Annotated in this window: 38 protein-coding genes (1 of these 38 running past the window's edge); 17 read left to right on the forward strand and 21 right to left on the reverse strand. The window is 43.2% G+C overall.

Annotated elements, in window-relative coordinates:
* Positions 1 to 429: 429 nt before the first annotated feature.
* The 7 genes from BM043_RS06420 to accD all read right to left on the reverse strand — a co-directional run bounded on the left by BM043_RS06420 (position 430) and on the right by accD (position 7,251).
* On the reverse strand, positions 430 to 1,656 hold the full coding sequence (locus tag BM043_RS06420; RefSeq protein WP_092789965.1) for a pseudouridine synthase: 1,227 nt from the start codon (positions 1,654 to 1,656) through the stop codon (positions 430 to 432).
* 117 nt (positions 1,657 to 1,773) lie between these two features.
* Complete coding sequence (murQ, locus tag BM043_RS06425; protein WP_092789967.1) at positions 1,774 to 2,583, reverse strand: N-acetylmuramic acid 6-phosphate etherase; 810 nt, start codon at positions 2,581 to 2,583, stop codon at positions 1,774 to 1,776.
* A gap of 78 nt (positions 2,584 to 2,661) precedes the next feature.
* A complete protein-coding gene (locus BM043_RS06430; RefSeq protein ID WP_092789969.1) occupies positions 2,662 to 3,504 on the reverse strand; it encodes an N-acetylglucosamine kinase in 843 nt (280 codons plus the stop codon).
* The gene (locus tag BM043_RS06435; RefSeq protein ID WP_092789971.1) at positions 3,501 to 3,734 is read right to left on the reverse strand and encodes a cytochrome b5 domain-containing protein; all 234 of its coding nucleotides are present in this window, start codon (positions 3,732 to 3,734) and stop codon (positions 3,501 to 3,503) included. Before BM043_RS06435 ends, BM043_RS06430 begins: the two co-directional genes overlap by 4 nt.
* The gene (locus BM043_RS06440) at positions 3,734 to 4,885 is read right to left on the reverse strand and encodes a formimidoylglutamase (protein WP_092789973.1); all 1,152 of its coding nucleotides are present in this window, start codon (positions 4,883 to 4,885) and stop codon (positions 3,734 to 3,736) included. The genes BM043_RS06435 and BM043_RS06440 overlap by 1 nt, the downstream gene beginning before the upstream one ends.
* An 86-nt stretch (positions 4,886 to 4,971) precedes the next feature.
* The gene (gene nqrF, locus BM043_RS06445; protein ID WP_092789975.1) at positions 4,972 to 6,276 is read right to left on the reverse strand and encodes an NADH:ubiquinone reductase (Na(+)-transporting) subunit F; all 1,305 of its coding nucleotides are present in this window, start codon (positions 6,274 to 6,276) and stop codon (positions 4,972 to 4,974) included.
* 132 nt (positions 6,277 to 6,408) lie between these two features.
* Entirely contained in the window at positions 6,409 to 7,251 is an 843-nt protein-coding gene (gene accD / locus BM043_RS06450; protein ID WP_092789977.1) for an acetyl-CoA carboxylase, carboxyltransferase subunit beta, read from the reverse strand.
* 221 nt (positions 7,252 to 7,472) lie between these two features.
* Here accD and BM043_RS06455 point away from each other — a divergent pair, with 221 nt between their 5' ends.
* Entirely contained in the window at positions 7,473 to 9,107 is a 1,635-nt protein-coding gene (locus BM043_RS06455; protein ID WP_092789979.1) for a carbon starvation CstA family protein, read from the forward strand.
* Between the two features lie 13 nt (positions 9,108 to 9,120).
* Here the strand turns inward: BM043_RS06455 and BM043_RS06460 are convergent, their stop codons facing one another.
* From BM043_RS06460 to BM043_RS06495, 7 genes are all read right to left on the reverse strand, one after another.
* Complete coding sequence (locus BM043_RS06460) at positions 9,121 to 10,650, reverse strand: vanadium-dependent haloperoxidase (RefSeq protein WP_092789981.1); 1,530 nt, start codon at positions 10,648 to 10,650, stop codon at positions 9,121 to 9,123.
* Positions 10,651 to 10,763: 113 nt separating this feature from the next.
* Positions 10,764 to 11,702: a transporter family protein gene (locus BM043_RS06465; RefSeq protein WP_143189485.1), complete on the reverse strand. Its 939-nt coding sequence runs from the start codon at positions 11,700 to 11,702 to the stop codon at positions 10,764 to 10,766.
* A gap of 32 nt (positions 11,703 to 11,734) precedes the next feature.
* Positions 11,735 to 12,844, reverse strand: coding sequence for a hypothetical protein (locus BM043_RS06470; RefSeq protein WP_092789985.1), 1,110 nt, complete (start codon positions 12,842 to 12,844; stop codon positions 11,735 to 11,737).
* A 256-nt stretch (positions 12,845 to 13,100) separates the two neighbouring features.
* Positions 13,101 to 13,646 carry a hypothetical protein gene (locus tag BM043_RS06475; RefSeq protein WP_092789987.1) on the reverse strand — a complete coding sequence of 182 codons (546 nt, stop codon included), beginning with the start codon at positions 13,644 to 13,646 and terminating at the stop codon, positions 13,101 to 13,103.
* 302 nt (positions 13,647 to 13,948) lie between these two features.
* A complete protein-coding gene (infB, locus tag BM043_RS06485; protein ID WP_092789990.1) occupies positions 13,949 to 16,780 on the reverse strand; it encodes a translation initiation factor IF-2 in 2,832 nt (943 codons plus the stop codon).
* 62 nt (positions 16,781 to 16,842) lie between these two features.
* Positions 16,843 to 18,087 (reverse strand): transcription termination factor NusA, encoded by a 1,245-nt coding sequence (nusA, locus tag BM043_RS06490; protein ID WP_092789992.1) that lies wholly within the window; start codon positions 18,085 to 18,087, stop codon positions 16,843 to 16,845.
* 5 nt (positions 18,088 to 18,092) lie between these two features.
* Positions 18,093 to 18,566: a ribosome maturation factor RimP gene (locus BM043_RS06495; RefSeq protein ID WP_092790480.1), complete on the reverse strand. Its 474-nt coding sequence runs from the start codon at positions 18,564 to 18,566 to the stop codon at positions 18,093 to 18,095.
* Positions 18,567 to 18,897: 331 nt separating this feature from the next.
* On the opposite strand from BM043_RS06495, the gene BM043_RS06500 reads away from it, so the two are divergent.
* The 5 genes from BM043_RS06500 to rodA are packed head-to-tail and all read left to right on the forward strand — an operon-like array spanning position 18,898 to position 24,361.
* Complete coding sequence (locus BM043_RS06500) at positions 18,898 to 19,926, forward strand: rod shape-determining protein (RefSeq protein ID WP_092790482.1); 1,029 nt, start codon at positions 18,898 to 18,900, stop codon at positions 19,924 to 19,926.
* 7 nt (positions 19,927 to 19,933) lie between these two features.
* A complete protein-coding gene (gene mreC / locus BM043_RS06505) occupies positions 19,934 to 20,773 on the forward strand; it encodes a rod shape-determining protein MreC (RefSeq protein WP_092789994.1) in 840 nt (279 codons plus the stop codon).
* Positions 20,763 to 21,284, forward strand: a complete 522-nt coding sequence (gene mreD, locus BM043_RS06510; RefSeq protein ID WP_092789998.1) for a rod shape-determining protein MreD — start codon at positions 20,763 to 20,765, stop codon at positions 21,282 to 21,284. The genes mreC and mreD overlap by 11 nt, the downstream gene beginning before the upstream one ends.
* Positions 21,284 to 23,086, forward strand: coding sequence for a penicillin-binding protein 2 (gene mrdA / locus BM043_RS06515; protein ID WP_092790000.1), 1,803 nt, complete (start codon positions 21,284 to 21,286; stop codon positions 23,084 to 23,086). Before mreD ends, mrdA begins: the two co-directional genes overlap by 1 nt.
* The gene (gene rodA, locus BM043_RS06520) at positions 23,087 to 24,361 is read left to right on the forward strand and encodes a rod shape-determining protein RodA (protein WP_092790002.1); all 1,275 of its coding nucleotides are present in this window, start codon (positions 23,087 to 23,089) and stop codon (positions 24,359 to 24,361) included.
* Positions 24,362 to 24,449: 88 nt separating this feature from the next.
* Here the strand turns inward: rodA and BM043_RS06525 are convergent, their stop codons facing one another.
* Positions 24,450 to 25,538, reverse strand: coding sequence for a hypothetical protein (locus BM043_RS06525; protein WP_092790003.1), 1,089 nt, complete (start codon positions 25,536 to 25,538; stop codon positions 24,450 to 24,452).
* A gap of 34 nt (positions 25,539 to 25,572) precedes the next feature.
* On the opposite strand from BM043_RS06525, the gene BM043_RS06530 reads away from it, so the two are divergent.
* The 7 genes from BM043_RS06530 (at position 25,573) to BM043_RS06560 (ending at position 41,077) form a co-directional block, all read left to right on the forward strand.
* On the forward strand, positions 25,573 to 25,899 hold the full coding sequence (locus tag BM043_RS06530; protein ID WP_092790005.1) for a 2Fe-2S iron-sulfur cluster-binding protein: 327 nt from the start codon (positions 25,573 to 25,575) through the stop codon (positions 25,897 to 25,899).
* A gap of 3 nt (positions 25,900 to 25,902) precedes the next feature.
* Entirely contained in the window at positions 25,903 to 26,487 is a 585-nt protein-coding gene (locus BM043_RS06535; protein ID WP_092790007.1) for a thymidine kinase, read from the forward strand.
* Between the two features lie 48 nt (positions 26,488 to 26,535).
* The gene (gene recO / locus BM043_RS06540) at positions 26,536 to 27,225 is read left to right on the forward strand and encodes a DNA repair protein RecO (protein WP_092790009.1); all 690 of its coding nucleotides are present in this window, start codon (positions 26,536 to 26,538) and stop codon (positions 27,223 to 27,225) included.
* Positions 27,226 to 27,432: 207 nt separating this feature from the next.
* Positions 27,433 to 29,187 (forward strand): transcription termination factor Rho, encoded by a 1,755-nt coding sequence (gene rho / locus BM043_RS06545; protein WP_092790011.1) that lies wholly within the window; start codon positions 27,433 to 27,435, stop codon positions 29,185 to 29,187.
* 189 nt (positions 29,188 to 29,376) lie between these two features.
* Positions 29,377 to 30,678 carry a hypothetical protein gene (locus BM043_RS06550; protein ID WP_143189486.1) on the forward strand — a complete coding sequence of 434 codons (1,302 nt, stop codon included), beginning with the start codon at positions 29,377 to 29,379 and terminating at the stop codon, positions 30,676 to 30,678.
* A gap of 318 nt (positions 30,679 to 30,996) precedes the next feature.
* A complete protein-coding gene (locus BM043_RS06555; RefSeq protein WP_092790015.1) occupies positions 30,997 to 32,340 on the forward strand; it encodes a glycine-rich domain-containing protein in 1,344 nt (447 codons plus the stop codon).
* Between the two features lie 805 nt (positions 32,341 to 33,145).
* A complete protein-coding gene (locus tag BM043_RS06560; RefSeq protein ID WP_092790017.1) occupies positions 33,146 to 41,077 on the forward strand; it encodes a beta strand repeat-containing protein in 7,932 nt (2,643 codons plus the stop codon).
* A 556-nt stretch (positions 41,078 to 41,633) separates the two neighbouring features.
* Here the strand turns inward: BM043_RS06560 and BM043_RS06565 are convergent.
* Complete coding sequence (locus BM043_RS06565; protein WP_092790019.1) at positions 41,634 to 45,983, reverse strand: hypothetical protein; 4,350 nt, start codon at positions 45,981 to 45,983, stop codon at positions 41,634 to 41,636.
* A gap of 1,031 nt (positions 45,984 to 47,014) precedes the next feature.
* Positions 47,015 to 48,049 carry an RluA family pseudouridine synthase gene (locus tag BM043_RS06570; protein ID WP_092790021.1) on the reverse strand — a complete coding sequence of 345 codons (1,035 nt, stop codon included), beginning with the start codon at positions 48,047 to 48,049 and terminating at the stop codon, positions 47,015 to 47,017.
* A 52-nt stretch (positions 48,050 to 48,101) separates the two neighbouring features.
* Here BM043_RS06570 and BM043_RS06575 point away from each other — a divergent pair, with 52 nt between their 5' ends.
* Positions 48,102 to 49,025 carry a 1-aminocyclopropane-1-carboxylate deaminase/D-cysteine desulfhydrase gene (locus BM043_RS06575; RefSeq protein WP_092790023.1) on the forward strand — a complete coding sequence of 308 codons (924 nt, stop codon included), beginning with the start codon at positions 48,102 to 48,104 and terminating at the stop codon, positions 49,023 to 49,025.
* Here BM043_RS06575 and BM043_RS06580 read toward each other — a convergent pair.
* Genes BM043_RS06580 through BM043_RS06590 form a run of 3 tightly spaced genes read right to left on the reverse strand, consistent with a single transcriptional unit; the run spans position 49,000 to position 52,948 of the window.
* Entirely contained in the window at positions 49,000 to 49,644 is a 645-nt protein-coding gene (locus BM043_RS06580) for an AlbA family DNA-binding domain-containing protein (RefSeq protein WP_092790025.1), read from the reverse strand. The genes BM043_RS06575 and BM043_RS06580 overlap by 26 nt on opposite strands.
* 7 nt (positions 49,645 to 49,651) lie before the next feature.
* Entirely contained in the window at positions 49,652 to 51,694 is a 2,043-nt protein-coding gene (uvrB, locus tag BM043_RS06585; RefSeq protein WP_092790027.1) for an excinuclease ABC subunit UvrB, read from the reverse strand.
* Between the two features lie 60 nt (positions 51,695 to 51,754).
* The gene (locus tag BM043_RS06590) at positions 51,755 to 52,948 is read right to left on the reverse strand and encodes a lipoprotein N-acyltransferase Lnb domain-containing protein (RefSeq protein WP_092790029.1); all 1,194 of its coding nucleotides are present in this window, start codon (positions 52,946 to 52,948) and stop codon (positions 51,755 to 51,757) included.
* A gap of 38 nt (positions 52,949 to 52,986) precedes the next feature.
* On the opposite strand from BM043_RS06590, the gene BM043_RS06595 reads away from it, so the two are divergent.
* The 3 genes from BM043_RS06595 (at position 52,987) to BM043_RS06605 (ending at position 57,172) form a co-directional block, all read left to right on the forward strand.
* Positions 52,987 to 55,293 carry a T9SS type A sorting domain-containing protein gene (locus tag BM043_RS06595; RefSeq protein WP_092790031.1) on the forward strand — a complete coding sequence of 769 codons (2,307 nt, stop codon included), beginning with the start codon at positions 52,987 to 52,989 and terminating at the stop codon, positions 55,291 to 55,293.
* Positions 55,294 to 55,377: 84 nt separating this feature from the next.
* A complete protein-coding gene (locus BM043_RS06600; protein WP_092790033.1) occupies positions 55,378 to 56,691 on the forward strand; it encodes a gluconate:H+ symporter in 1,314 nt (437 codons plus the stop codon).
* 13 nt (positions 56,692 to 56,704) lie between these two features.
* Positions 56,705 to 57,172: a RidA family protein gene (locus tag BM043_RS06605; protein ID WP_092790035.1), complete on the forward strand. Its 468-nt coding sequence runs from the start codon at positions 56,705 to 56,707 to the stop codon at positions 57,170 to 57,172.
* Between the two features lie 2 nt (positions 57,173 to 57,174).
* Here BM043_RS06605 and BM043_RS06610 read toward each other — a convergent pair whose 3' ends face one another.
* Positions 57,175 to 57,671, reverse strand: partial view of an MltF family protein gene (locus tag BM043_RS06610; RefSeq protein WP_092790037.1) — the final stretch only. It continues 898 nt past the right edge of the window; only the last 497 of its 1,395 coding nucleotides appear in the window; its start codon lies off the right edge, out of view; it ends in the stop codon at positions 57,175 to 57,177.

A 57,671-nucleotide genomic window follows, 5' to 3' on the forward strand; every position in this document is an offset into this window, starting at 1 on the left:
GCTGGAAAAATAGCTGAGATCTAGCTTGGGAGTCCCGTAGGGACGGAGCATTTTTATTTGGCGGGGATAAAGACAATAAAAAAATTCATGCATTCGTGGCTATTAAAGAGGCAAGAAATAAGAGCCGAGAGATAAGAAAGAAGACCGAAGACTGAAGGAAATGAAACTTGGTTTTCCACCGAAAACCATTCGTGAATTAGTGGCTATTAAAGAGGCAAGAATTAAGAGCCGAGAGATAAGAAAGAAGACTGAAGACGGAAGGAAATGACACTTGGTTTTTCGGCGGTTTCACTTAAAACTATTAGTGAATTCGTGGCTGAAAAAGGCACAAGTGATAAGAATTAAGGTCATTTCCTTCAGGAGAATATTTCTTTTGTCCACTGGGAAAATCCCATAAAAAAAAGCTCCCTCTCAGGAGCTTTTGAGTTTTTAGATAAAGAATTTGAGTTTGATCACTTCTTTTTCAGATAGGAAACGATAATGTCCCCTTTTCAAGTCTTTCTTATCCAATCCAGCATATAGAACTCGATCCAGGGCTGTCACATCATAGCCTAAGTGTGCAAAAATCCGACGGACGATGCGGTTTCTTCCGATATGAATCTCCAGACCAAGTATGGTTCTATCCTTGGACAAAACCTGCATATCATCCACATTTGCCGGACCATCTTCCAGCGTCAATCCTTCTATAATCGCCTCCTCATCTTTCTTGGTCAGTGGCTTGTCCAGTGTCACTTGATAGATCTTTTTGATCTCATTGGATGGGTGAGAAAGCTTTGCTGCCAGTTCTCCATCATTGGTGAAAAGAAGAAGACCTGTGGTATTTCGATCCAATCGCCCTACGGGAAAAATCCGCTCTTCACAAGCATTCCCAACCAGATTCATCACGGTCTTTCGATCCATAGGATCATCCGTGGTGGTGATAAAATCTTTCGGCTTGTTCAAAAGCAGATAAACAGGCTTTTCGGGATTGATCCGCTTACCATTATAAACTACACGGTCGGATTTTTTTACTTTATATCCCAATTCGGTAATGACCTCATTGTTTACACTGATCAAACCTTTACTGATCATTTGATCAGCTTCACGCCGACTACAAATACCTGAGTTGGCGATATACTTATTCAGCCGGATATCTGTGCCGGATTCGGAGTCTTTTGATTTCTTTGAAGGAAGTGCATCAAAATTGTAATCCGGTCTATCCAAGTCATCTTTTGGAGTGTTTTTTCGATTTTTACCAAATCCAACCTTGGTATTACCCGTGGTTTTTTTAATAAATTCCTTTTCACCAAAGATGGGTTTTTGATCTTTTCCACGCCCCAAATAAGTCTGCTTTTGAGGTTCTCGATCACTCCTGCGATCTCCCTTTTCAAACTTCTTTTCAAATTTTTTAGGACTGTCGTCTTTTGCAAAATCCGGTCTGGGCTTCAGCGTCCTTTTCGGAAATTTACTATCCTCCTCCTTCTGAAATCTGGGCTTTTGATCTCGGTTTTCATCTTGTTTCCAGTTCCGTGAACCTGAAGGTCTCTTGCCATCAAATTTTTTCGGGGAACGCTTTTGATCGTCTTTACCGGAAAACTTGGATTTTGAATTGCTCTTTGATTCTTCAGAATCAGATTTAGAGCTAAAAAATGGTCTTTTTGAATTGTCTTTTTTCATAGAATATGCAACATCACTGCTGTAGTAAGATTTGTAAACAAGAACTTGAAATACAAGTTCTTAATCGGGCTGCAAAGGTACAACCAATAATTGGAATTTACTTATTGATCAAAAAAATCACTGATTCTTATAATAATGCTCCGTGGCCTTGCGAACGGATCCCTCTGAAAGCAGCAAAGCCTTAGCCTCCCGCTCATTAAGTCCGGTTGCTTCCATAATCATGCGAGTTCCTCTATTGACTAATTTGGCATTAGACAGCTGCATATCGACCATCTTATTCCCCTTGACCCGACCGAGTTTGATCATCACTGTAGTTGATATCATATTCAACACCAGCTTCTGTGCGGTTCCTGCCTTCATTCGGGTACTTCCTGTGACAAATTCAGGCCCGACTACTACTTCGATCGGGTATTCAACTTCCTGACTTAGAGGAGAACTGGGATTACAAGTGATGCAGGCCGTTAAAAGACCTTTTGCTTTGGCTTCCCTCACTCCTCCGATTACATAAGGGGTAGTTCCCGAAGCCGCAATTCCTATCACCGTGTCTTTTTCATTAAATCCATATTCCAGGATGTCTTTCCAGGCTTGATTTTCGTCGTCTTCCGCATTTTCCACCGCTTTACGAATGGCATCGTCTCCTCCGGCTATCAGACCGATCACCCAATCATGAGGAACTCCATAGGTCGGCGGACACTCAGAGGCGTCCAAAATCCCCAGCCGTCCTGAAGTTCCCGCTCCGATATAAAATAAGCGTCCTCCAGCATCCATCCGCGGAACGATCTTCTCAACCAAAGCAGAGATGTTAGGAATCACCTCTTTTACAGCTTCAGGTACTCGGTGATCCTCTTGATTGATATTTTGTAGAAGCTCCTGTACAGACATGAGCTCTAAGTTATCGTAATGGGAGGTGCTTTCAGTTACTTTCATCGGTTGATTGGTTATTTTTCAATAGGCTGAAAATGCCCCGCTCCATGAAGTCAAGAGGCAGGTGTTTTAAGGGGTACTTCATAGTTTTTTCTGATGATAAAGCGTCAGGCCTGCAATCGGGCTTTCGATGATCAATTTAACATGTAATCCCCTATCCATGGCTGCCTTGCGAAGAATGTCCGAATTGTAATGGGCAATGGACCCTACAAAGTTCACTGGCTTTTTATCATAATCCCGATACTTGCATACATGCTTGGAAAAGAACTCCTGAAAGGAATCATAAAACAGCTGATAGCAATAAGGATTTGATCGATGCTCCGTGATAAATCGGCAAAAGCTCGCCATATACCGATTGGGAAAGGGCTGACGATAGACGTGATCCTGAATGATCTCCCGAGTCAAATGAAACCGCTCTAAAACTTCAGCTTTGATCTCCGACGGCATTTCGTCATTTATGAAATCACGAAGAAATTTTCTCCCTACATATCCTCCACCCCCTTCATCACCCAAGATATAACCCGGTGCCGGCCGGGAATCGATGATTTTCTCACCGTCATAATCACAACTATTGGAGCCCGTGCCCAAAATACAGGCAATTCCTGCCTCATAGCCACAGGTGGCATGCGCTGCGGCAGCAAGGTCATGATCTACTTCGATATGGGCCTCGGAGTATAGGGTTTGAAGCGCCTGAACTACTTCAGCTTTGCGCTCAGGGGCTGAGCATCCCGCTCCATAATAGAAAATCTGCTTTACCGATCCTTCCAAATTAAGCAGAAATTCATCCCTCATTTGCAAGGCCATTTCTTCGGAAGTCTGATAGTAGGGATTAAAACCTACTCCCCTATGCTGAGAGATTTTTCCATCCGGATGAATTACCCTCCAATCCGTCTTACTCGATCCGCTATCCGCTATCAATATCATAAATTCTCCAATTTTCCTATGGGCTGAAACCGCTCAAAAACCCGCTGTGTATGGGGGGCATCTGCCAGTTCTTCGGTCAGATCCTGACCAGCCCAGTGTTCATAATGCTTCCCGTTTTTCCATAATTTAGATTTACTCACATCATAAATGATGCCTTGGAAAGCGATCCATATTTCAGGTTTATCCTGCCCATTTCGTAAGGCAAGCTGCTGCTTCGTGTAAACCTTCATTAAAGCAATTTAATCTGAGCATTGATCCAACGTTCCGGGATTTCGCCTTTTTGGGCAGTTTGATAATCCGAGTAGCTACAGGGAACGGTACTGACCCGATCAAATTTTTCAGTTTCATTGTGTGGAATTTCCATCCACCATTTTCCGCTCTTCTTGCTTTTGTAGAAAACGAGCGTATTCGGCTTGGTGTCCAAGGAAACGGTGTATTTGATATAATCACTGCTTTTAAAGGATAGACTGTCCTTACGGGAATAAAAGCCCTCAATAAAATACCAAATCATCACAGCGGCGACTTTTGCGGTTTTATTATGCGCGTCATCATAGTAAGGCTCGTAACTGTAGATCCCCATCGAGCTGAGTTTTTCATTCATGCCGGCAAACCAACAAATCTGACAAGCTTCCTGTGCAGTCAATCCAAAGGGCTGGGCGTCGACTACTCCTGGAGCATCAGCCGATTGAATCGCACAAAGGTCAAAACTCAATAAATCCGCATTTCGGATCATGGGTTCTATCTCCTTCAATTCTTTCCGCACGATCCCCAATCGCATATGATCAAAATACAACTTCTCCATGACATTGATCAATGATGGATCTACCAAAAAGCTCTGATATGCCAAATGAGAATAGGAAAATAAAAAATTGGGCTGATGAAGGATTATTTCCTGGGTATGCTGATCAGCCATGGGACCGGATTCTTCCAAATCCAGTTTAGAATCCACAGTCAAAAGGCTGACTAATTTTTTCATCTTTTGATAAGACAGGTACTGGCCATAATCCAAGTCATGGGTACCGCCGATGTAGATGGGGAGAATCTGCTGTTTCATCAAAAATTCTCCGACTTTTTGAATCCGATCGTAGGTTTCTTCCAGGGTTTTTCCCGGAGTCAGGTCTCCCAAATCGGCGATGCGATAGGCCCCCATTCCGCGTTTCAGATCATAAAGCTTTTCTCTGATTTCGGTAGCTCCTCTTGCGATACTTTCCCCTTTTTTAATTCCTCGGTCTTCCTTGAGGCCGACAAGTGCGATCTGTATGCCTTTTAGGTCGGGAAATTCTTCCCCAAACCAGTGAATCTGCTTGAAAAAGGAATTTTCAGAATACTTTTTCTGCCAAAGAAACTCTGCAACAGGTTCAAAAAAAGAAGATATACTCATAAAAGAAGGGTGGATATGCGGTAAAAATAATCAAAAACCCGCCAAGAAATAAAAAAATCCCGCCGAAGCGGGATTTTTAAAGGAGATTAACCTCCAAAGTCATCAAATCTAATATTCTCTTGGGGAATTCCCAGATCGTCGAGCATCTTCAAAACTGCTGCGTTCATCAAAGGAGGGCCGCAAAGGTAGTACTCTACTTCATCTGGCTCCGGATGATCTTTCAGATAGTTGTCATACAAGACTTGGTGAATAAATCCTACGTAGCCATCACCTTCTTTATCATCAAGTGACTTTTTGATCTTCCAATTATCCTCTGGAAGTGGCTCGGAAAGACCGATATGGAAATTAAAGTTTGGAAAGTCTTTTTCGATATCTCTGAAGTGAGGTGTGTAGAACAATTCCTTCTTAGATCGACCTCCGTACCAGTATGAAACTTTTCTACCTGTCTTTTCAGTATGGAAAAGGTGGAAGATGTGAGATCTCAACGGGGCCATACCTGCCCCACCACCGATGTAGATCATTTCTCTTTCGGTAGGATTGATATGGAATTCACCGTAAGGTCCGGAGATGGTTACTTTGTCTCCTGGCTTTCTTGAGAATACATAAGAAGAACAAACTCCCGGATTGACATCCATCCACTTGTTATTCGCACGATCCCATGGTGGTGTAGCGATACGAATGGTCAGCATCACAATGTTACCTTCAGCAGGGTGATTTGCCATGGAATACGCTCGGAAAAGTTCCTCGTCGTTTTTCATGACTAGATCCCAAAGCCCAAATTTATCCCAATCACTCTGATAGACATCGGCAGGGTGTCCCAACTCTGGATGTGGAGTGATATCCATATCCTTGAAGTTAACGGTAATGACAGGAACATCAATTTGAATGTATCCACCTGATTCAAAGTCAAGATTTTCTCCCTCAGGAAGTTTTACTTTGAATTCTTTGATGAAAGTAGAAACGTTGTAATTCGAGATTACTTCGCAATCCCACTTCTTGATACCAAAGATCTCCTCCGGTACACGGATTTTCATATCCTGCTTTACCTTCACCTGACAGGCAAGACGAACATTTCCTTGCTGCTCAGCTCGGCTAAGATGTCCGACTTCGGTAGGAAGCACTTCTCCTCCACCTTCTTCGACCACGCACTTGCACATCGCGCAAGTTCCGCCGCCTCCACAGGCTGAAGGAAGAAAAATTTTCTGATTGCCTAAAGTTGACAATAAGCTTACGCCAGCAGAAGTGACGATTGGCTTGCTTTCGTCACCATTGATGACAATCTTAACATCCCCGGAGTTGACCAATTTGGATTGGGCAAAAAGGAGAATAAATACCAGTAGCAGGATAATTAGGGTAAAAGCTACAATGGAAGTAATAATTACAGAACCCATGAAATTTTGGTTTTACTTTTCGTATGGAATCCCACAATTGGGAGCACAAATATATTTATTAATCAGTAAAAGAGGCCAAAATTGAACTCAAATTTGCCCAATTTAACCCTCAGATTTTTATAGGATAACTGATTAATTGTTCAAGAGGTTTAACAAAGTGGTCAACCTGTTTTTCAACTGTCTACGATCGATGATGAAATCCAGAAATCCGTGTTCCAAAACAAACTCTGAACTTTGAAAACCTTTTGGTAAATCCTTGCCGATCGTCTCTCTAATGACCCGAGGACCCGCAAAACCGATCAAAGCTCCAGGCTCGGCAATATTAAAATCGCCCAGCATGGCATAGGATGCAGTCACTCCGCCCGTCGTCGGATCTGTGAGTAGGGAAATGTAAGGGATTGCTGCTTGATCCAGCAAGGCCAGCTTGGCAGAAGTTTTTGCCATTTGCATCAGAGAAAATCCAGCCTCCATCATCCGGGCTCCTCCAGACTTGGAAATCATCAAAAAAGGAATTTTGTGCTTTAATGAATAGTCGATCGCCCGTGCGATTTTTTCTCCGACTACCGAGCCCATGGAGCCTCCAATAAAATTAAAATCCATACACGCCACTACGATCGCCAACCCATTCATTTTTCCATGTGCAGTTCTTACTGCATCATTGAGCTCGGTCTTTTCGATGGTAGCCGTGATCCGGGAGGTGTAGGGTTTAGTATCAGAAAATTTGAGCGGATCTCCGGACTTCATATCCTTATCCAGCTCAGTGAATTTGTTGTTGTCAAAAAGGATCTCGAAATATTCCTTGGAGCCGATTTTGACGTGAAAGTCATCATCAGGACACACAAAGGCGTTATTTTTAAGTTCTCGGGTATGGATGATATTTCCATTGGGGGTTTTAAACCACAAGCCATCCGGCGCATCTTTCTTCTCTGCGGTTGAGGTTTTGATCCCTTTGTCAGTTCGTTTAAACCAAGCCATATTGAGTTTTTAGAATTTTTTTTGACGAGTCAAAGAGTACAAATTTAGACCTTAATTCCATTAAATAAAATCACCGGTCAATATGTGCCTAAGATTGAGATTTGGACGGTTTCCTAATTCTCTTTAGAAAAAATCGATTTTACTGCTGTGATAATTCTTCTATTTTTGAGAGAGAAAGCAACTAGGCTGCTTTAAAACCCTTCATAACCAAGTCCAAAAGAATGAATCTTCCCATCCTACTCACATTTTCAGCTGTAGTTTTATTCTTGGCCTATAAGTATTATGGTTCATTGGTTTACAAGAAATTTGGACTTTCGGACAAAAATCCGGCTCCTTCTCACACCCTGAGAGACGGAGTGGATTATGAACCGAGTAAACCGATCGTGGTTTTAGGTCATCATTTCGCCTCTATTGCTGGCGCTGGACCGATCGTCGGGCCGATTATCGCGGTTACTTTTGGATGGATTCCAGCCGTAATTTGGATTCTTGTTGGCGGAATATTTTTTGGGGCAGTACATGATTTGGGAAGTATGGCCGCATCACTCCGGACAGAGGGAAAGTCAATCGGTGTGATCATCAGAAATCAAATCGGACTTCGGGGAAAGCAGTTATTTATCATATTTAGTTTTTCTACATTGATTCTGGTAATCGGGGTTTTTGCAGATATTATCGCCAAAACTTTTGTCAGCAATCCGGGAGTGGCCTCAGCCTCAATTTTATTTATTTTCTTGGCAATAGGATTCGGGATTGTCAATAAGCTCGTCGGCAGCAGAAAAACAGCATTTATCCTCATCAGCATTATTGGTGTCATTTTGATGTACTATTTTGTGTACTTGGGAATGCAAATTCCTTTTGCGCTGGATTATCGCATTTGGATTTTACTCTTACTTGCCTATGCATTTTTAGCCTCGGTGACCCCAGTCAGCATGCTTCTTCAACCTAGGGATTATCTCAATAGCTTTTTGCTCTATGGAATGATGATCGCTGCGATATTGGGAGTTTTTGTCGCCAATCCTGAAATCAAAATGGGAAATGAAATCAGTCTTTCCTCCGAAAATTTAGGCTATATTTTCCCAGTACTTTTCGTGACTATCGCCTGCGGAGCAATCAGTGGTTTTCATTCTTTGGTCGCATCCGGTACAACTTCCAAGCAGCTGGACAAAGAATCCGATGCCAAAATCGTCGGTTTTGGGGGAATGCTGATCGAGTCTTTCTTGGCGATTATTTCGGTTGGTGCAGTAGTAGTGCTGACAAGAGGCGAATACCTCGAGCGATTAGGGGTAGAAGGCCCGGTGGCTCTTTTTTCGACAGGGCTAGGAGGAATGATTGCGACCTTGGGGGTTTCTGAGCAGTTTGCGGTTAGTTTTGTTGCCCTGACCGTTTCGGCATTCGCATTGACCACCTTGGATACTTGCACGAGATTGGCACGTTTTACCGTTCAGGAGTATTTTGAGGATGTTCCCCAGCCTTCGGCCAAATTCATTTCAAAAAACCGATATGTATCTACCGGTTTGGTCATCATCTTTTCGATATTGCTATTAGCCTCTGGAGAATTCACCACACTTTGGCCGATCTTCGGTTCTGCCAATCAGCTGCTAGCTGCCCTTGCCCTTTTGACGATTGCCGTTTGGATGATTCGGAAAAAAGAAAATGCGCTTTTTGTGACGATCCCCATGTTCTTCATGTTTACGGTCACCTTGGCTTCTTTAGGACTTTTTGCTTGGAAAAATTTTCAGGATCAAGTGTATGTATTGTCCATTATTGCAGCTTTGTTATTTGGATTGGCGATAGCCCTTATGATCTTAGCCACCAAAAGCATCAAAAAAGAAATCAAAGAGCCCGCAAAGGCTCTTTGATTTCAATTCATATTTAATCGGCACCGTCGATTTTTGCTTTATCAATGGAGTACTGAGCTACATTGATCCCCTGATTAGTTCCGACATAGGCATCAAAAGTCCAGTGAATACCACCATAAACTCTAGATATGGCAGCTTCTTCTGCCCATTCCCTAACTTGATTGGCCTCTTGAGGAAAAATATAAGCCAAAACCTCTGCACCGGCTGCCGAAAATGCAGAATGCCCGGAGGTATAGGATGGGAAATTGGGAGTACCGGCGATAGTTTCAAATCCTTCAATCAATTGAATAGGACGCGGATAATGATAGTAATATTTTGCATCCCAGCAACTAATCCCAGCATCCATGATCGCCATGTTCATATATGCCAAAGTCCTTGCTGATCTTAGGGTATTCAATTTATACTTCACTATAAACCGATTGGCAAAATCATTCCAATGTCCGGGAGGAGTATAGGTGCCTAATCCATCCTGCCAAAAATTGGCAATCCGTCTGCGTTCAACAGTTCGATTTGCTGCATATTCTTCAAGCAGCCGAACATCCTCCAGGTATTCGGGAGAATTAGGTGCTGGAGGAACTGGCGGGCGAGTTGCCTCCACGTTGGGGACATTCCACATGGTCACTTGACCAAATAATGGAGTCAGACCTACCGGACGCCGGGGCACTTCCAAATTTTCCCATTTCCATCCAAATCTTTCAAAAGCGGCATTTTCCAATGAATCCGACACGGATTTAGGAGTCTGGGCATTTTTCATACCGTCGCTACTGGCTCGCTGGAGGGCTACCGCTGCGATCTCTTTACCAATAATAACCCCTGCATCCACATCACTTTTCACATGTTCGCCAGAAAGCATAAGAGCTTGAAGATGATCCTGCTCGAGATTTTCCAAGTATTCCGCTTCCAATGGAAACATCGCTTTCAAAACCGCTACTGATGCTGCCGCTACGACAGCTCCATCTGACGGGTAAGAAGGAAGCGGGTTGGGTGCAAACTCATGTGGGATGGATTCATCGACCAAATACGGCGCCTCTCTATCAAAAGTAAATTTGTAATGCCAGGCGGTGATCATTCCGTCGAATTGCGCAACTGACAGGTAAGCTAGTGCTCTACTGGCATAAGGGGGATGCGCAAAAGGAAAGGCAGGCGGACCTGCTGGATTTGCGGGATTGGGCAGGGTGTAGGTCCCATCCTCATTGGGTCCCGGAATCAGATTATACTTGGCGATCAGTTCCAAGGCGATTTCATTCCATCTCACTACCGGGTTGTTTGTCCATCGATGGACGGCTTGTTTATCTGCCTCGCTTGCCTGAGACAAAATCTCCTTCAGTTCTGCTAATTCGGCCTGATAGGAATCCGAATCCACGGGCGAGGGTGCTGAGATTTCGATGGCAGCACCGTTCTCCACCAAAACCGGCTTCCAGTTTCCGCCATCCTCATCTATGGACGAGAAGGTATAGTTTTCAAAGGCCAGTTCGGTGGGTAGATCTTTCATACAGGAATAAAAAATTCCCGCTAGAACGAGTAATAGTATTGATTTTTTCATGTGTTTATAATTGTTTTTCAAAGGTCACATAGCCCGCCCCGATCTCTCGGGGGAATCTCGCAATGATAATCATCCCACTGTGTGTCGCCTTCGACATGCTCGATTTCATGCGTTTAGTTTTTTATTCCGAATTGATAAGTGACTCCCAAGCCCCAGGTTGACATTTCAGGCATATTTCTTCCCTCGATGACCTGATTCCAGTAGCCTAAAACTCCAAATCCATTAATTTTCGGGAAATAGTAATGAGCAAATCCCCCCAATCGCATAAAGTCTACCTTATTGGTAGGCTGGGGTGCATTGTAGGCCCTGATATCATCTCCGGAAACTGAATTTTGGGTTGAAAGTGTGGCTTCTACTCTCAGGGAATTTTGCCAAAACCATTTTCCGGCAGTGAGGTCAAAATTGATCGAATTGGGCACATCCATCCAAGGGGTGAAGTAACTCCCATTGTTGTAGTAATATTCTCTCTCTGCCTTAGTATATCCTTTCCATAAATAACCTGCGAGAGCTCGACCATAGAAACCACTTAGTAGTTGATAATGACCCAGAATTCTCCAGGCAAATTGTGGAGTTTTCAATCCCAAACTGTAGGGTTGGTAATCGGACAAATAATTAGAGGCCGGGACAGAAAACATTGCTGATGCCAAAAGACTTAGCTGATGTTTTTCGGTTTTTTTATCCAAAATCTGATATTTAAATCCTGTCGAAAGATCCTGTAGACCTGAGGTTCCGGCAAACTTTCCCCCATTAGGAATAGTAGAATTGGTCTGGACAAAAGGCAAGCCCAAATACATGTCCAATTTATCCGTAATACCATAAGCAGCCATGACCAAGGCAGACCTACGCTGCACCGTAGCAATCGTGCCGTTTTTCCTTAATACTTCGCCCTCCCAATACTGATCAAATCTTCCAAATTCATAATTTACCAGGATACATAAGTCCTGTTTTGGCATCATCAATTCATCAAGAGGTGTCTGTCCATTGGATTCTATGGAGATCAAGTGGAAGCAGCAGAGAAAAACTAATGGAATCAATTTTCTATTTTCTAGCATAATTTTTCTGTTCAATAGGTTCATCTTCCTCATTATAATGAGTTAAAAATCTCAGGAGCTTTTTTTGGAATCCTCCAAGCCAAGGAGAAATTGACCAAATAATCAGCAAAAGCCGCATCTCCATGGACCACATCTCCAGGACTGCTGTCTGCGATGTCGGTCAGACTTTGGGTCCGGTTACGAACCAAAGCAACAGGGACATTTACTGTAGCGGTGACATTTCCCAGCATATAGCTGACTCCCGGCTCCACTGAAATCACATAGCCTGGACGTCTAAACCCATCGCTTTCGCCCAAAATATCACGAACGGGTACTCCCTCAGCCCGGCCCCCCAGGATAATACCCAACCCATGTACGGATTTGATCCCATAAAATACTCCTCCTCTCAAGGCAAATTGATCCGGGACACTCATGATGGCTTCACTCTGTCGGCTCCGGTTCGTTGGAGTTCCATTCACGTTTCTCGGATTGAATAAGTAAAACCCACTGTAATAGCCATAAAGTCCCTGATTCAACTCCCAGATTCCCTGTGTATCCACTATCAATCCCAGACCTCCATCTCCTAATTGAATGGATTGGTCCACCGTACGTAGCTCAGAGTTTCCATTGGGTCCGACGTTGTAAAAGGTACTCTTGGCGGCATAATCACCGGTAGGCAATTTGAGTCCTAGTCCCAAAGCCATGTTTCCTTTTCGGGGTTTTTCATCCGAAAAAAGCCAATATCCCCCTCCGATTCGCATATCTGCTAATCCTTGGGAGTAGGTTTTGTGTCTGGATTCCCGACCATGCTCATACAGTGAGGAGCGCTCATTGTAGGCATAAGGCAGGGATATCAATCCATAAAATCGATCAGTAAAAGCATAACTCACATTCAGGTCCACTCCATGGGACCAGTTGATTACCTCGGTGTTATTTTCGATCCGACTGGGTTCTTCGTGAGTACCTCGAAAGTGCCGAAAACTCCTGAAATAGCGGTAATTCAGGCTTAAGTTCCAGTCGCCTGCGGCTTGAAAATTACCCTGTCCGACCGCATTGCCTATGCCGGAAAATTGCCGGATAGCGACGCAGCCTTGACCAAAGCTAAAATAAGGGTGCAGGAACAGTCCTGTCCCTAGAATTAGGACTAGTAATATTTTTTTCATCTTGTATTAGCGTATAAGTTTTGAGAAAATCTCCTACGCTTCAAACCCATCCCATTGATGAAATCAGACAGATATAATTTCCCCTAAAGCATGGAGAAAATATTTTGCCTGGGCTGACCGAAATGGGAGAGCATTTAAAGCTGAGGAGAATAAATAAGTCAGTGGTCAGCATTGGACCCACTGATTTTGGGCAGGAACAGCCGTTCCATTCTGTTTCAAGCCAAAGGTGAAACAGAAAAATTGACCCAAGAAAACCTTAGCTAAGCTGTGGAGGCGGTGAGTCTAATTGAAAAAAAGGACTCTTATAAGCTGAAAAAATAAACCCTTGATGTGTTAATTCCGGTGCTAGTCTGAAAGTCTGGAAATCCAAAAATTCTAGTTCCAGGTAATCTTTTACAAATATTTTTAGCTGATTGGAGCTTTGATTGTCTCCGGGAAATTCACGTTCGGCCAAGGCTGAAACCCATTTCATTACCGTTGACTCCAAGGTTTGGCGGGCTGTATCTGGTACATAAACGATCTGAAGGGTATCACTCTGATACCGTTGCTTGATCGCCCGATAATAATTTCCGTTCTTTTCAAATCGGGTATTGGTTAATTGAAAATCTTCCTGATCAGCCATGTAAGGCGCACTCAAGGGAATTTCCATCAACTGCTCTTCCAATCCTGACAGCTCCTGTCCGTAGATCTTATCCTGCCAATTGGTCTCCAATTGATATTTTTGGGAAAAGTAGAATAGATAATACCCAAAATGATAGCTCATAAAGCAAAGAAGGAGCGCTATGGGTAAGACTTTTTTCAAAAGAAAATAAATTAACTGCCTAAATCCGAATTCACTAAAATTTATTATCGGAAAGTAACTCAATGATAAAATAAATTCCTAAAAAAATCAAAAAAGACGAGCCATAAATTTTGATAACCTTAAGTCGATTCATTCGGTCCAAAAACCATAAAACCAAGACAGGTCTAATCAATCCAGCCAAAAGTAATAAAAAGCTGAAACAAGCTAACAACAACAAAACAAGAGAGACCGCTTCCAGCATATTTCAAAACTAAAAAAGGAACGACTTTCGCCGTTCCTTTTTCTCAAAATTTATTCAAACTTTATTTTTTACGTTTGATTTCCTTCATCTCATAACCTTCGATGGTATCGTCTACTTCGATGTTATTGAAGTTCTTGATCGAAATACCACATTCGTAACCGGCCTTCACCTCTGCTACATCATCCTTGAATCGCTTCAACTGATCGATTTCACCGTCATGAATGACAATTCCGTCCCGAATGACACGGATTTTATTCTTTCTGGTAATGAATCCATCGGTCACATAAGAACCTGCCACTGTTCCCACCTTGGAGATTTTGAATACTTCACGTACTTGGATATTTCCAGTGATGACTTCTTCAAATTCAGGTTCAAGCATCCCTTCGATGGCATCCTTGATTTGATTGATCGCATCATAGATAATCGAATAATGGCGGATCTCAATCTCTTCCTGCTCGGCCACCTTTTTGGCATTAGAAGAAGGTCGAACCTGGAATCCAATGATAATCGCATCTGACGCCGAGGCCAAAAGCACATCAGATTCTGAAATCTGACCGACACCTTTGTGAATGATATTTACTTTAACCTCATCTTTAGAAAGCTTGAGTAAAGAATCCGAAAGGGCTTCGACCGAACCGTCCACGTCACCTTTGATGATGATATTGAGTTCTTTGAAGCTTCCGATCGCCAAACGTCTTCCGATTTCATCAAGCGTAATGTGCTTCTTGGTTCGAAGACTTTGCTCACGCTGAATCTGTTCTCGGGAGTTGGCAATCTCTCTCGCCTCTCGCTCGGAATCATAGACCTTAAAGGTATCTCCGGCCTGAGGTGCACCACTCAATCCCAGTACTTGTACCGGAGTCGATGGGCCTGCTTCTTTTACCTTTTTGCCTTTGTGATCAAACATGGCTTTCACTCGACCATGATGCTGTCCGGCTAGGATGATATCTCCGATTTGAAGGGTACCAGCCTGAACCATGATGGTCGTGACATATCCTCTTCCTTTATCCAGAGATGCTTCAATTACGGTACCTACCGCATTTTTATCCGGATTGGCTTTTAATTCGAGAATTTCTGACTCAAGGAGTACTTTTTCAAGTAAATCTTCTACGCCCTGACCCGTTTTGGCCGAAATGTCCTGAGATTGGTATTTACCACCCCACTCTTCGACCAGCAAGTTCATATTTGCCAATTCCTCTTTGATTTTGTGAGGATTTGCATTGGGCTTGTCCACTTTATTGATTGCGAAAATCATCGGGACCCCTGCAACTTGGGCGTGATTGATTGCCTCTTTGGTTTGAGGCATGATATTATCGTCTGCGGCGATTACAATAATTGCCACATCCGTGATTTTGGCTCCCCTAGCACGCATGGCCGTAAAGGCTTCGTGACCCGGTGTATCCAAAAATGCAATTTTATGCCCGGTTTTTGTCATCACGTCATAAGCTCCGATGTGCTGGGTAATTCCCCCGGCTTCATCCTCGGTGACTTTTGACATCCGGATATAATCCAAAAGGGATGTTTTACCGTGATCGACGTGACCCATGATGGTGACGATTGGGGCTCTTTCTACCAAATCCTCTGCCTCATCAGTTTCTACCTCGGCAATTTCATCCTCAATCGACTTGGTGAATTCGACATCATAACCAAATTCATCAGCTATAATGGTGATCGCTTCCGCATCCAAGCGCTGATTGATCGACACAAACATGCCCAAAGACATGCAAGTCGAAATAATCTGATTGACAGAAACGTCAAGTAGCGCCGCGAGATCATTGGCAGAGATAAACTCTGTTACTTTTAAGATCTTGCTGTTGTCCTCGGTATGAGTGTCAGTTTCTCGCTCTCTGTCGGCTTTTTTATCCCGACGGCTTTTCCCTTTGCCTCCTCCGGGTTTATTTCCCTGAAGTCTAGCCAGCGTCTGTTTGATCTGATCCTGAATTTCTTTTTGGGTAGGCTCTGCCTTTTGGGTCCTGTTGGGATGGTTAGCCTTTTGAGGAGTCCTTGGAGGACCACTTCTCTGTCCTTGATTTCTGTTTTGAGGACCTCCTCCTGCTTTGTCAATTCGTTTTCTCGGACGCTTTTTGTCTCGGTTTCGCTCATCGGAGGAAGCCACTGGTCCGCCTTTTTTCTTGCTTTTATCTACCGGCAATTCAATTTTACCCAAAACAGTCAATCCCTTAAGAGAATCTGCTTTGGCTGAAATCAACTGGGATTCCGGAGCTGTTCCTTTTGGGAGTTCAGGTTTCTTTTGTTCGACAGGTTTTACAGGCCCTTGTGTGGGCTTTTGATGCTGGGATTGCGCAGGTCTTTGCGCGGGCTGTTCAGGCTTTCTAGGTGCCTGAGGTGTTCTTTGTTCGGCGGGTTTTTGCGGTGCTTTTGGCTCATGGGCCTTCACAGGCGCAGCGGGTTTAGGAGCTGGAGGAGTAGGTTTCTTATTGAGATCGATTTTTCCCAATACTTTTATTCCTTCCAACTTGGGAGCTTCGGGCGCAACTTTCTCAGCCTCTTCCGCAGGAGCGGGAGGTGGGGTTGGCTTTTTCTCCTCTTTTTTCTCTTCTACCGGAGGGGGAGCAGGTTTTGGATCCTCCTTAGGTTGAGGTGCGGGAGCAGGCGCAGGTTCGGGCTCCGGAGCCTTTTCTGGCTTCGGCTCCGACTCTAGGGTCACCGTCTCGTGACGCTTCCCAATGGATAGATGGGATGCCTCCTCTTTTTCGAGCGCAGAGGATTTGAATTCCTTATTCAACATTTCTACCTGCTCCATGTTGATTTTGGAATTGGGATTATCCTGCACTTCAAAGCCCTTTTTAGCCAAACTCTCCACGATGGTTGCCGTTCCCACGTTGAGTTTTCTGGCTAAAGCGCCTAATCGCATCATTTTTTCTTCTGACATAAGCAAAAACCTCTTTCGAAATCTTATTGTAAAATTGGGTATTTTAAAGGGCTTTCAAACCCTTACTGTTCAAATTCTTGTCTGAGGATTCGGAAAATCTCATCGATGGTCCCCTCCTCAAGTTCGGTTCTTCTCAGCAAATCCTCTCGGGTAAGTGCCAATACACTTTTTGCTGTATCCAAACCGGTTTTCTTTAATTCTTCGATAATCCAAGCTTCAATTTCATCAGCAAATTCTGCCAAATCCACATCTTCCTCTTCATATTCGTTCAATTCTCTAAAGACATCAATCTCATAGCCTACCAATCGGCTTGCCAATTTGATATTGAAGCCTCCTTTTCCAATGGCAAGAGAAACCTGATCGGGTTTCAGATAAACTGAAATCCGCTTAGTCTCCTCATTCACTGCGATCGAAGAAACTTTGGCAGGACTCAGGGCACGAGACACGTAGAGGTCGAGATTTTCAGTGAAATTGATCACATCAATATTTTCATTCTGCAATTCTCTGACCACCGCGTGGATTCTTGATCCTTTCATTCCCACACAAGCACCCACGGGATCGATTCGGTCATCGTAAGACTCCACCGCTACTTTGGCTCGCTCGCCTGGTTCGCGTACGATCTTGACAATGGTGATCAAACCATCATATACCTCGGGTACTTCATTTTCAAACAATCGCTCCAAGAATACCGGACTGGTCCGGGAAAGGATGATTTTCGGAGTTCCGTTCATCATATCCACTTTATGGACGATCGCTTTTACCGAATCCCCCTTTCTAAATCTATCCTTGGGTATTTGCTCACCTTTGGGCAAAATCAATTCATTCCCTTCTCCGTCAATAAGCAAGATTTCTCTGCCTAGGATCTGATATACTTCTGCCGAAACGATCTCACCAACCTGCTCCTCATACTTATTGAATAGGAGGTCTTTTTCGAGATCTTTGATCCGCTGAATCAAGGTTTGACGAGCCATCTGAACTGCCCGTCTTCCAAAATCCTCCAACTCGATTTTTTCGTAAACTTCTTCTCCAATCTCAAAATCCGGCTCGATCTTACGGGCATCGGTGAGACTGATTTTGTCAAAATCCCAAATATCTTCAGAGTTGTCATCTACGATTTCCCGAATACGGAAAATTTCCAAATCGCCTTTGTCAGCGTTGATCGTCACATCGAAGTTTTCGTCTGTTTCAAACTTCTTGCGAATCATCGCTCGGAAAACATCTTCCAGAATACGGATCATGGTAGGTCGATCCACATTTTTAGATCTCGCAAATTCAGCGAAGGATTCTATTAAGACTTTGGCATCCATTTGATTTATTTAAAAGATACTTGAACAATTGATTTTTTTATATCCTCAAGGGCATGCGAAGTTTCTTCTTCAGTGGCTTTTTTCCCCTTCTCTTTTTTCTTGACCTGCAGCGTTATACTTCCGTCTGCCACAGTCAGGAGCTTACCTTTTACTTCTTTGCCATCTTGGAGCAAAACCTTGAGTTCCCTACCTATATTCTTTATATATTGCCTTTCGCTAGCAAGCGGATAATCCACTCCCGGCGAGGAGACCTCAATACGATAGGCGTTTTCGATCAGGTTTTTATCCTCGATTTCATTAGAAACTGCCCTACTCACTTTTGCACAAGTGTCAATCGTCACTCCCTGATCTGCATCAATGAGTATGCTGAGAAGTGTTTGGTCTCCTTGGGGAGAGATTTTCACTTCTACCACAAAATGGCCCTGATCAGGAAGATGACCTGACACCATTTCTTCTAGAACCTCGCGCAATTCAGACATAGTATGCATAATGAAAGAGGGGACTTGGTGTCCCCTCTAGAAACTTCGAATACGGCACAAATGTAAAATATTTTTAATCGAAAAACAATTTGTACTGAAATTCAATCGTCTATCAAATACATGCTCCTGTGGACCCAAACTGCTTGAATGCTAAAAAAATATTTTGCTGACTCTGATCAATTTTCTTTCGGTTTGATCGGAAAAAATATCTACTTTCTCTCCGATTTCTGCCACGAAGATAATAATTTTGCCGACCCCCGTTTAATAAGGTGTACCTTGCGTGCTCTTTATCAAACAGCAAACCTCAATTACAAAAGCCAATCATCAAAACATGGGATTATTTGATTTTTTCTCCAGTGATATAGCCATCGACTTAGGGACTGCCAACACCTTGATTATCCACAAGGATAAAATCGTGGTGGACGAGCCTTCGATCATTGCTATCGACAAAACCAACAACCGCGTACTGGCGGTCGGTAGGGAAGCAATGAATATGCATGAGAAAACTCACGAAAACATTAAAACGATCCGTCCTCTAAAAGACGGTGTTATTGCCGACTTTTATGCCGCTGAGCAGATGATTCGTGGGTTGATCAAAATGATCCCGGGACAGAAAAAAGGGATGTTTCCCCAATCCCATCGAATGGTAATTTGTATTCCTTCAGGTATTACCGAAGTGGAAAAAAGAGCAGTTCGAGATTCGGCTGAGCATGCCGGGGCCAAGGAAGTCTATATGATTTTTGAACCAATCGCCGCAGCAATTGGCATTGGGATTGATATTGAAAAACCGATGGGATCCATGATCGTGGATATCGGGGGAGGTACGACGGAGATCGCCTTGATAGCCCTATCGGGAATTGTCGCTGACCAATCGATCCGGGTAGCCGGTGATACTTTTACCAAAGATATCCTAGACTATATGAGAAGGCAACATAACCTACTCATCGGTGAGCGGTCTGCCGAGAAGGTCAAAATCGCAATTGGGTCTGCTTTGACCGAATTGGATGATGCACCCGAAGATTATGAAATCAGAGGTCGTGATCTCATGACCGGGATTCCTAAAGTCATCAAGGTCTCTTATTCCGAAATCGCATTTGCACTGGACAAATCAGTTTCTAAAATTGAAGAGGCAGTGCTCAAAGCACTGGAAATCGCACCGCCGGAACTATCTGCGGATATTTATGACAATGGCATCCATCTCACCGGAGGTGGGGCTCTGCTAAAAGGACTCGATAAACGCCTTCACCAAAAGACCAAACTTCCGATTCATATCGCCGAAGATCCACTCAGAGCCGTCGTTAGGGGAACCGGAACAGCTTTGAAAAACATACATAATTTTAGAACGGTATTGATGACCTAAACCCTGAATGCTACGCATCCTCCAATTTCTATATAGCCTTCGGGCTTTTCTTTTGTTTCTTTTGCTGGAATTGGTGGCAATCTGGTTAATCGTCTCCAATAATTCCCCACAAGGTGCGGCATTCTTCAACTCTTCCAATGCGGTTTTCGGTTCGGTATTAAAAACCCAATCAGACATTTCGGATTTTCTGGATTTGGCAGAGGCCAATGAAGAACTTTTGCGTCAGAATGCTGAATTGCTCGCACGATTGGAAGTGGTTGAAATTAACCGAGATAGTACCGACAATCAGCCACTAGACAGTAATTTTGTGGCTGAGCATGAGTTTAAAAGTGCCAGAGTCATTGCGCAGACCTTGCGCTATGCCCAAAATCACCTCACGCTAGACAAAGGAAAATCTCACGGCGTAAAACCTGGCATGGGAGTTTTTAACCATTCCGGGATAGTCGGACGGGTAAAAACAGTCTCAGAAAATTACTCAGTTGCCATTTCTGTCCTCAATACCGGGCTTTTGATATCCTCCAAAATCAAACCTTCCGGTGTCTATGGATCCATCAATTGGGATGGGCAAAACACAACAGAGGTAAAAATGCTCTATATCCCAAGACATGTCGAAGCCCAAGCGGGAGACACGGTCGTCACCTCAGGTTATAATGCGATTTTCCCGGAGGGAATTGCAGTAGGTGTCATCAAAAAAGTAGAACAAGGATCCAATCAAAATTACCTGGATATTGTCGTCGAGTTAAGCACAGATTTCAGTAAAATCAATTACGTATATCTTGTGGAAAACAATCAGATTGAAGAACGGGATACCCTTAACCAAGAAGCAGAAATAGTCAATGAATATTAGATCCCTGATTACTTTTATTTTCACAGGAATCATCTTAATGGTAGTGCAGGTTTTATTTCTGAAAAACCTGGCCGTATTCGGTGTAGCCATGGGTTTTTTATACCTCATGTTTATTCTTGACCTTTCTATCAACAGCAATAAAATCAATCTATTGTTGATCGCCTTCTTCTTGGGTTTGCTGATCGATATTTTCTACGATACGATCGGAATGCACGCTGCCGCCGCCACCTTGGTGGCATTTGTTCGGCCCTATTGGCTGAAAGCCATCAGTCCCACAGGCGGATATGACGAGTCCAATCGCCCGGACCTACACGAAATGGGCCTCAGCTGGTACATCAGTTATTCATTTCCTTTATTTTTTATCTATTCATTTTTATTTTTCACTATCGATCAGTGGGGAACTGGGGGATTGCTGGGAGTGCTGTATAAAAGTCTTTTTTCGACCATTTTCAGCATGCTTTTGGCTATACTGGTTCAAGTACTGTTCTTTAAAAGAAGGAGAAGAATCTAATGAACGATCAAAGACCGGTAGTCATCATCATTTTCATTTTTACGGTAGGGCTGATTCTTTTGATAAAATTATTCAGCATCCAAGTTGCGGATGATAGTTTTATGAAAAGAGCCGAGCGAAATGCAGTTCAGCGAGTAGTAGACCATCCCTACCGGGGATTGATTTATGACCGAAATGGTAAACTTTTGGTTTACAATAATCCCATTTTTGACTTGATGCTCGTCCCTCAGGAATTTGAAGTTGGCGATACTACGCGGTTTTTGGAGCTTTTTGACATCAGCAAAGAGGAACTGATCGAAGCCTACAATGCGGCCAAAAAATATTCCTGGGTAAAACCCTCCCCATTGATTAAACAAATCTCTACGACGGATTTTGCCCGAATTCAGGATTACCTTATAGACTATCCCGGTCTATTTGTCATGACTCGATCTGTCAGATCTTATCCACAGCCGGTCGCTTCCCATGCATTGGGATATATCGGAGAGATCAACGCCCGTCAGATGGAGCTGGATTCTGCTAAGTATTATTCTCAAGGAGACTATGTGGGATTGAGTGGAATGGAACGATATTACGAACGGCAGTTGCGGGGACAGAAAGGTGTTAAATATAAAATGGTGAATGTCCGCGGGGTGGACAAAGGCCCTTTCAAAGATGGAGAATACGATACCGCCTCGGTGGCAGGAATTAATCTCACCTCCACCATTGATATGGAATTGCAGCTTTATGGTGAGCAGTTGATGGCAGGAAAAACCGGATCGGTAGTTGCCATAGAGCCTAAAACAGGGGAAATTCTATCTATGATTTCGGCTCCTTTTTATGATCCGAATCAGTTGACAGGAGCGGATTTTGGAAAGACCTATACTGCTTTGAACAAAATGGAAACTAAGCCTTTGTTCAATCGGCCTATCATGGCCAAATACCCTCCGGGGTCAATTTTTAAAATTGTCCAAAGCTTAATTGGATTACAGGATGGGATTCTGACACAGGAAACCACATTCGCCTGTAACCGATCGCTGGTAGCATGCCATAATCACCCCTCACCGGTGAATTTATTCGGAGCCATTCGGAATTCCTGCAATCCCTATTATCATCAGGCTTTCCGAAGGATGATCAATCGGGAAGTCTCATCCAATACCTACAAAGACACCGAAATTGGGCTGAATGACTGGCGGGAAAAAGTAATGAAATTTGGCTTGGGGACATCTCTAGGCATTGATATCACCGGAGAACTGGGCGGGGATGTGCCTTCGAGCAAGCTTTATGATAAATTTTATGGAGAAGGTCGATGGAAATACTCGACGATTTATTCCCTGTCAATCGGTCAGGGTGAGCTGCAGGTGACTCCCCTTCAAATGGCCAATCTTGCCGCCATATTTGCCAACAAAGGGTATTATTATTCCCCCCACCTGATCAAGGCAATCAACGGAGACCAAACCCAAATCCCGGAGAAATACCGGATCAAAAATGAGGTAGGCGTAGATGCGCATCATTTTGATATGGTTCAGGATGCTATGGCGGAGGCCTTGTACGGAACGGCCAATCGAGCTATCATCCAAGACATCGTCATCGCCGGAAAAACAGGAACTGCACAAAATCCCCATGGAGAAGATCACTCGGTATTCGTGGCCTTTGCTCCCAAGGATGATCCCAAAATCGCCATTGCAGTCTATGTGGAAAATGCCGGCTGGGGTGGCCGTGCTGCGGCAAGTACTGCCTCCCTGATGATCGAAAAATACCTTCGGGGAATGATTACCAGACCCGCTCTGGAGGAATATGTGTTAGCTGGAGATTTTAAAGATTAAATGCGGGATTCGGATATACATATTAATCGTGTAGACTGGGTGGTAGTCACCATTTATTTTGCCTTGGTGATCTTCGGCTGGTTTAATATTTATGCGGCAGTGTACGACAGTCAGGCTCCTCAGAGCATGTTTGACATGTCTATCAACTCCGGCAAACAACTCGTACGAATCGGTGCGGCTGTGATTTTGATCGTTTTGATCATGGTGGCAGATTATCGGTTTTTTGAAAATCTGTCCCTTTACATTTTTATTGCATTTATGCTTTTGCTGTTGATTACGCCTATTTTTGGAAAGGTTGTCAATGGGCAGCGAGCCTGGTTCGAAATCGGACCCATTCAGATTCAGCCGGGTGAATTTGCCAAATTTGCCACTGCTTTGGCTTTGGCAAAAGTCATGGAGAGGCCCACCTTTGACCTCACCAAGAGAAACCATCAGTTGATCGCTTTTGGAGTGTTGCTGCTGCCGGTCGCCTTCATTTTGCTTCAGCCAGATACCGGTACAGCCATGGTTTATTTTGCCATGCTTTTGATGTTTTATCGGGAGGGATTTCCCCAGAAATATTACCTGTTGGGCTTTGGTTTCATTGCCTTGACACTGCTGTCCTTGGGGATCGAAAACAATCTTTATTTAGCTATTGGGATTGGTGTGATCATTTTGTTTTTGATCCTTTTAGGAAAAAAATCCTGGCAGAAAGTGGTGGCCTTTTCTTTGATTGGTTTGGGACTGATCGCTTACAGTTATAGTATAGATTATGTCGTATCCAAGCTGCCCGAGCATCAGCAAAACCGAATTATGGTCTTGTTCAATCCCAACTTGGACCCATTGGGAGTTGGCTGGAATGTCACCCAATCGAAAATCGCCATCGGCTCAGGAGGCTTGTTTGGAAAGGGCTATCTGGAGGGAACCCAGACCAAGTTTGATTTTGTCCCCGAGCAGCATACTGATTTTATTTTTTGCACGCTGGGAGAAGAATTTGGATGGGCCGGAAGCCTGGTGGTGATTTCGCTTTTTGTCACTTTGCTGGTTCGGTTGGTCATCATGGCGGAGCGGCAAAAAAATCGCTTTTCGCGGGTTTATGGGTATTGCGTTATTTCCATTTTACTTTTTCACTTTATGATCAATATTGCGATGACCGTGGGTTTGTTTCCTGTCGTGGGGATTCCGCTGCCATTTTTTAGCTACGGAGGATCATCCTTATGGTCATTTACGATTTTACTCTTCGTATTTATCAAATTGGATTCTTCCCGGGCACTTCAGCTCGGCCGATTTAAATAGGGTCTGCCAGACTTTTGAGTATGTCTTTAAAAAGAAAAAAGCTATCCAAAACCAAATAGGATAGCTTCAATCTAGAAATCAATAGAATTTAATCTGCGAATTTCCGGTAAATCAACTGGGTGAATTCATGAACTGCCTCTGATTGGACATCCCAGTCTAGTTCAGATACATAGCGCTGATTGACCAAATCGATCGCCTGATCAAAATCCCGACAATCATCGATGGATTTCAGCGCATGACCGAGTAGATCCGCGTTGCCATCAAATAACTCCTTGGTAAACATAAAGCGCTGATTGATGGCGAGGCTTTCGGATAATTCGCCCAAAATCGCCTTCATTCCTCGGTAGGATTCAATCGAAAAACGGGACTTCAAATCTTCCGAATTTAACTTTTTCCCATTCGATGTGGAATTCTGGATAGGTGCAGGTGGGGTTTCTCTGATTGGCTCCACAGTTGGTTTCACTGAAGTGTCCTCTCCCATTTGATCAAAAAATGACGAGTCGGATTCAGATTCCTTCTTCTCTTTTTCAACAACTGGACTAGATGGTACTTCTTCCTGAACCAAATAAGCATCAAGATCAAACGCCTGAACGTCCCCAAGGGTAGCCAAAAGTAAATTGACTGACTCGAGGTTCTCCTTCACAGCCTGATAATTGGCTGCAATGGCTTTTTTATACGCCGATCGATCATGACCAAATCCGGTCTTATCCACCAAAAATGAAATGACGGTCACATGCCATTTGTAATATTTTTTATTCTCTTTAAGGTATTCATTGATTTTACTTTCCGGTGCCTTGTCTATTTCAGACTGATAATATCCCACCGGATCAGTGGCGAGTTGTATGGCATTTTGGACCGCTGCAGCCACCAAAGGCTCCAAATAACTGCGCTCGACTTTTATCCTGCGGGAAAGCACGTTCATAAATTGAGTCAAGGCTTCGTGTACGGCTATATCCCTGTAATCAAAATAGGGATTGCTTTTCAGCTTTTCCAATTCCTCCTGCCAAAGCTCAAAAAGCCGCTTGATGACAAAGAAATTGACCTGCACAGCAGAGGTCAGCTGGACAATGTCCTGTCCTGTAATAAACTGCTTCTCTGCATAATATCGATCACAGACTTTGGAAGCGAAGTTTTTGGAGTAATTTTCTAAATAATTGCTGTTAATTTGGACTGTCATTGCTTAGGTGATGTTTAGAAAAGTAAACGAATAAATGCCGAAAATCGTCATTGAAAACCTATTTAATCGCACAATTAATTTTACGGATACTTCTCGTAAAGTTATTGAATTAATCCATGAAAATAATATTGATTGGATGCATGCCTGCGGCAAAAAGGGTCGATGCACCAGTTGCAAAATGATCATGGTATCGGGACAGGAAAATCTCAGCAGCCCCAGCGATCGGGAAATTTACTTTCGAAAACTCAAGAGACTCGGGCCAAATGAGCGTCTCTCTTGCCAGTGTAGTTTATTAGACGGAGAAATTTGTATCCGAGTCGCCGACATCAATAAATTTCCTCATTTAGAATACAGCGAATAGCATATGTTTATTGAACCTTCTGTCAATCGGAAAAATACTCCTTTCCAAAAAGGTCAAATCGAGGTCATTTGCGGTTCGATGTTTTCTGGAAAGACTGAAGAATTGATTCGGAGGCTGAATCGTGCCAAAATAGCCCGACAAAAGGTAGAGATTTTTAAACCCAGTGTGGACAAGCGCTATCATGAAGAGGATGTGGTCTCTCACAATGATACTTCCATCCGCTCCACGCCGGTAAATTTTGCAGAAGACATCCTCCTACTAAGCGGGAACTGCGATGTGGTCGGAATTGACGAGGTCCAATTTTTTGATGAGCAGATCGTTTCGGTTGCCCAAAAGCTGGCCAATCAAGGCAAGCGGGTGATTCTTGCCGGCTTGGACATGGATTTTGAAGGCAAGCCTTTCGGACCCATGCCTAAACTTATGGCCGTTGCGGAATATGTCACAAAAGTCCATGCCATCTGTATGAAATGCGGTGATTTAGCGGCATTTTCATTTCGATTATCAGACTCTAAGCAGAAAGTAATGCTTGGAGAAAAAGACAGCTACGAGGCTCGCTGTAGAAAATGTTTCTATGAAGACAAGCGCTAAAAAACGAGTTTCCACAATTTTCAACCTGAACTAATATCCCACTGCTCCATGCTCAAAAAGACAGAAGGAATAGTGGTCAACAGCATCCGCTACAAGGAGAGTAGCGTGATTGTTAAGATTTTTACCCGTGAGATCGGTCTAAAATCCTATGTGGTCAATGGTATCAGAACCCAAGGAAGCAAATCTAAAACCGCACTTTTTCAACCGATGACGGTGTTGGATTTGGTCGTATACGACAGGGAAAATCAAGGATTACATCGACTTTCGGAATTTAAGCTTTCCCGACCGTTTCAGCATATTCCCTTTGATTTTGAGCGGACCGGCTTGGCTTTATTTATGTCTGAAGTGATCAATCGGTCCATTTATGAAAATTACCAAAATGAAGAGCTGTTTGATTTTTTAAAAAGAAGCCTTTTTCATTTGGATCAAAAAGAGAAAAATATCCGTCATTTTCCCCATGTCTTCTTAATCGAGCAAGCTAAATATTTGGGATTTGGGGCGGATGATCCTCAAGAATATATCGATGAAAGCAAGAGACTGGCTTTTACGAAAGATGAATATAGCAAAGCATTCGAATACTTACGGCAGTTGATGTCCGATTCGTTTGACTGTCAATATAAGCCCGGATTGCAGATCCGGAGAAAGCTGCTGGATTATTTGTTGGAGTTTTATAATGAGCAACTTGGGAGCAATCAGGTATGGAAATCCATGACAATTTTGAGACAACTGATGATATGATTTGAGTCCTTTTAAAAATAATCAGATTTTGGGTACAAAATTTGCGAAATACATTGGGAAGAACTAATATTGTACCATCACCGTGAATGTACAAGTCAGCCCACTTTGACTTGAGTTTTTCCTGCAGACCTTTTTTGCTCAGAAAAGCATCCACGATTCCAAAGACCGCATTTTACCTCAAAACATTATTTATTACACACCCTCTTTATGTACAACATAGAAGAACTCAGAATCAGGCTATTATCTGAACTGAAGGAAATCGCCGAAGAGCTGGGCGTAAAAAACTTCAAAACGCTAAAAAAAGACGAATTAGTCTACGCTATTTTGGATCAGCAGGCCATCACACCAGAGCAGGCACTTCCTAAGAAAAAACCTTCAGCCACAGAGACACAACCAGCTGAAGAGGCGCCAAAACCCGCCGAAAAACCGGAACCCAAACCTATACAAAAGGAAGAGCCGGAATTCAAATCAAAATTCAGAAGGCAAAATGTCACTGAAATCACCGAAGAAGCAAAATCTCCCAAACCAGAAGCTCCGGTAGAAAGACCTAAAGTCGAGCATAAGTCAAAAAAAGAAGAGCCTGCTCCAAAAAAGGAAGAACCTCAAAAAGAGCCAAAAGCTCAAGAAGAAAACAAAACTTTTAGACCTCGGAAGAAAATTTTTGAGGAAGTAAATGTCCCCGAAGAAACTCAGGCGGACGTTTCAGAAGAAAAGCCCGCGAAGCCAGAGCCGGAGATCGAATTACCCAAGCGTAAAAATTTCAAATCACAGGATGAAATGCTTGTTCCTGCGGCTGAGACTGTTCCATCCCATCGTTCAAAGAAACCTTACGTCAGCCCTCGGGAATTTGACGGAATCATTGAAAATGAAGGTGTACTCGAAATCATGCAGGAAGGATATGGATTCCTTCGTTCATTGGATTACAATTACTTGGCTTCCCCAGATGATATTTATGTGTCACCGAGTCAAATCAAACTTTTCGGTTTGAAAACGGGGGATCATATTAAGGGGTCCATTCGGCCTCCTAAAGAAGGAGAGAAATACTTCGCTCTTTTGAAAATCGGAACCGTCAACGGCAAAACCACAGATGAAATCAGAGATCGGGTACCATTCGAATACTTGACGCCACTCTTCCCTGAGGAAAGATTAAATCTTTCTACTCGTCCGGATGGATATTCTACCCGAATTTTGGACTTGTTTGCTCCGATAGGAAAAGGACAGCGAGGAATGATCGTTGCCCAACCAAAAACAGGTAAGACGGTACTCCTCCAGCAAATCGCCAACGCCATTACCAGAAACCATCCTGAAGTTCACTTGATGATCTTGCTGATCGATGAGCGACCCGAAGAAGTAACAGATATGGCGAGGTCAGTTAATGCCGAAGTGATTTCATCCACCTTTGACGAGACTGCCGATAGACATGTAAAAGTGTCCAATATCGTGTTGGAAAAAGCAAAGCGAATGGTGGAAGTCGGTCATGATGTGGTGATCCTTTTGGACTCCATCACCCGACTAGCCCGAGCCCATAATACTGTGGTACCTAGCTCCGGAAAAATCCTTTCCGGTGGTGTAGATGCCAATGCCCTGCACAAACCTAAGCGATTCTTTGGAGCAGCCCGAAATGTAGAAAATGGGGGTTCTTTGACTATCATCGCTACTGCTTTGGTAGAGACGGGATCTAAAATGGATGAGGTGATCTTTGAGGAATTCAAAGGAACTGGCAACATGGAACTCGCGCTAGACCGTAAGTTGGCCAATAGAAGAATTTATCCTGCTATTGATGTATTGGGTTCTGGGACCCGACGAGAAGATCTACTTATGGACAAAGAAGAAATGCAGCGCGTCTGGATTTTGAGAAAACTCATGAGCGATATGAATTCGCAAGAATCCATGGAATTCCTTCTCAATAGAATGAAAGGAACCCGAGACAATGCTGAGTTTTTGATCAGCATGAACGGATAAAGTCAAATCATCTTAAATATCAAGTCCCCGGTTCTAAATGATCGGGGACTTTTTTTTAGCTGAAAAATCAATTCAAGAGCAATTTTCTGCTTTTTTATTATCTTTTTTTGCAGTTCATAAGCATTTTTCAACATTTTGGTAATGAATTTGTTAAAGCTAAGATATTGATCACCCAATCAATCACCACCCTTGACAAAATATATACTGAACAAAGGCATTTTGCTGAGCCTTTTGGCTTGGTTGTGCATTGAGATACCGCTTCTGGCACAATGTGCCGAATGCGGAAGTCCACGTACGTATACTTCAAACGCGACCTCTTTAAACGATAGAACTAATGGAGGATTAAATGCATCTCGCTGGACAGGCTCCGGTAATTTTTCCGCTGGTCAAATCGCCAAGTTTTCTGCTGAGGATGAAAGTTACACCTGGACGGCTTCAGATTTTAATTTAGGAGGCATCATCCTATCAAATGGCGCTGATCTCACCCTTAATCGTGGTAACAATGGAAATGAACCCGGATTTACCATTAGTGATGGATGTATTGTCGTTGGGTCTGGATCAGTTTTACGAATAGTGTACATCACTGAGCTTTCAAATCTCCGAATTTGTGTAGAAGATGGCGGCTCTATTATTTTTGATCAACGGAATATCAATGGCAATGTAGAACGAAATGATTTCACGTTTGGCAATGTCATCATTGATTTACAGGGTCCCAATGCAGAATTAGAATTTGGAGACGCAGATATTATCATAGAATCGGGTGGACTAGTAATCGATGGATGGACTGGCGACGAAAGTGAGCTTTGCGAAAATAGTGACCCGCCTATCCCGGGTAGCTCAGGAAATATTTCTTGGACTAGCGAAATCCAACTTCTATCCCTGTGCGAGATCTTGAATGGTCGGGTTTTACCCATAGAGTTAGCTTATTTTCAATCCAAATTTCAAGATGAAAATAGATCTGTTTTACTCGAATGGGCCACTCTTACTGAAAAAGATACCGAATCGTTTGAGATAGAACGATCAGTAGACGGGGTGGAACGATGGGAAAAGATCAAAGAAATCAATGCCAATGGAAACTCAGAAGGTTTTCAGGCCTATAATTTTTCAGATCAATATCTTCCCCTTAGTGGGTCCAATGTTTACTATAGAATACGAATCATTGCCAGAAATGGTGTTCACTACATTTCTCAGCTTACAAGAGTGCCTCTTCCCTCACTCGTACAAACGGGAAAGCTTTGGCATATCTATCCCAATCCAAGTTTTGGAGGAGATCTAAGAATACAGCCCCATGATTCTGATTTTTCCGACTTTGAGGAAGTTCGGGTTCGGATTTTTGGAAAGTACTCCCAAAACCAAATCTTGACAGCACAAAGTCTAGAGGAATTAAATACCAAATTATCTTTGGAAATACAAGAATATTCACCAGGCATTATACTCTTAGAAATACAGTCAAAAAGAGGTGTGGAAGTAATCAAATTGATTCGAAAATAAGTTAAAATCTTATCCAATTCACTCTTTCTTTATTCATTAAACACCCAATAATCTCCTTGAGAGCAATTCCTTGCTCTCATTTTTTTTAAAATTTAATTTGTTTTATTACCTCTTAAATGTACATTTGAATCTATTTATATCGATCAAACAAAATATTATTTGTATAAATAAAGAATATTGGATTTCAGATACATAAAAAAGTAACTCAGAGAATCTCCAGAAATCACCTCACAAGAAATGGTACAAATGAATCCAAATACAAGCTTAAAGGCGAGAGTCTTTCGCAAACCGGATTTACAAATTTTATTTTGTATAGTATTGTTTCATATACATTTTTTTGCTTTTGATCAAATTGCTCTCGGGCAAACAACCGAGCGCTTTACCAGTCCAGGAAACTTTACCTTCACGGTTCCCAACTACTCAGGATCTGACTTAAAGCCTGGAGACGAAGTGCTTGTTGATCTGGAAGTGATTATTGTAGGCGCAGGTGGTGGTGGTGGCAAAGGAAATGGCGCAGGCGGAGGCGGCGGAGGTCAAGTTCGGACGATAACAATTGAAGCCCTGGAGGGGGCAGTATTGACAGGTTCTATCGGCGAGGGAGGAACCGGACGCTCAGGTCCAAACGGTGCAGGGGCAAATGGACAACCCACTATATTTAATGGCATATCAAGCAGTGGTGGAATAGGAGGTAGTGGCGGGAATGCAGGAGGGGGTGGAAATTCTGGATCCGGTACCTCCCGTGGAAATGGAAATAGAAACGGTTCTAGATATGCAGGAGGAGGAGGAGGAGGAGCCTCTGGAAACGGAAATAACGGAACTACAAGCTTCCCGCCTCCTTCTGCAAGAGGAGGAAATGGAGGAGCAGGAATAAATGGATACGGAGGCGGCGGCGGAGGGGCTGCTAATGGAGGAGCTGGTTCAAATAATGTCGTCGGTCAAGGCGTAGATGGAGGAAGCAACGGTAGCACTGGAAATGCCTCAGGTGCATCTAATGGCGGCGGCGGCGGCGGTGGAAGATTAAGTGGCGGAAACGGTGGAAATGGAGTCGTGGAAATCAATATTTCATTTAGAATCCTTCCGGTACAATACCTCTATTTCGAAGCAAATTTTAATAGCGCGGAAAGAATTGGCAAATTAGACTGGGCTACGGCAAAAGAATGGGAAAACTCTCACTTCGAAATCGAAAGGGCTCAAAATGGAATAGATCAATGGAAAAAAATTGGTGAAGTTCGGGCGGTGGGCTATTCTGATCAACCGGAAAAATACTCTTTTAAAGATGATAAAATCCCTTTGTCGGGAGGATCCTTATTCTATAGAATTAAACAGATTGATTTAAATGCCAAGTCAACTAATCTAAGCGAAGTTGTGGGTTTATATGTTCCTTCGGTTCGCCAGACAAATGGCAACTGGAGAGTTTATCCCAATCCCGCAACAGTGGATAATATCAATATTGATCATCTTAATGCTGAAAGCCATAATGGAAAGCCTATTACGTTTAGGCTGGTCGGAAACTCGATAAACACGCCTTACAAAACGGTGGAAGACATTGAATCTTTAAATACCGAACTTCGGGAATCTATTTCAACTATCAGGAAGGGATTTTTGGTGATAGAAATTCAATGGAACAATACAGTGGAAATTCTAAAAGTAATTTTTGAATAGTCTTCTTTAACCTGAAATAACTAAGCCCAAATTCTTTCTGAATCAGACAGAAGGCTTCGAGAGATTCAAGACTAATTAATTATAAGTAGATCAAATACACTTATAAACTGTTTCTGCTATCACTTATTCGGGCTTTTTCAAGAAAGCTACTGTGAGGATTTTAACCTTTAAAAATAGCCAGTAAAATCAACATCCGAATTATTCCATAATTCGTAATTCCTGTTTGTTAAAGAAAACTTTGCCATATAGGACAATTACAAATCTTTAGAGGATTAAAAATTTTGCCAGCCGATAAAAAAACAAAGCATAGTCAGAAAGAAACAATAATGCATCGATAGGATAAAAAGTTAGCCAATCAAAAACGAAGTGGAGAATTCACAAAATCCATAATGACTCAGATATGGGTGTCCATTTTAAAAATTTTATTTGTTTATAAAGTTCAATGATTTAAATTGTAAGCCCTTTAGTCATTAATGGCAAAATATTATTTGTTTAGACAAGATTAAAATGTAATTCAAATATAAAAAAAGGTTAGAAATAGATTTAAGATAAATTATCCTTGAATCTATATTGACTATAATCAAAGAAAAGAGCATCAAAATATAGAAGAAAGCCCAATCACGGATCGTGTCAAAACATGATTTAAAGAGTTTAGTTGATTCCCTTTAGAAAAGCATGGATCTTAGCTCTTGATTTTAAAACGATTACATGCAAATTTTTGGGTAAAAATTAGGAAATTGAAATGCAAATCTTTAAATTTGAAATACGTTTTTTAGGGTTTGAAAAACATTTATAGACTAACTGGATGAAAAAACATTTACCAGTTTTACTCCTATCCATTTTTCTGATATTTATCAGCTGGGAGACTTTTGCCCAAACCCAGACGATTATCAATACTACAGCTGGAGGAGGGGAAACTTTTGTAGTCCCTCCCGGCGTGACCTCAATTACTGTGGAAGTATGGGGAGCTGGTGGCAGAGGAGGTTCAAGATCAGGATCTAATGGAGTTACTGGTGGCGGTGGCGGTGGGGCTTACTCTAAAAGTGTGCTATCTGTTACAGCAGGACAAACTATCAGCTATTATGTGGGTTTTGGATCAAAAACCGCTGACCCCGGAGAAGATTCTTGGTTTTTAGATAATACCACAGTAATGGCCAAAGGAGGAAATTCTGTCGGCACTAATGTGCTCACAGGTGCTACAGGAGGTTCTAGTGCTTCTAGTTTTGGAGATGAATCCTTTAGTGGAGGAAATGGTGGTGATGGTTCAGGAAATAATGCGGGTGGAGGAGGCTCGTCTGCGGGAATAAATGCTAACGGAAACAACACAGCGAACTCCACAGGAGCAACAGCTCCTGCCGGTGGGGGAGATGGTGGAGACGGCAGGACAGGTAGTCAGGGTCGTGGAGAAGATGGTTTATCTCCTGGAGGAGGGGGCGGTGGTTCGCGGCGAAATAATGCCTCAGGAACGGAACAAGTTGGCGGATATGGTGCAGACGGTCAGATCCGGATTTCCTATATCGCATTGACTTCATATACCAGTTCTGATGATCAATACGTTTGTGAAGATGACCCGATTAACGAAATCACTTATTCATTACCTCCTAATTCTACTGTAGAAATTATAGATCTACCGCCTGGATTAACTTCTAATTACAATAGCACAGCAGGTACTATTTCTATCACAGGAATTCCAACAGCAGATGGAACTTACACCATCAATGCCACTCCTGATTACAATTCATTTATAACGCTTACTCAAAGTGGGTCTGTTACGATCATTCCTAAACCGGATGTGACAGACATAGCAGAAACTGTTTGCAGCGGGGAACCCTTCACTGTTATTCCTGTGGATGGAACAAATGGTTTTATTCCTGATGTAACCACGTATTCCTGGGACGCTCCATCGATGCCCAGTGGACTGACCGGAGGTGCTGCAGGAAGTGGGGATGAAATTTCCGGGACTTTAACCAACACGACCAACTCGGCACTTGATGCAATCTATACCGTCACACCTACTCATAATGGATGTGATGGTGATCCTTTTGAGGTTGCTGTAACTGTCGATCCCGTTGCAACCATTGACGATCAAACGGTAGAAGTTTGTACCGGAGATGATTTTTCTTTCACACCGACTGACGGGACCGATGGAGTTGTACCGGCGGGAACTACCTATACTTGGGAGTCCCCTTCAGTGACAGGGGGCCTCACAGGGGGAGACGCAGATAGTGGAAGTTCTATCTCAGCAACCCTTAACAATCCAACCAATACCCAACAAACTGCAACTTATACTGTTACTCCAACTTCTGGAACCTGCGTTGGACCAGATTTTACAGTTACGGTGACCGTCGACCCAGGACCAAATATTGATGATTTAACCAGTTCTATATGTAGTGAAGAAACTTTTACAGTTACTCCTGAGAACGGGACCGATGGAATTGTGCCTGCAGGAACTACTTACACTTGGGGATCCCCTTTAGTGACTGGGGGCCTAACAGGGGGAGTTGCTGGTAGTGGAAGTAGTATCACTGGAACCCTAACCAATCCGACCAATACTAGTCAAACGGCAACTTATACGGTGACTCCAAGTTCTGCAAGCTGTTCAGATGAGACTTTTTTACTGACAGTGACGGTTGATCCAAAACCTGATGTTTCGGATATAAATGAAACTATTTGTAGTGGAGGTTCATTCAATCTAACACCTGTAGATGAAATTGTTCCGTCTGGCACTACTTATTCATGGAGCCCTCCCTCAATTTCAGGGGATATAACAGGTGGCGAAGCCGGAAATGGAAGCACGATTTCAGGTACGTTAACTAATAATACGAATACAGCTCAAACTGCAACCTATACCGTAACTCCAATCTCAGGGGATTGTACAGGAGAGGATTTTACGGTTACTGTAACCGTTGATCCTAAGGCAACAATTGATGATCAAACGGTAGAAGTATGTACTGGAGATCCTTTTTCTTTCACCCCAGCGAATGTGACCGATGGAATCGTGCCTTCTGGAACCACCTATACTTGGGAAGCTCCCGACTTGGAAAGTGGATTGACCGGAGGAGAGGCGGACAGTGGAAATATTATCACCGGTACTCTAACTAATACAAGCAATACCTCAAAAACCGCAACCTACACTGTAACTCCAATCTCAGGATCCTGTACAGGAGAGGAATTTACAGTTACCGTGACCATAAATCCCGGACCTAGTATTGATGATATTAACACCTCAATCTGCAGTGAAGGGACCTTTGACATCACCCCTGAAAACGGGACTGATGGAATTGTGCCGTCAGGGACTACCTACACCTGGACCTTACTATCAGCTGATGCGGGCATCTCTGGTGCAGTGGATGGAAGCGGAAACAGTATTTCAGGCACCCTAACTAATTCAACCAGTTTATCTCAGGCGGCCGTTTACGAGGTTACTCCTACCTCAGGAACCTGCTCCGATGACACCTTTTTATTAACTGTGACAGTTGATCCAAAACCCGATGTTTCGGATATGGCTGAAACTATTTGTAGTGAAGGTTCATTCGACCTAACACCTGTTGATGGAACCAATGGAATTGTTCCGGCCGGAATTTCTTATTCATGGGAAGCTCCCTCGATTTCAGGTGAATTAACCGGAGGAGAAGCTGGAAGTGGAAATACGATTTCGGGGACATTAACTAACACCTCAAACATTGTCCAAACTGCTACTTACACAGTCACTCCAACTGTTGATGGTTGCATAGGTGAAGATTTTGTTGTCACCATAACTGTAGATCCTGTCCCAACCATTGATGATATTTCCATCAACTCCTGTACTGGAGATCCTTTTACTATTGAACCCGCAGATGGGATTGTACCTTCCGGGACCACATATGATTGGGAATTGATCTCGGTTACGGGTGGAATAACTGGAGGAGAGGATGGAAGTGGAGGCACTATTACCGGAACCTTAACCAATCCAAGCGATACTCCACAGACTGCAACTTACACGGTAACTCCAACCTCCGGAAGCTGTATCGGGCCGGATTTTACAGTTACAGTCACAGTCGACCCCATCACGGAAATAACTGTTCAGCCTTCAGATATTGGAGAGGTAGACTGTTTTGGTGATGGGTTTGACCCGATTTCTGTCACCGCTGTGGGAGGAGGATTAGAGTATCAATGGTATTCCAAAACAGATAATTTGGATCCAATTACTAATCCTGGTAATCTTATTTCTGGGGCTAATTCCGCAAGTTTTACACCTCCTTCCAACACCCCAGTTTTAGAAAGCTATTACTACTATGTGGTAGTTATCGGTAATTGTGGGGAGGTAATTTCTTCACTTTCGGGGGAATATGTGGCTACGGAACCAGAAACAACAATTATTGATGACCCATCTACTACTGATCTAGAAGTATGCAAGGATGACGCGTTCCCAGAATTAGTGGTAAGTGCAATTGGAGAAACAGACCCTGACACCTACCCTGAAGTAACATATCAATGGTATAGCAATACTAGCCCTTCCAATACGGGAGGAACTCTAATTGATGGAGCTACTTCTTCAACTTTTACCCCACCAAGCAATACGGTTGGTACCCTATATTATTATGCCGAGGCAGCGTCTTTATGCGGTACAGTTCCCACAGATGTTTCAGGTGCTCATACAGTTACTCCTTTAACAGAAATTGAAGAAGAGGATCTAGCCGGTCAAGTGATTTGTGATGGGGATGATTTTGATCCTATTTCGGTGGAAGCCTATGGAACTGGTACTATTTCCTATCAATGGTATCAAAATGATGAAAACTCAACTACCTCTGGTAATATTGTAGCGATTGGATCAGATTCAAATACATTTACTCCTCCTTCAGGATTATCAAATCCTTCACAATCGGAAACTTACTATTATTTTGTTGTGGTTTCGAGTGATTGTGGACCAGACATTACCTCCACTATTTCTGGCGAATTTACTGTGAATCCAATTCCAGAAGTAACCAATACCTCCCTAAATCAGACTATCTGTTCAGGTGGTAGTTCAACGGAAGTAGCTCTCACTTCAGATGTGGGAGGAACCACATTTAATTGGACAGCAAGTGCCTCAAGTGGAATTACTGGATACACGGCTTCTGGTTCGGGACCAATACCTGCAGAAACTTTATCGAATCCAGGAACCACCCGAGGGTCTGTTACTTACAGCATTACTCCAAGTGCAAATGGATGTACTGGTCCATCTGTTGATTATACCATCTATGTGGACCCTTTACCAACGGTTACGAACGCTGTTATGTCCCAGACAATATGTTCTGGAGAAACCACGGAAGAAGTTTATTTGACATCGGATGTTGCTAGTACTAGTTTCGCTTGGACTGCAACTGCAACGTCTGGTGTTACTGGATTTACTACAAATGGAACTGGTCCAATTCCAGCCCAAACCATAACAACTTCTGAAAATAGCCCAGGTACGGTAACCTATGAAATAACCCCAACCGCAAATACTTGTGCCGGACCCATTGCTACCTATACCATTCAGGTTAATCCAATTCCAACAATAACAAATTCAGAGTTGGATCAAACCATTTGCTCCGGAGAAAGCAGCTCTCAAGTTGACTTCACATCTTTAGTAGATGGGACTACCTTTGATTGGACGGTAGTTTCATCAAGTGGAGCTTCTGGGTTTACCTCAAGTGGATCAGGTTCCCTTACTTCTCAGGCAATTACAGCAACCGGGCCAACGCAAGGATCGGTGACTTTTGAAGTGACTCCATCAGCTAATGATTGCTTTGGGCCCTCTGAGACTTATACTATTTATATAGATCCAATTCCTACGGTTACTAATACCGAATTGGAACAAACCATTTGCTCGGGAGGAAGTACCTCAGAGGTCGAACTTACATCAGATGTTTCTGATGTATCTTTTGATTGGACAGCTGTGGGCTCGACGGGGGTTACCGGATTTACTTCGAGTGGATCAGGTCCAATCCCCGCAGAAACAATAACAAATTCTGGAACGACACAAGGCACAGTAACCTATACCATCATTCCAAGTGCAAGCGGGTGTTCAGGTTCTTCCACTGATTATATCGTAAAAGTTGATCCATTACCAACTCCAACATTTATAGAATACCCGGGAACTGAAGTTTGCGAGCAAAGCAGTGTCGCCTACACCACTCAGCCAGGACAAAACAATTACAATTGGAATATACCGGGATCAGAAGGAACCGATTACACGATTATTTCTGGAGGAACATCAGGTGAAAGTGTCACGCTAGAGTGGTTGACTACAGGTTCTAAGACGGTAACAGCTAGCTATACTGATTCAACTACTGGATGTATAGCTTCTTCCCCAGCCTCATCAACGACTGAGGTAGAACCTTTTGCAACAATAGGTCCTACCTCAATTGCGACCCCAAGCGTTTGTATTTCTGACCCTTCTTCCTTGAGTTTTACTCAATCCACAACGGGAGTAACAAGTATTGGTACACCGACAGGATTACCTCCCGGAATCACAGCTTCATTTAATTCTTCGACTGGAGAGATCTCATTCTCCGGCACTGCTACAACAATAGGATTCTACAGCTATAGCATCCCATTAAACGGCAACTGCGTCAATGGCCTAACTGCCACAGGGACAATAGATGTCACCCCTGAATATGAACTGACGTCAGTAAGTTCTGTTTCGGCTACTATCACTGGAGGTACTGCGAGTATCACCATTAATGGAGATGTTTCTTCCTTACCTAATGGAGAATATGAAGTGACCTACATTTTGGATGATGGAATTAATCCTCCTGCTGAACACTCGTCATCCTCTTTCAATGTAAATGATGGTAGAGGTACTTTTGCTTCCATACCCTTGGATGATTTGGATGTTGAGGCCTATCAATTGACCATCAAAACAATAAGCAAAACCACTGGAGGCTGTGTTACTGATTTAGACATAGACGACCCTATTAATACCACCTACTTTAGTGTTTGTGGGGCACCTTTTACTGAGGATGGAACCTTCTTTGTACCAGCAGGAGTATATGAGGTTACCATTCAAGCTACTGGAGCTGGTGCAACAGGTGAAACTGAAACCGTTACTATTCCAGTAAATCCAGGGCAAGCATTGGGTATTTATGTCGGCCAAAGTGGAGATACTGGAACTGGCCGGGACACTTGGGTAACTCGAGATTCCTCTCTCCCCGATCCAGAAACTTCCAGTTTTGTATATGCCAACGGAGGCGGAGGAAATGGAGCTGATGGACAGGTAAATATATCCTATTCCTGCCCTGATGCTAATGATGCGGATTGCATGGAGGTGGTTGATGACGGAGCAGTTAGCGGAACTACCATTATTCGATTTATATGCGATGATGTTTGGGAAGTCCCAGAAGGTTTAGTCGAATTTTCAATTTATGCAATCGGCGGTGGAGGCGGTGGTGGCATGGGACAAACCGGCGGTGGTGGTGGTGGCGGTGGAATTGCCTCTACCACTGTTTTTAGTAATGCTCAATATGGATTCCCAGCAGGTCATTCCCTCAATATTACAGTAGGCCAGGGTGGATCGGGTGCATCGACGGTAAATGTAAAAGGGGGAAATGGAGGCAACTCGGAGGTAACCGGTACCATCCCAGATCCAAATGGAGATATAAACATCAATCTTAATGCCCTAGGAGGTGGAGGGGGTGGATCCTTTAACAATCTCGACGGAACCGATGGGGCCTCAGGAGGAGGTGGCGCTTTCAGTGATCAAGAAACTAACACCGCTGGCATAGGGGGCTCAGGCACTCCAGGACAGGGAAATGACGGAGGTAATGGAGGTGAAGGAAATAAAGAAAATTCGGCAAGTGCTGGCGGCGGCGGTGGTGGTGCCGGAGAAGAAGGAGGTAATGGAGATGGGGCAGGAGTTGGACGATCAAAAGCAGGAGATGGAGGAGATGGGGCGATTTTTGAAATAGATGGTACTCCTTATGGTTATGGAGCTGGCGGTGGTGGCATAGGGTTTAATTTTAATGGAAACCCTGTGAGTGATGGTGAAGGTGGTGAAGCAAATGGAATTAAAATAGGAGGAGATGCAGGTTTGGATGGAATTGGAAATGACGGCACCATTTACACCGGATCTGGTGGAGGAGCTGGAAATACTTTAGGCGGAAATGGCGGACAAGGGGTTGTCTATATCACCTACTTTAACTTCAGCATCCTCCCCATCGAATACCTCTACTTTGATGTGGAATATCAGGAGGAATCTAGAACGGGTAAATTAAACTGGGCGACTGCCAAAGAATGGGAAAATGCTCATTTTGAAATTGAGCGCTCTATCAATGGGGTAAATAATTGGGAAACGATCGCTGAAGTTCCCGGTGCTGGATATTCTGAAGTGATCACCGAATATGAGTTCATTGATCAAAACCTTCCAGCAGCTGGAGGTGTCGTTTACTATCGACTAAAAGATGTGAGTTTCTACCAGGAGTATTCCTATAGTAATACCCGATCTATGGTCGTTCCATCGCTTTCAGGCACAAGTTCTTGGATCGCCTATCCTAACCCAAGTCATCGATCTAGTGAAATTACTTTAGATCTCTTAAATACATCGGAATACAATGACGAACCAATTACTGTTCAAATTTCTGATGTGCGCGGTGTTTCTGAAAGCTACACGGTAAGAAGTGCACAAGAAGTAACGGAAGTTGTCAATTCCCATTTACAAATCACTGACTTTGGAATTTATATCATTCAGCTTTCTTGGGGGGATAATCAGCAGCAGCTAAAAATTATTCGAAACTAAAGGGAGGCACCCCATTTATAGGGGATTTCACTTTCAACACAAAAGAATGTTTCAAAAAATGTTCTATTGTCAGCCTGAGTTTTAAATATTTTTCAAACATCCAAAAAGGAAATGAGGGAAATTTTCCTTTGAAGTAAGGCCGTGGTCACACTTAGTCTTAAATATTCTTCGAACATACAAAAAGGAGATGACGAAAATTATGGTTTGAATCAAATTTTTGGTCACGCTGAGCACTTGAGAGACGAGAGTCTCGAAATCGAAGTGTCCTCGTACCTTCAGACTCCCGTCTTTCGGGTGCTCGGAATGACCCCAATTTTGTGATATTAAGCATCTCTGTCATTGGTACCACTTGAGAAATGAGAGTCCCGAAATCGAAGTGTTATGGTTCGACGTTTAAGTAGGGCTTCGACTTCGCTCAGCCTGACAGTAACAAAAATCTATCTTTGGTAGTGGAGTCGAAGGCCATTTCTAGCGTTTCGGACCTCATTTTGATTTCCACACCCTCGTCTCTTCAATGCCGCTGCCACAAACTTAACTTATGAGATCAGCCTCCTTTTTACTCCTCCTCATCCTTCCTTCTCACCGGCAACTGTGGCTGACCTAGACCCACACTACCTTTTAAACCCGTAAGGGTTGCTTTCCACCAAGCATTAAAAATAAACTTGGATTGATCTCGCTTGAGATAAATATCGGAGCGAACCACATTTCCGAGGAATTTTCTGGGGTTATTATTTTTAATCAAGGTATTAGCCAAAAAGGTCATCCTTCCGAGTTTACCAGTGCCTTTGGTCAGACTTACACTATCCAAAAAAGAGACATTCAACCCTTCATATCGAAAATCCATCCGTCCAAAAGCCTCTTCCTTATCCAATCGGAAACTCCAATCTCCTTTTTTTACGTCTCCTGAGTTAATCCTTAAAAATGCTCCACGCGACAGGATATGATTAATCTGTTGGAGATTAAAGGTGTCCAATTGGGCAGTGACCTCCATCGGATAAGGGTCATCAAAGTGCATCTGAACCTGCAAATCCAATTCCCCTGTGCCCATCAATTTGGCAGAAGCCAGCACATAGCTATCATCTATGGGGTACTCCCGATTGGGTTCGCTGATGGCAAATGGCGTCAGGACTGCCTCCAAATCATGAAATTCCACTTTTCCCGGAGACATGGAATTCGCCACAAATTCCTGATATCGCACAAATCCCTGATGAAGAAACACCGAATCTACACGAAGATTAAATGGAAGATTTTGAAGAATCTCTTGAGGCATAGGCTTAACCTGACCTTCCCTCAGCGGAATTCGCTTATCCCGGAGGACGTCAAGCTTCATCTGAGAGGCGATTACCCGCTTAGCTTGCATCCCCTCACCGGAAATCATTTGCTCCAAATCAATCGATTCAACCGAAACCCTTTCTAAATCCAAGCGTATCGCGTCCGTTTGATACCCTTTTTTTCGAAGATATTCATAGGTCCCCATGGCCGGTTTGTAGGCCACCCCCTCCAGCAACAAGTTGCGCTCCGAAAATGAAATCTTATCCGCACGGAAAATCTCCATACTGTCTTTACTATAGAGCTCATAATCCTTCACCGACAGCTTTAGATCTTCATCCAAGAAAAAATTAGCCTGCGCGCCAGATGAAAAATTAAGCAAGTCAAAATCCAAATCATTCAGGGCTAAATCTATCCCCTGAAACCCTAATCTCGGTATCGGCCCTTTCCCTTTTTGGTGAAATTCGATTTTTCCCTCGGTGATCATTAAATTTTGCAACATCAAAGTATGTACAAAAGCCTCCTCATTTTTAGACCTGGGACCAGATTGACCTGAAGAATTTTGGGTAGAAGCCGTATCCAAATACACGCGCATATCCGGACCAGATATCCGAATACTTTCCAGATTTACCCTTCCGGTACGTTGGATCTCCGCAAGGGTATTATTGCGTATTCCGAGTTCATCAATTTTTCCCGAAAAAAGTACCCCTTCGGAATTTTCCAAATCAACAGGCTCGATTTCCAATCCCAAAAAAACCGTCTCATCCCCTTTGTTATTGATCAAAACTTCGGAAAATCGGATTTGATGTAAACTATCCGGTAGCGCAAAAGAAAAATCATTGACTGCCAAAGAAATCTCATCAAACAACTCCGCCAAAATCAACTCATTTTCCATTTCTTCATCCAGAAAAAAGTCAGACACTGACACATCAAAAGTCGCCTGAATGGATTCTACCTCTTGGTTGGCTATTTGAAAAGTCAATCTCAAATCCGATTCTTTTGCCAAAATCTCCTGTATCCTAAGAAAATCAATAGACCTGCTAAAGGCTCCCGAATTTCGATTGCTTCTTTCTTCTTTTCGGACAAACTCCGGCTCAATATCCAAGTTGATCTGACTCCCCTCCACACTCAATTTTGAAAGATCAAGTCTGTTTTCGTAAAGGAAATCCTCCAGATCCAATCCTTCCAACGTTAATTTTGGCAAGACCAAAGACAAGGCAAGTTTGCTTTCAAGCTGAGGTCCGGGATTGAGTACGAGACTATCGATGGTGATCGCTTGGGTTTTGGTATTGTACTGCACATTTCCGGTACTGACATCATAGTCCCCTTTGGCCAGACTAAAGGAATATCCCGCTAGATTGAGAATGATTTCATCTGAAAAAAAACTGCGATCTATATCCAGTTCTTGTCCGGGTGCATAGTAAAAATCCCGGACAACAAGGGATAAATCCTCCTCGCTGAAACTCACTTCTTGTCTGCCGGTAATGTCTGTGAAATCCATTTTCCCCTGAAAAAATCCAACCGAATCAATCGACACCACTTTGAAATAATCGGAGAGCAAATCCTGAATTTCCTGCGAAGAGGCCGAAAATTCCCGATTTCCGCCAGAATTCCGCTTTCGAAGTTGATTATAAATCAGATGTGGCTGGGAAACCAATATGTAATCGATCAATAGTTCCTCATCCAACAGTGCGGCCCGCACATCGATTCCCTGCAACTGAAAAACCGGAACAGTCAGGTCGATCGTTGCCGATTTGCCATAGGTATCCAAGAGCTGCTGGATTTGATCGGGTTTTTCAGGTTTCAATGAAAAATTACTCACCTCGACCAGTCTCCGTTTGGAGTCGATCAAGATTCGATCCGCCGTGAATAAGTGAAGGTTATCCCTCAATTTCAACTGATACTGATCCAGACTCAAGACTAATTCTTCTGCCAAAAGCAAATCCCGCATACTCGCTGATGATTCCGGTTTGATGAAAACATCCTCTAACTGAAGACTGAATTTTTCAAAATTCACATTATCACTCCGATCTCCGGATTCATTTTGAAATTGCATGGTGCCTTCGTTGATCGAAAGCAAACCAATGTTTACCTCATCCAGGTACCCTTGCAAGAGTTTCTGTGCCGAAAATCTTCTCGTACTATCCCGCTGAGCTACGCGGTCGATAAACTCCACTTGAGGCTGATTCATCTCCAGCAGATCTACATCGAGTATCGCTTCATTGTAAAGCTTTTTCAGATTGGCTTCATCCAATTGGAGCTTGGGCAAAGAAAGTCGAATCACCTGGCGTACGGTACTATCTTCCTGCCCCAGCAAAGGGGAAATTTCAAATCCCTCCACTTCTATTTGATCCAAAAAAGAAGAGATGGAAACCTTATCCCCATGAATCACATGGACGCCATCTGTCAGGTTAAGCGTGAAATCTTCCAATTCCATCGCTGCATCTTTTCCGTAAAAAAATTGATTTTCCCGTTTCGCAGCATCCCATCCCAGGTAGAAATCAGCCATTTTAAAATCCACATCCTCAATTTCGATTCTACTGCGTAGACTGTCTTCTGGATCAAGGGAAAAGAATTTTCCATTATTCACCGAAAACTCACGAATAGAAAAAGACTTTAAAATCCCATCAATCAAGGAATTTAAATCTCCCTCACCCTTTACCTCCTCTTCCACGAGTTCCCTGGGGAAATGAGTCATCTGAAACTCCGGGTCATTGAGCACGATCTCCTCGATCTCAACTTCGGAAGTTAAAAATGCCTGATTTAGATCAAAATTATTTACGTTCAACTCATCCAACTTAAGATCATAATAGGCCCGACTGGGAATTTCTCGGTTTGGACTTAATCGAAATCTCTGAATGTCAATTAGATTTTCCAGAGAACTGACTAATACTTTGTCCGCAAATATCACATGAACTTCATCGGAAAGCGGAAACTCGACCTGTTCCAGGTCAAACTCAAATCCCTTGGCATTAAATGGTGTATCCCAGTCTGTCCCAGTCGTCCAGTCCACATCCTCAATCATCACTTTCGTATTTTGAGCTTTTAGGGATTTTTGGCTCAGGAAATTCAGGAAAAACAAATCGGCATGATTGATCTCAATCGCTTCGATAAATAATCCTCCAAATGGTATCCGCTGAATACTTTTTTGAATCTCCTCTTCTAATTCCTTGACCGGAGATCGCTTGACAAAGCCAGATGAAGAGTCAGCGGCCTCTTTATCCCTATTGGGTAAAATCAATCCCAAATCAGGATTATCAAGTTCGATTTTGCCCACCCGAAAAACCTTTTCAGACCAATCATACCAAATATCCAATACAGCAATCTCATCAAGGGTGAAATCAAAAACCACCTGCTCACTACTGACTCGGTTTCCCTCGATAGGCTTCATCACGATGCCATTTAAAAAGACCCCTCTCCGCAAAAGGGAGAAGTTAAGCCGGTTAAAATCTACCTGATAGACTCCCCCTGTAGCCTCATTTATTTTGTCTCGGGTCCAGTTAACTAAAAAAAAGTTAGATCCGAAATAAATCAAAAATTCCAAAAACAGAACCCCAAGAAAAATAATGGTAAAAATTCGGACAAATTTTTTCCGTAAGGGATGTTTGGATAGTTTTTCCTTGATGCGACGAATCATCGGAGTGAATTTGATGTAAAATAACTAATTACTCCAGATAAAAGAAAAGCAGCACCGAGATGCTGCTTTTTATTGCTGTAGGAGAAGGATTCGAACCTCCACGGAGTAGTTAGGCTATAGTCCGGTTTGTGCTACGCTTTTTCCCACCGATAATTATCGGTACTCCACCCCCGAGACAGGAGGGCTTGTCTGCCAATTTCAACATCCTACAGTATATATCTTTAAAAGCTTTCGCTTTAAATCGCAATTTAAAAGCGACAAATTAACTTACGAACCAAAAACCGATTCGTCTCCATTGCTTAATTCGCCGCTCTAAAACTTCAGCTCTTCTTTTAAGAGCTTGTTTAATAGGTCTGAGATCAATTCGTTCGTTTGGAAGTGCTTGACTCATTCATTGAGTCAAAATTAGAAAAACCATTTGTTTTTTAAAATTTTGACAAAGAAATAGTTTGTTTTTTTAAGTATTTTTATCAAAAACCGATTTTCATTAGCAATTCCGAATTCAAACGATAAAAATTCTTTCTTCAATTAAGAAAATGGTAATGCGGAAAAGGCATAAAAAAAACCATGAAACAAAATTTCATGGTTTTAGTCAATTAACAATAAACCCAAAATAACCTGCTGTAGGAGAAGGATTCGAACCTCCACGGAGTAGTTAGGCAAATTTACGAGCTCGCTAAAATGCTTTATTCTATGGTCTCCACCCCCGAGACAGGAGGGCTTGTCTGCCAATTTCAACATCCTACAGTATAGTGTTTAAAATCTGGTTAGCTTCCCTTTTGTTAGCTACCTTGATGATTCAAATATACAAGGATTCGATTCTTTTTTGCAAATTATTCAAGATTTAATCTAAATTTTTACATTATAATTAATGAAATCGATTGAATTTTAATTAATCATCAATTTTAAAACCAATTACTTCTGCATAATTGACAAATCATTAATGAAATCCACAGGAATTGGAGTTTCTCAAAAAATGAGCTTTGAAATTTAGCTTTTTTCAAAATTTGGGAGAAAAAGATAGCTATCAATCAATTGGAAATAACATAGCCTTCCCATTTTTCAAGAACTCGGAGAAAATCCTCGGGCAATTCTGAATCAAAAAATAACTTCTCCTGGGTTTTAGGATGAATGAATCCCAATGATTTGGCATGCAAGGCCTGTCTCGGCATAATCTCAAAACAATTTTGAATAAATGATTTATACTTCGAAAACTGAGTTCCTTTCCGGATTTTATCTCCTCCATACATGGCATCGTTAAACAACGGGTGGCCGAGGTATTTCATATGTGCCCGGATCTGATGAGTGCGGCCGGTTTCCAGATTGCACTGAATCAAACTCACATAGCGGAGCCTCTTCAGTACTTTCCAATGAGTGATCGCATGCTTTCCTTGGGAGCCATCCGGAAAGATGTCCATCACTTTTCGGTCTTTAGCGCTTCTCCCTATATGTCCGGTCACCGTACCTTGATCTTCTTCCGGTTCACCCCAAACCAACGCATAATAGGTCCGCTCGATCGTGTGATGAAAAAATTGCGCAGCCAAATGAGTCATGGATTCCTCATTTTTGGCAATGACTAAGAGCCCTGAGGTATCCTTGTCGATGCGGTGTACCAGTCCAGGACGGCCGGCATTTCCTTTCATCTCCGGTAAATGCTCAAAATGATACACCAAGCCATTGACCAATGTCCCAGTCCAGTTGCCATGAGCTGGATGAACGACCATTCCCGGAGGCTTATTGACGACCATCAAATCCGTATCTTCATAAATAATATCCAAAGGAATATTTTCAGCCAACACCTCCGTCTCCCGGGGAGGCATGGTCAGCATAATCTTAATTTCGTCGTTGGGTTTGATTTTATAATTGGACTTAGTCGGCTGTCCATTGACCAGAATAGTCCCCGAATCTATGGATTGCTGAACCCTGTTTCTGGAAGCGTTGGCGATCTTATCGGTGATAAATTTATCGATGCGTGTTGAGGTTTGTCCTTTGTCCACCACCAGTCGATAGTGTTCGTAGAGTTCAACCTCCTCTTCATCAAAATCTTCTTCTCCCATTTTATTCATGCCGTAAAATTAAAAGGATCTGCCTTAACTTTACTACACTTGACCATTTCACATGCTCGTAGCCAATCCCATCATCAATCAGCCCCTCGATCATCCAATTTTGGAAAAAAGCGGAATCGGGCTTTCCATCAAGCGACTTGATTGGGTTCACCCGGAGGTCTCTGGCAATAAATTTTTCAAACTGAAATACAATCTGGAACAGGCTCAAAAGCAGTCAACTATCCCCATTTTGACTTTTGGAGGGGCGTATTCCAATCATATTCAAGCCACTGCAGCTGCCGCAAATTCACTAAATCTCAAATCGATCGGGGTGATTCGGGGTGAAGAAACCCTACCCCTAAATCCCACCTTGGAAGCTGCCCAAAAAAATGGAATGAAATTCCATTATCTGAACCGGTCAGACTATCGAAAGAAAACTTCTCCTGAAATTCTGAAGGACTTCAGAGAGCGATTTGGTGAATATTATCTTATTCCCGAGGGAGGAACCAATAGTTTTGCCATCAAAGGCACAGCTGAGATTTTGGAGCCGGAGGACCATAACTTTGATCTGCTGACGGTATCCATCGGGACTGGAGGAACTTTTGCCGGAATTTTAAACCAAATGAATTCTCAGCAAAAACTTCTCGGATTTTCCGCCTTGAAAGGAGAGTTTATTCATGCCGAAATTCAATTACTCCTTGAAAAATACGATATGATCCCAAAGGGAAAATATGAAATCATCACCGCCTATCATTTTGGAGGCTATGCCAACTATCAGCAGGCCTTGATCGATTTTATTTGGTGGTTTTATGAGCAATTTGGCATTCCGCTGGACCCGATTTACACGGGCAAACATTTTTTTGGAATCTGGGATAAAATTGAAAAGGGTGAATTTCCAAAAGGGACCAAAATATTAAGTATTCATACAGGAGGCCTACAGGGAATCGCCGGTTTTACCGAGAGAACTGGAATTAAGCTCCCACCTCTTTCAGGGTAAAATAATCCTCGGACTCCTGAGGATGAATCTGAAGGACATTTGCCAAAACCAATCGAACAAGCGTTTTACTAGCCAAAAAATACGGAAGCTTTGCCAATCGGGCATATTCTTTCATGGTGATTTTGCCCATTTCCTCCAGGGATTTCATCAAGATTTCTTCTTTTTTCCCGTAGGTAAAGACGGTGTCTTTCGGATCTCTTCCACGCTTCAAAATTTCCCATACTTCCCTACTTGCTTGAACGCTCCGATCGGCCACGCGGACAAATGCTTGTTTCCGCTGCTTTTCCTGAATGTAATGTGGCCTGACTTTACTTTGTGGAATCAAAAATGCTGCGACTCCTTTTTTCTCGGAAAGCTTCACCGAACTAACCTGATACTCCAATAAAGGGGAAATCAAGTCTTTGATGGCTTTTTCCAAGACAAAAACCTCTTCTTCGATAAACCGCTGACCACTGACCGTCCCATCATCGTCCACCCCGACTAGCAAAGTCCCTCCGGCAGTATTTGCCAAGGCCACCAGTTCCCTCACCACCTTTTCCGGAAAGGCAATCTTTTTTTTAAATTCCAATGTAAGACCCTCGCCCTTTGCTGCCAGGGTCTTTATTTCTTGAAGTGTCATTGTTCGGTTAATTTCCCGGGCCTCTTTTCAATTCTTCCAATCGGGCCTTTTGGGCTTGCCACTCATCCCGAAGCCGGGCAGCCTCCATGAAATTCAGCTCTTTGGCGGCCTTTTCCATTTGTTTCTGCGTTTGAGCAATCAGTTTTTCGAGCTTGTCAATGCTCAAATATTGCACCACTGGGTCAGCTGCAAAAGCTGCCTCTCCCGGCATCGGTTCAGCATAGACTTTTGCCTTCTTTTTGGAATCCGCCACTTTGGTTTGTCCCATGATTTTATCACGGGATTTGATTACGGTAGTTGGGGTGATACCATGTTCTTCATTATAGACCATTTGCAAAGCTCTTCGACGTTTGGTTTCGTCGATGGCCATTTGCATGGAATCTGTGATTTTATCCGCATACATGATGACACGCCCTTCTGAATTACGGGCTGCCCGACCGATAGTCTGTACCAAACTCCGCTCATTTCGCAGAAAACCCTCTTTATCCGCATCCAAAATTGCGACCAATGAAACCTCAGGAAGGTCAAGCCCTTCTCTCAATAAGTTTACACCCACTAGCACATCAAATACACCCAGTCGCAATTCCCGAAGAATCTCAACTCGATCCAGCGTTTTGACCTCCGAGTGAATATATCGGGATTTTACACCCGCTCGTTCCAGGTATTTTTGAAGTTCTTCTGCCATTCGCTTGGTCAAGGTAGTCACCAAAACCCGGGCGTCGGTTTGAATCGTCTGATCAATTTCTTCCAAAAGATCGTCAATTTGATTTTGACTCGGTCTCACTTCAATGGTAGGATCCAATAGCCCTGTCGGTCTAATAATCTGCTCTACAACTACTCCCTCTGTCAGCCCCAATTCATAATCGGCCGGAGTTGCAGAAACATAGATTACCTGATTGGTCAAATCTTCAAATTCATCAAATTTCAGCGGCCGATTGTCCAAAGCGGAAGGCAATCGAAAGCCAAAATCCACCAGATTCACCTTACGGGATCGATCTCCACCCCACATCGCCCGAACCTGTGGTACGGTCACATGGCTTTCGTCAATCACCATCAAGAAATCATCCGGAAAATAATCCAGCAAACAGAATGGACGCATTCCAGGCTGACGTCGGTCAAAATATCGGGAATAGTTTTCTACTCCCGAGCAATAACCCAACTCTCGGATCATTTCCAAATCAAATTCCGTTCGCTCCTGAAGCCGCTTGGCTTCCATAAACTTCCCCTCTTTCTCAAAAAAGTTAACCTGAGCCACCATGTCATCTTGGATTTCCTTGATGGCCGTGGTAATGGTATCCCGTCCAGTTACAAAGAGATTTGCAGGAAAAATCGAAATGATCTTTTCGTCATTTAGTTTTTTGCCAGATACAGGATCTATTCGCTGAATGGCTTCAATCTCATCTCCCCAAAAGAAAATCCGATAACCCCAATCGGCATAAGCCACGAAGATATCCACCGTATCACCTTTGACCCGAAATGTCCCGTGAGTCAGATCCTGATGAGTACGTGAATACAAAATATCCACGAGCTTAAACAGCAATTGATTGCGGGGTATCCGATCTCCTTCTTGAAGTTTCACTACATTTTTGGCAAATTCTTCCGGGTTTCCGATACCATAAATACAGGAAACCGATGCCACCACGATCACATCTCTCCTTCCTGTCAACAGGGCTGAAGTGGCACTCAGCCGCAACTTTTCGATTTCCTGATTGATAGAGAGATCCTTCTCGATATAGGTACCCGAACTGGGAATAAAGGCCTCCGGCTGATAATAATCGTAATAGGAGATGAAATATTCGACCGCATTTTCGGGAAAAAACTGCTTAAACTCTCCGTAAAGTTGAGCGGCAAGGGTTTTATTATGGCTCAAGACCAAGGTAGGTTTCTGAACTTGCTGAATGACATTGGCGACCGTGAAGGTCTTACCCGATCCGGTCACTCCCAGCAAAACCTGGGATTCATCTCCAGCATTTATTCCTGAGGTGAGTTGCCGAATCGCCTCCGGTTGGTCTCCTGTAGGTTGATAATCAGATGTCAGTTTAAATTCCATAATATATGCTCCAAGTAACCCAACATCAAAAGGGGTAACAAAAGTTTTAAAGCCGCCGGATCAAGCAGAAGCCAGCTGTTTATACTTCTCAATATTATAATACAAATAATTGGTTCGGAGAATAATCACCAACATCAGTGGAATCAAACTGGGATGAAAGGACTGCCAACCCAAAATCCAAAAAACAACCGCCGCATCCGCCATAATCAAAGCAAACAGCACGTATGGTCGTACCCATTTTTTCAGATTTTTAGAGGCTAATCCGATTGCCAAGAGTAAATGTCCGGGGAAAGCCCAGAGCATATTCCAGTTCCATTTGGTCGCACTGTGATCCGTAGCAAACCACAGCAAACACACCACCAGTCCAAGAAGGCCCAAAAATGAAAATAAGCCGATATCAAAGCCGATAAAAAGGCGTCTGCGCTTGTATCCCAACCACGTAATCAAGGTAAAAGCAATAGCTACCACCCAAAAAATCCAATAGGGATTGATGGCTGGAAGTCCTTCCGCTGGCTTGGGAAATTCGAGGATCACTTGGGTCTCTTTGACCAGAGGCCGCGAAGGTCCGTCTCCTTGGATTTCCGCCCGGGCAAAAGACGCCTCCATATAATCGGGCAAAAACTGCTCTTCTTGTGGAGTAGCATCCCGATCGATCACGGCACCGAGCGCCAAGTCAATTCCCAAATCTGCCCAAGGAATCCGCAGGACATATTCATCGATCAATTCTCTAAAGGTCCGCTCCCTACTTTCTGCTTCCTGATCATTCCAAACCAAATCATCCCCTAAAACCAAATCCATCGCATCCCGGATTCGCGTGGCACAATTGTCAAAGAAGAAATCATAACGATAATATCTACGCTCAGGCAGGTAATTGACCTGAAGAAACTCCACCATATATTGCTGCTGCTCGTAGGAGAGATCCAAGACCTGCTCTCTTACCCCGCGACGCTCGGCATTGTAGGTGGCGATAAAATCCGCATAGTTAGAAACAGAGAGCATATAATCGAGCTTTCCTCCGGCAAATTTTCCGTAAAAATTGGGGGTATTAAAGTTGAAAGTACCGTAGTTAAATACATAATCCGTCCCGTCGGCCCGGTTGAGGACACGGATGGCGCTATGCCCAAAGGCCATATACAGATCCTCCCCAGGATCACAGGTCAATAGGCTGATTCGGTAGATTTGAGCCTGAGCACCGCTCAAGGCCATGATTACCAATGAAATAAACCATAGTGAGATTTTGAATTTAAAATTCATTGTGTTAAATTAATTCTCCTTTTTTAAACTCTTTTACCATGTTTTTCAGGGACAAAACAGTAGTCCATTTGGCACTTTTTAAAAGCCGAATATACAGGATATTGTCGGCAATAGGATTATTATGCCTGCTATACGGTCAAGGATTATCTCAGGAACCAGGCGCCTACAGGACAATTTTAAGTGGAGATTTTCAAACAACCAGTATTTGGGAGCAATACGATGGAACTGTCTGGAACGCTGCGACCGAACCTCCCGACCAAACCAATGACGTTTACATCAATCAGAACCATACGCTTAGTCTTAGTCAGGATGAGGAAGTGAAGAGCCTTTTTATTAATGCTGAGGCAGAAGCCGGGCAAAAATTGAATCTGAATGGATTTAATCTTGACATTTATGGGTCGCTTCAAGCCTTTGAAGGCCCCGCTCCAGGCACTCCAAATCGTGCTTGGAACAGTACCAATTGGATCGGAAATTCACTTACTTCCACTTTGACCTTTCGGGGAGATAGCCGAATCATTATTCCTCGCGATGCTTGGTCTGCTCAATCTGACAACAGTCGTTATTCCGTTGTTTTTGATCCGGGACCTGGCGTGGAGCTGACTATTCAGGAAGCCTTCAAATCTCTTCGATTTACCATCCGCTCGGGCACCCTAATTCAGGAACTTGATACCAGCGTAAACCCCGAAAACTGCCCAACCTTTTCATTTAATACCAATACTTCCCAGTTTGGAGGTGGTCCCTATGGAGACTTGATTATTGAAGACGGAGCAACTCTGATCACGAACTGCAATGAGGAAATCAGTTTCCGCTCCGGTTCAATCAGTGCGGCCAACTTTGACCTACAACAAGGAGGCACTCTGATTTTGGAGGGAGAAAATCCACAAGTCGAAGCGGCCACCGTTCAGTTGAATGGAACGGTAATTCACCGCGGTCCAAATAGCCCTAAAAACTTCCTTTCCAAAAGCTATGCAGATGCCAGCACTCCACAGTCTGTCCGTAATTTGGTATTGGAGGGTAATGAAAATTTAAGCCTTCCAAACAATCTTACCATCTTAGGAAACCTTACCCAATCCGGTACAGGTGAAATAATCGCTCAATTTTCCCATCTCCAATTTCTGGGAGGAAGTGATCAATTAATTGAAAATTCTTCACTTGAAACTCAAGAACTCACTCTAAACAAGCCCAGCGGGGAATTAATTGTGGAGGAGGATCTTCGCGTACTGGAAACTTTAAATATGTTGTCCGGCAGCCTAAATCTCAACGGAAACGAACTTCACCTAAATGAGACAGGCGGAGGCGAACTCAACTATCTTGGCGGAAGCTGGAAAAATGCTTCACTTTATACTTATCATAATATCCCGACTTCGTTCGACGCGGTCAATGGTACTTTTCCGTTTGAAGACACCAAAAATGGTGGAATCAGAAAGGTCCAACTCTTGGGAAATTCTGCTGGTGGAGATTTGAATATTGAATTCACCGAATATGAAGGGGCTGAGTATAACGCAGATTTTGATGACTCAGACGATACTCCAATTTTGTATAGACTGTATTCGTATTTTCAGTTTTCGGGGTTAAATCCCAGTACCAATCCGGTAGAATTACGGATTTCCGCAGATAAATTGATTGTGGATGATGTGGATGATTTGAGGATAGTCGGAACTGGATATGCCGCACCCGGAGATCATTTGGATGGCTTGGATCCAGATGAACTTTGGGCGAGACGGGATTTGACATTTGAAGATCTTGAGGGGGTGAATTTTACGATCGGAAGTTTTAGGACTCTTTCTATTTTGCCTATTACCTGGGTGGATTTTTCCGTCCAAGAATCAAAAGAGGGCGCGCTCTTAGAATGGGAAGTAGCCCAAAACGGGAACAGCGGAATCTATGAAATTTACCATTCCCTATCTTCTGATATTTCATCTGAGAGAAAAATTGCGGAGGTTCCTTCCAATCCCGGTGAGGGTACTTTTAACTATCAGTATTTCGATCCGGCTATCAATCTTCAGCTGGATCATTACTATCGAATCAAATTTATTGAAAAAAACAAGGAAGATAAGTGGAGTTGGGTAATTCGCTTAGAGCCAACTGCCTATTCTAGCGATCAGCAATTCTCTCTTTTTCCAAACCCCTATTCCAACGGAAAGCTGGATGTCTTGATTCCTAAAAACTGGGCCTTAGAGAATATTCAAGTTGAAATTTTAAAATTACCTGGAAAGCAAGTTTACCAGGGAATTTGGGATGAAAACAAAATAGTAAAACAACTTACTCATGGAAGTCCGGGGCTTTACATCATTCAAGTCACGCATCAATCGGAAAGTCAGGTAGTCCGATGGATTCGCCACTAATCACCAAGATCGATAAAATTATCAAAGGCATTCGGGGCTCTAATCCAAATTTTTTATCTTGGAAGCTTAACCCAATCTCAGCCTATGACCCTTGTACTTGTATTGGTTAGCATCATCCTCCTGGTGGTTCTGATCGTTTGGGCCAAACTCAATCCTTTTTTGGCCTTTTTGATTTCCTCCATTACTGCCGGTTTTTTACTGGGATTGCCTGCGGATCAAATCGCCGGTTCGGTCCAAAAAGGCATGGGCGACCTTCTTGGAGACCTGGTCATTGTGATCGTGATGGGGGCCATGCTGGGTAAACTCGTCGCAGAAAGCGGAGCTGCACAGCGGATCGCGGGTTTTTTGATGAAGATATTTGGGGAAAAACGCATCACTTGGGCCATGGCCTTGACCGGATTGATTGTCGGCATTCCATTGTTCTATAATGTAGGTTTTGTTTTATTAGTCCCCTTGGCTTTTACAGTATCCTATCAGTACAGGATTTCGGCCGTTTACGTCGGTATTCCACTCTTGGCAGCACTCTCGGTGACGCATGGATTTTTGCCGCCGCATCCTTCTCCTGCCGCCTTGGTTTCACAGTTTGGTGCCAATATGGGACTGACTTTATTTTATGGATTTTTGGTAACGATTCCGACAGTCATTATCGCTGGTCCGCTTTATGCCAAGCTTTTGAAAAATGTAAAGGCCGATCCCCTAAAAACCTTTCAAGCCGAAATCAAGCCGGAGGAAGAATTACCTGGAATCGGAAACAGCCTTTTCACGGCGCTCTTACCCGTTTTTCTGTTGGTTGGGACTACTGCCTTGAGTTTGCAGGCGGGGGAAAATTTAACTTACGGTCCGCTGGTCAAGTTTATTTCCAATCCGGGAGTGGTGATGATCGTATCGGTACTTTATGCTACGTTTTCGCTCGGTTTATTACGCGGGTTCAAGATGAAAGAACTCATGGATCGCTATACCGATGCGACCAAGGATATCGCAATGATTCTTCTTATCGTGGCTGGAGCAGGCGCGTTAAAGCAGATCTTCACCGATACGGGAGTGAGTCTGACGATAGCCGAAGGATTAAAAACCTGGGATGTTCATCCGCTCGTTTTGGCTTGGACGATTACAGCAATCATCCGAGTCTGTGTGGGTTCGGCAACAGTGGCGGGATTGACCACAGCGGGTATTATTGCTCCTCTTGTCACCACTATGAATGTGGACCCCAATCTCTTGGTATTGGCGATTGGAGCAGGAAGCCTGATGTTTTCCCACTTTAATGATGCCGGTTTTTGGATGTATAAAGAATTTTTTAATGTAAGCATCAAAGACACCATCAAAACCTGGTCGGTAATGGAGACATTGGTGGCAGTGGTTGGCTTGATTGGTGTCTTGATTTTGGATATATTTATCTAAACTGATATTAATTATGGAATCTGCAGAAAGCAACTTTGAAAAACTAGGATTAACCTTACCTCCTGCTCCCAAGCCTTTGGGGGTTTATAAACCTTGTCTGATCGATGGCAAATACCTTTACCTCTCTGGGCATGGAACAGTCAAAGATGATGGAAGTATGATCATCGGACGGATCGGAGAGGATTTGGAAGCTGATGCAGGAAAACTCGCTGCCCGGCAAGTGGGGCTGGCTATGTTGTCCACCATCAAAAAAAACTTGGGATCCCTCAACCGTGTCAAGCGAGTCATCAAGGTAACAGGCATGGTCAATTGCAGTTCAGATTTTGAGCGACATCCTTTTGTGATCAACGGATGCAGTGAATTATTTGCCAAAATATGGGGAGAAGAAAACGGAGTAGGTGTCCGATCTGCAGTGGGAATGGGATCACTTCCTGATAATATTCCAGTCGAAATCGAAGCCATATTTGAGCTTCATGAATAAGCTTAAGGGGATACCAAAGCCTTATACGATTCAAAAATATTGATCACATCCTCCACGTAGCGTACGGCCAAGTGCCCTTTGGCAAATCCACTTCTGACCACAGGATCCCGATAGTATTCGGGATTGGTTTTTTGCTCCAAAAAATAGGCGACTTCATCCCAGCTTTGGGTATTACTTCCGTATTTTAATGCAAGCCTCCAGGCGTCTTCTACATGCCCATGTCCGATATTGTATGAAGAGAGAATAAATTTTATCCGTTCGTTGGTTTCCGGCACCCGCTCCATCCAAAACTTATCCAAATACCGTAGATACCGGACTCCGCCCATAAGCGATTGATCCGGATCATTGGGATTGGTTACCCCAAATCGCTCCAAGGTCACGGGCATCAACTGGAGTAAACCCTGAGCGCCGGCATAGGAAATAGCGGTGGTATCAAAACGGGACTCCTTGTAAACCAAAGAAGCCAACAATCGCCAGTCCCAACCCAACTCCTGTGCAC

It is taken from the genome of Algoriphagus hitonicola (genome assembly GCF_900113375.1).
Classification (GTDB): domain Bacteria; phylum Bacteroidota; class Bacteroidia; order Cytophagales; family Cyclobacteriaceae; genus Algoriphagus; species Algoriphagus hitonicola.

Coding starts and splice junctions, on each gene's coding strand:
- BM043_RS06580 (WP_092790025.1), bottom strand. CDS start 49,644: ATGACACTTCAAGAAATAAAGACCCTGGCAGCAAAGGGCGAGGGTCTT.
- BM043_RS06560 (WP_092790017.1), top strand. CDS start 33,146: ATGAAAAAACATTTACCAGTTTTACTCCTATCCATTTTTCTGATATTT.
- recO (WP_092790009.1), top strand. CDS start 26,536: ATGCTCAAAAAGACAGAAGGAATAGTGGTCAACAGCATCCGCTACAAG.
- BM043_RS06525 (WP_092790003.1), bottom strand. CDS start 25,538: ATGACAGTCCAAATTAACAGCAATTATTTAGAAAATTACTCCAAAAAC.
- BM043_RS06430 (WP_092789969.1), bottom strand. CDS start 3,504: ATGATATTGATAGCGGATAGCGGATCGAGTAAGACGGATTGGAGGGTA.
- BM043_RS06435 (WP_092789971.1), bottom strand. CDS start 3,734: ATGAAGGTTTACACGAAGCAGCAGCTTGCCTTACGAAATGGGCAGGAT.
- BM043_RS06470 (WP_092789985.1), bottom strand. CDS start 12,844: ATGAAAAAAATATTACTAGTCCTAATTCTAGGGACAGGACTGTTCCTG.
- mrdA (WP_092790000.1), top strand. CDS start 21,284: ATGAACGATCAAAGACCGGTAGTCATCATCATTTTCATTTTTACGGTA.
- murQ (WP_092789967.1), bottom strand. CDS start 2,583: ATGAAAGTAACTGAAAGCACCTCCCATTACGATAACTTAGAGCTCATG.
- BM043_RS06420 (WP_092789965.1), bottom strand. CDS start 1,656: ATGAAAAAAGACAATTCAAAAAGACCATTTTTTAGCTCTAAATCTGAT.
- BM043_RS06605 (WP_092790035.1), top strand. CDS start 56,705: ATGGAATCTGCAGAAAGCAACTTTGAAAAACTAGGATTAACCTTACCT.
- BM043_RS06595 (WP_092790031.1), top strand. CDS start 52,987: ATGTTTTTCAGGGACAAAACAGTAGTCCATTTGGCACTTTTTAAAAGC.
- BM043_RS06570 (WP_092790021.1), bottom strand. CDS start 48,049: ATGAATAAAATGGGAGAAGAAGATTTTGATGAAGAGGAGGTTGAACTC.
- BM043_RS06500 (WP_092790482.1), top strand. CDS start 18,898: ATGGGATTATTTGATTTTTTCTCCAGTGATATAGCCATCGACTTAGGG.
- mreC (WP_092789994.1), top strand. CDS start 19,934: ATGCTACGCATCCTCCAATTTCTATATAGCCTTCGGGCTTTTCTTTTG.
- BM043_RS06440 (WP_092789973.1), bottom strand. CDS start 4,885: ATGAGTATATCTTCTTTTTTTGAACCTGTTGCAGAGTTTCTTTGGCAG.
- BM043_RS06565 (WP_092790019.1), bottom strand. CDS start 45,983: ATGATTCGTCGCATCAAGGAAAAACTATCCAAACATCCCTTACGGAAA.
- rodA (WP_092790002.1), top strand. CDS start 23,087: ATGCGGGATTCGGATATACATATTAATCGTGTAGACTGGGTGGTAGTC.
- infB (WP_092789990.1), bottom strand. CDS start 16,780: ATGTCAGAAGAAAAAATGATGCGATTAGGCGCTTTAGCCAGAAAACTC.
- BM043_RS06530 (WP_092790005.1), top strand. CDS start 25,573: ATGCCGAAAATCGTCATTGAAAACCTATTTAATCGCACAATTAATTTT.
- accD (WP_092789977.1), bottom strand. CDS start 7,251: ATGGCTTGGTTTAAACGAACTGACAAAGGGATCAAAACCTCAACCGCA.
- BM043_RS06465 (WP_143189485.1), bottom strand. CDS start 11,702: ATGCTAGAAAATAGAAAATTGATTCCATTAGTTTTTCTCTGCTGCTTC.
- BM043_RS06495 (WP_092790480.1), bottom strand. CDS start 18,566: ATGTCTGAATTGCGCGAGGTTCTAGAAGAAATGGTGTCAGGTCATCTT.
- BM043_RS06575 (WP_092790023.1), top strand. CDS start 48,102: ATGCTCGTAGCCAATCCCATCATCAATCAGCCCCTCGATCATCCAATT.
- mreD (WP_092789998.1), top strand. CDS start 20,763: ATGAATATTAGATCCCTGATTACTTTTATTTTCACAGGAATCATCTTA.
- nqrF (WP_092789975.1), bottom strand. CDS start 6,276: ATGGGTTCTGTAATTATTACTTCCATTGTAGCTTTTACCCTAATTATC.
- BM043_RS06535 (WP_092790007.1), top strand. CDS start 25,903: ATGTTTATTGAACCTTCTGTCAATCGGAAAAATACTCCTTTCCAAAAA.
- nusA (WP_092789992.1), bottom strand. CDS start 18,087: ATGGATGCCAAAGTCTTAATAGAATCCTTCGCTGAATTTGCGAGATCT.
- BM043_RS06600 (WP_092790033.1), top strand. CDS start 55,378: ATGACCCTTGTACTTGTATTGGTTAGCATCATCCTCCTGGTGGTTCTG.
- BM043_RS06455 (WP_092789979.1), top strand. CDS start 7,473: ATGAATCTTCCCATCCTACTCACATTTTCAGCTGTAGTTTTATTCTTG.
- uvrB (WP_092790027.1), bottom strand. CDS start 51,694: ATGGAATTTAAACTGACATCTGATTATCAACCTACAGGAGACCAACCG.
- BM043_RS06460 (WP_092789981.1), bottom strand. CDS start 10,650: ATGAAAAAATCAATACTATTACTCGTTCTAGCGGGAATTTTTTATTCC.
- rho (WP_092790011.1), top strand. CDS start 27,433: ATGTACAACATAGAAGAACTCAGAATCAGGCTATTATCTGAACTGAAG.
- BM043_RS06590 (WP_092790029.1), bottom strand. CDS start 52,948: ATGAATTTTAAATTCAAAATCTCACTATGGTTTATTTCATTGGTAATC.